The sequence below is a fragment of the Castellaniella sp. WN genome (genome assembly GCF_054457555.1).
Genome location: NZ_JBTKZC010000002.1, coordinates 617,331 through 669,220, shown reverse-complemented (window position 1 = coordinate 669,220; position 51,890 = coordinate 617,331). Strand labels below are relative to the sequence as shown.

At 64.4% G+C, this 51,890-nt stretch carries 67 protein-coding genes and 1 pseudogene (2 of these 68 cut by a window edge); 27 read left to right on the top strand and 41 right to left on the bottom strand.

Going from position 1 to position 51,890, the window contains the following annotated elements:
* Positions 1 to 550 carry the end of a M48 family metalloprotease gene (locus ACTPOE_RS17145; protein WP_458873419.1) on the top strand. Its footprint begins 935 nt before the window's first position, so only the last 550 of its 1,485 coding nucleotides appear in the window; the start codon falls outside the window, past its left edge; it ends in the stop codon at positions 548 to 550.
* Positions 551 to 611: 61 nt separating this feature from the next.
* Here the strand turns inward: ACTPOE_RS17145 and ACTPOE_RS17140 are convergent, their stop codons facing one another.
* From ACTPOE_RS17140 to ACTPOE_RS17125, 4 genes are all read right to left on the bottom strand, one after another.
* A complete protein-coding gene (locus ACTPOE_RS17140; RefSeq protein ID WP_458873418.1) occupies positions 612 to 1,697 on the bottom strand; it encodes a YheT family hydrolase in 1,086 nt (361 codons plus the stop codon).
* 72 nt (positions 1,698 to 1,769) lie between these two features.
* Positions 1,770 to 2,192, bottom strand: a complete 423-nt coding sequence (locus tag ACTPOE_RS17135) for a YybH family protein (RefSeq protein ID WP_458873417.1) — start codon at positions 2,190 to 2,192, stop codon at positions 1,770 to 1,772.
* A gap of 20 nt (positions 2,193 to 2,212) precedes the next feature.
* Positions 2,213 to 2,422 carry a zinc-finger domain-containing protein gene (locus tag ACTPOE_RS17130; protein WP_323025088.1) on the bottom strand — a complete coding sequence of 70 codons (210 nt, stop codon included), beginning with the start codon at positions 2,420 to 2,422 and terminating at the stop codon, positions 2,213 to 2,215.
* A 60-nt stretch (positions 2,423 to 2,482) separates the two neighbouring features.
* On the bottom strand, positions 2,483 to 3,403 hold the full coding sequence (locus ACTPOE_RS17125) for a branched-chain amino acid transaminase (RefSeq protein WP_458873416.1): 921 nt from the start codon (positions 3,401 to 3,403) through the stop codon (positions 2,483 to 2,485).
* A 129-nt stretch (positions 3,404 to 3,532) separates the two neighbouring features.
* Between ACTPOE_RS17125 and ACTPOE_RS17120 the strand changes: the two genes are divergently transcribed.
* On the top strand, positions 3,533 to 4,915 hold the full coding sequence (locus ACTPOE_RS17120; protein ID WP_458873415.1) for a DEAD/DEAH box helicase: 1,383 nt from the start codon (positions 3,533 to 3,535) through the stop codon (positions 4,913 to 4,915).
* An 8-nt stretch (positions 4,916 to 4,923) separates the two neighbouring features.
* Here the strand turns inward: ACTPOE_RS17120 and ACTPOE_RS17115 are convergent, their stop codons facing one another.
* Complete coding sequence (locus tag ACTPOE_RS17115; RefSeq protein WP_458873414.1) at positions 4,924 to 5,301, bottom strand: thioredoxin family protein; 378 nt, start codon at positions 5,299 to 5,301, stop codon at positions 4,924 to 4,926.
* Positions 5,302 to 5,408: 107 nt separating this feature from the next.
* Here ACTPOE_RS17115 and ACTPOE_RS17110 point away from each other — a divergent pair, with 107 nt between their 5' ends.
* The 8 genes from ACTPOE_RS17110 (at position 5,409) to ACTPOE_RS17075 (ending at position 15,776) form a co-directional block, all read left to right on the top strand.
* Positions 5,409 to 6,200, top strand: a complete 792-nt coding sequence (locus ACTPOE_RS17110) for an EI24 domain-containing protein (RefSeq protein WP_458873413.1) — start codon at positions 5,409 to 5,411, stop codon at positions 6,198 to 6,200.
* A 12-nt stretch (positions 6,201 to 6,212) separates the two neighbouring features.
* Entirely contained in the window at positions 6,213 to 7,091 is an 879-nt protein-coding gene (locus ACTPOE_RS17105) for a competence/damage-inducible protein A (protein ID WP_458873412.1), read from the top strand.
* 265 nt (positions 7,092 to 7,356) lie between these two features.
* Positions 7,357 to 8,079, top strand: coding sequence for an IclR family transcriptional regulator (locus tag ACTPOE_RS17100; protein ID WP_458873524.1), 723 nt, complete (start codon positions 7,357 to 7,359; stop codon positions 8,077 to 8,079).
* 229 nt (positions 8,080 to 8,308) lie between these two features.
* The gene (gene phaP / locus ACTPOE_RS17095) at positions 8,309 to 8,881 is read left to right on the top strand and encodes a TIGR01841 family phasin (RefSeq protein ID WP_458873411.1); all 573 of its coding nucleotides are present in this window, start codon (positions 8,309 to 8,311) and stop codon (positions 8,879 to 8,881) included.
* A gap of 524 nt (positions 8,882 to 9,405) precedes the next feature.
* Positions 9,406 to 10,776, top strand: a complete 1,371-nt coding sequence (gene ltrA / locus ACTPOE_RS17090) for a group II intron reverse transcriptase/maturase (RefSeq protein ID WP_458871249.1) — start codon at positions 9,406 to 9,408, stop codon at positions 10,774 to 10,776.
* A gap of 217 nt (positions 10,777 to 10,993) precedes the next feature.
* Complete coding sequence (locus ACTPOE_RS17085; protein ID WP_458873410.1) at positions 10,994 to 11,221, top strand: hypothetical protein; 228 nt, start codon at positions 10,994 to 10,996, stop codon at positions 11,219 to 11,221.
* A gap of 173 nt (positions 11,222 to 11,394) precedes the next feature.
* A complete protein-coding gene (locus ACTPOE_RS17080; protein ID WP_458873409.1) occupies positions 11,395 to 12,621 on the top strand; it encodes an efflux RND transporter periplasmic adaptor subunit in 1,227 nt (408 codons plus the stop codon).
* Complete coding sequence (locus ACTPOE_RS17075) at positions 12,618 to 15,776, top strand: efflux RND transporter permease subunit (protein WP_458873408.1); 3,159 nt, start codon at positions 12,618 to 12,620, stop codon at positions 15,774 to 15,776. The genes ACTPOE_RS17080 and ACTPOE_RS17075 overlap by 4 nt, the downstream gene beginning before the upstream one ends.
* 42 nt (positions 15,777 to 15,818) lie before the next feature.
* On the opposite strand, the gene ACTPOE_RS17070 is transcribed toward ACTPOE_RS17075, so the two are convergent.
* On the bottom strand, positions 15,819 to 16,700 hold the full coding sequence (locus ACTPOE_RS17070) for a LysR family transcriptional regulator (RefSeq protein WP_458873407.1): 882 nt from the start codon (positions 16,698 to 16,700) through the stop codon (positions 15,819 to 15,821).
* Between the two features lie 85 nt (positions 16,701 to 16,785).
* On the opposite strand from ACTPOE_RS17070, the gene ACTPOE_RS17065 reads away from it, so the two are divergent.
* Both ACTPOE_RS17065 and ACTPOE_RS17060 read left to right on the top strand, forming a co-directional pair.
* Positions 16,786 to 17,220: a CidA/LrgA family protein gene (locus ACTPOE_RS17065; protein WP_458873406.1), complete on the top strand. Its 435-nt coding sequence runs from the start codon at positions 16,786 to 16,788 to the stop codon at positions 17,218 to 17,220.
* 4 nt (positions 17,221 to 17,224) lie between these two features.
* Positions 17,225 to 17,932: an LrgB family protein gene (locus tag ACTPOE_RS17060; protein ID WP_458873405.1), complete on the top strand. Its 708-nt coding sequence runs from the start codon at positions 17,225 to 17,227 to the stop codon at positions 17,930 to 17,932.
* A gap of 175 nt (positions 17,933 to 18,107) precedes the next feature.
* Here the strand turns inward: ACTPOE_RS17060 and ACTPOE_RS17055 are convergent, their stop codons facing one another.
* The 5 genes from ACTPOE_RS17055 to ACTPOE_RS17035 form a co-directional block, all read right to left on the bottom strand.
* Positions 18,108 to 19,151 (bottom strand): quinone-dependent dihydroorotate dehydrogenase, encoded by a 1,044-nt coding sequence (locus tag ACTPOE_RS17055; RefSeq protein ID WP_458873404.1) that lies wholly within the window; start codon positions 19,149 to 19,151, stop codon positions 18,108 to 18,110.
* 46 nt (positions 19,152 to 19,197) lie between these two features.
* The gene (locus ACTPOE_RS17050; protein ID WP_458873403.1) at positions 19,198 to 19,935 is read right to left on the bottom strand and encodes an arginyltransferase; all 738 of its coding nucleotides are present in this window, start codon (positions 19,933 to 19,935) and stop codon (positions 19,198 to 19,200) included.
* 99 nt (positions 19,936 to 20,034) lie between these two features.
* Positions 20,035 to 20,889, bottom strand: coding sequence for a leucyl/phenylalanyl-tRNA--protein transferase (locus ACTPOE_RS17045; protein WP_458873402.1), 855 nt, complete (start codon positions 20,887 to 20,889; stop codon positions 20,035 to 20,037).
* Between the two features lie 40 nt (positions 20,890 to 20,929).
* Positions 20,930 to 21,517 (bottom strand): NUDIX hydrolase, encoded by a 588-nt coding sequence (locus ACTPOE_RS17040; RefSeq protein WP_458873401.1) that lies wholly within the window; start codon positions 21,515 to 21,517, stop codon positions 20,930 to 20,932.
* A gap of 85 nt (positions 21,518 to 21,602) precedes the next feature.
* Positions 21,603 to 22,826 (bottom strand): IS110 family RNA-guided transposase, encoded by a 1,224-nt coding sequence (locus ACTPOE_RS17035; RefSeq protein ID WP_458870713.1) that lies wholly within the window; start codon positions 22,824 to 22,826, stop codon positions 21,603 to 21,605.
* 327 nt (positions 22,827 to 23,153) lie between these two features.
* Here ACTPOE_RS17035 and hpaA point away from each other — a divergent pair, with 327 nt between their 5' ends.
* Complete coding sequence (gene hpaA / locus ACTPOE_RS17030) at positions 23,154 to 24,104, top strand: 4-hydroxyphenylacetate catabolism regulatory protein HpaA (protein WP_458873400.1); 951 nt, start codon at positions 23,154 to 23,156, stop codon at positions 24,102 to 24,104.
* 31 nt (positions 24,105 to 24,135) lie between these two features.
* Here the strand turns inward: hpaA and ACTPOE_RS17025 are convergent, their stop codons facing one another.
* The 4 genes from ACTPOE_RS17025 to ACTPOE_RS17010 form a co-directional block, all read right to left on the bottom strand.
* Positions 24,136 to 25,092 carry a p-hydroxyphenylacetate 3-hydroxylase reductase component gene (locus ACTPOE_RS17025; RefSeq protein ID WP_458873399.1) on the bottom strand — a complete coding sequence of 319 codons (957 nt, stop codon included), beginning with the start codon at positions 25,090 to 25,092 and terminating at the stop codon, positions 24,136 to 24,138.
* A gap of 12 nt (positions 25,093 to 25,104) precedes the next feature.
* On the bottom strand, positions 25,105 to 26,274 hold the full coding sequence (locus tag ACTPOE_RS17020; RefSeq protein ID WP_458873398.1) for a p-hydroxyphenylacetate 3-hydroxylase oxygenase component: 1,170 nt from the start codon (positions 26,272 to 26,274) through the stop codon (positions 25,105 to 25,107).
* A gap of 179 nt (positions 26,275 to 26,453) precedes the next feature.
* Positions 26,454 to 27,074: a DUF2946 family protein gene (locus tag ACTPOE_RS17015; protein WP_458873397.1), complete on the bottom strand. Its 621-nt coding sequence runs from the start codon at positions 27,072 to 27,074 to the stop codon at positions 26,454 to 26,456.
* A complete protein-coding gene (locus tag ACTPOE_RS17010) occupies positions 27,074 to 27,460 on the bottom strand; it encodes a pyrimidine dimer DNA glycosylase/endonuclease V (protein ID WP_458873396.1) in 387 nt (128 codons plus the stop codon). The genes ACTPOE_RS17015 and ACTPOE_RS17010 overlap by 1 nt, the downstream gene beginning before the upstream one ends.
* Before the next feature lie 99 nt (positions 27,461 to 27,559).
* On the opposite strand from ACTPOE_RS17010, the gene ACTPOE_RS17005 reads away from it, so the two are divergent.
* From ACTPOE_RS17005 to ACTPOE_RS16970, 8 genes are all read left to right on the top strand, one after another.
* Entirely contained in the window at positions 27,560 to 29,041 is a 1,482-nt protein-coding gene (locus ACTPOE_RS17005) for a M20 family metallopeptidase (protein WP_458873395.1), read from the top strand.
* Complete coding sequence (locus ACTPOE_RS17000; RefSeq protein WP_458873523.1) at positions 29,034 to 29,963, top strand: ZIP family metal transporter; 930 nt, start codon at positions 29,034 to 29,036, stop codon at positions 29,961 to 29,963. The genes ACTPOE_RS17005 and ACTPOE_RS17000 overlap by 8 nt, the downstream gene beginning before the upstream one ends.
* Before the next feature lie 296 nt (positions 29,964 to 30,259).
* Positions 30,260 to 30,493, top strand: coding sequence for a hypothetical protein (locus ACTPOE_RS16995; RefSeq protein ID WP_458873394.1), 234 nt, complete (start codon positions 30,260 to 30,262; stop codon positions 30,491 to 30,493).
* A gap of 137 nt (positions 30,494 to 30,630) precedes the next feature.
* Positions 30,631 to 30,840 carry a cold-shock protein gene (locus ACTPOE_RS16990; protein ID WP_458873393.1) on the top strand — a complete coding sequence of 70 codons (210 nt, stop codon included), beginning with the start codon at positions 30,631 to 30,633 and terminating at the stop codon, positions 30,838 to 30,840.
* Between the two features lie 358 nt (positions 30,841 to 31,198).
* A complete protein-coding gene (locus tag ACTPOE_RS16985; protein WP_458873392.1) occupies positions 31,199 to 31,468 on the top strand; it encodes a transposase in 270 nt (89 codons plus the stop codon).
* A gap of 302 nt (positions 31,469 to 31,770) precedes the next feature.
* Positions 31,771 to 32,994, top strand: a complete 1,224-nt coding sequence (locus ACTPOE_RS16980; RefSeq protein WP_458870713.1) for an IS110 family RNA-guided transposase — start codon at positions 31,771 to 31,773, stop codon at positions 32,992 to 32,994.
* Positions 32,995 to 33,132: 138 nt separating this feature from the next.
* Complete coding sequence (locus ACTPOE_RS16975; protein WP_458873391.1) at positions 33,133 to 33,402, top strand: ribbon-helix-helix domain-containing protein; 270 nt, start codon at positions 33,133 to 33,135, stop codon at positions 33,400 to 33,402.
* Positions 33,399 to 33,716, top strand: a complete 318-nt coding sequence (locus ACTPOE_RS16970; RefSeq protein ID WP_458873390.1) for a type II toxin-antitoxin system RelE/ParE family toxin — start codon at positions 33,399 to 33,401, stop codon at positions 33,714 to 33,716. Before ACTPOE_RS16975 ends, ACTPOE_RS16970 begins: the two co-directional genes overlap by 4 nt.
* A 27-nt stretch (positions 33,717 to 33,743) precedes the next feature.
* On the opposite strand, the gene ACTPOE_RS16965 is transcribed toward ACTPOE_RS16970, so the two are convergent.
* From ACTPOE_RS16965 to ACTPOE_RS16895, 15 genes and pseudogenes are all read right to left on the bottom strand, one after another.
* Positions 33,744 to 34,436, bottom strand: a complete 693-nt coding sequence (locus ACTPOE_RS16965) for a DUF3800 domain-containing protein (RefSeq protein ID WP_458873389.1) — start codon at positions 34,434 to 34,436, stop codon at positions 33,744 to 33,746.
* 129 nt (positions 34,437 to 34,565) lie between these two features.
* A complete protein-coding gene (locus ACTPOE_RS16960; protein ID WP_458870713.1) occupies positions 34,566 to 35,789 on the bottom strand; it encodes an IS110 family RNA-guided transposase in 1,224 nt (407 codons plus the stop codon).
* Between the two features lie 705 nt (positions 35,790 to 36,494).
* On the bottom strand, positions 36,495 to 36,635 hold the full coding sequence (locus ACTPOE_RS16955) for a hypothetical protein (protein WP_458873388.1): 141 nt from the start codon (positions 36,633 to 36,635) through the stop codon (positions 36,495 to 36,497).
* Complete coding sequence (locus tag ACTPOE_RS16950; protein WP_458873387.1) at positions 36,632 to 36,820, bottom strand: hypothetical protein; 189 nt, start codon at positions 36,818 to 36,820, stop codon at positions 36,632 to 36,634. Before ACTPOE_RS16950 ends, ACTPOE_RS16955 begins: the two co-directional genes overlap by 4 nt.
* 345 nt (positions 36,821 to 37,165) lie before the next feature.
* Positions 37,166 to 38,134, bottom strand: a complete 969-nt coding sequence (locus tag ACTPOE_RS16945; protein WP_458873386.1) for a tyrosine-type recombinase/integrase — start codon at positions 38,132 to 38,134, stop codon at positions 37,166 to 37,168.
* Between the two features lie 56 nt (positions 38,135 to 38,190).
* Positions 38,191 to 38,283 (bottom strand): annotated as a pseudogene (locus ACTPOE_RS16940) (hypothetical protein); the annotation flags it as partial.
* Between the two features lie 62 nt (positions 38,284 to 38,345).
* On the bottom strand, positions 38,346 to 38,555 hold the full coding sequence (locus ACTPOE_RS16935; protein ID WP_458873385.1) for a hypothetical protein: 210 nt from the start codon (positions 38,553 to 38,555) through the stop codon (positions 38,346 to 38,348).
* A 218-nt stretch (positions 38,556 to 38,773) separates the two neighbouring features.
* Positions 38,774 to 39,418 (bottom strand): hypothetical protein, encoded by a 645-nt coding sequence (locus tag ACTPOE_RS16930; protein ID WP_458873384.1) that lies wholly within the window; start codon positions 39,416 to 39,418, stop codon positions 38,774 to 38,776.
* Entirely contained in the window at positions 39,402 to 39,821 is a 420-nt protein-coding gene (locus ACTPOE_RS16925) for a hypothetical protein (RefSeq protein WP_458873383.1), read from the bottom strand. The genes ACTPOE_RS16930 and ACTPOE_RS16925 overlap by 17 nt, the downstream gene beginning before the upstream one ends.
* A complete protein-coding gene (locus tag ACTPOE_RS16920; protein WP_458873382.1) occupies positions 39,805 to 40,044 on the bottom strand; it encodes a hypothetical protein in 240 nt (79 codons plus the stop codon). Before ACTPOE_RS16920 ends, ACTPOE_RS16925 begins: the two co-directional genes overlap by 17 nt.
* Entirely contained in the window at positions 40,041 to 40,397 is a 357-nt protein-coding gene (locus ACTPOE_RS16915; protein ID WP_458873381.1) for a hypothetical protein, read from the bottom strand. The genes ACTPOE_RS16920 and ACTPOE_RS16915 overlap by 4 nt, the downstream gene beginning before the upstream one ends.
* Positions 40,390 to 40,770, bottom strand: a complete 381-nt coding sequence (locus ACTPOE_RS16910) for a hypothetical protein (RefSeq protein ID WP_458873380.1) — start codon at positions 40,768 to 40,770, stop codon at positions 40,390 to 40,392. The genes ACTPOE_RS16915 and ACTPOE_RS16910 overlap by 8 nt, the downstream gene beginning before the upstream one ends.
* Complete coding sequence (locus ACTPOE_RS16905) at positions 40,764 to 41,057, bottom strand: hypothetical protein (RefSeq protein WP_458873379.1); 294 nt, start codon at positions 41,055 to 41,057, stop codon at positions 40,764 to 40,766. The genes ACTPOE_RS16910 and ACTPOE_RS16905 overlap by 7 nt, the downstream gene beginning before the upstream one ends.
* The gene (locus ACTPOE_RS16900; RefSeq protein ID WP_458873378.1) at positions 41,054 to 41,368 is read right to left on the bottom strand and encodes a hypothetical protein; all 315 of its coding nucleotides are present in this window, start codon (positions 41,366 to 41,368) and stop codon (positions 41,054 to 41,056) included. Before ACTPOE_RS16900 ends, ACTPOE_RS16905 begins: the two co-directional genes overlap by 4 nt.
* A 383-nt stretch (positions 41,369 to 41,751) precedes the next feature.
* Positions 41,752 to 42,279: a hypothetical protein gene (locus ACTPOE_RS16895; RefSeq protein WP_458873377.1), complete on the bottom strand. Its 528-nt coding sequence runs from the start codon at positions 42,277 to 42,279 to the stop codon at positions 41,752 to 41,754.
* 174 nt (positions 42,280 to 42,453) lie between these two features.
* Between ACTPOE_RS16895 and ACTPOE_RS16890 the strand changes: the two genes are divergently transcribed.
* Complete coding sequence (locus ACTPOE_RS16890; RefSeq protein WP_458873376.1) at positions 42,454 to 42,660, top strand: hypothetical protein; 207 nt, start codon at positions 42,454 to 42,456, stop codon at positions 42,658 to 42,660.
* On the opposite strand, the gene ssb is transcribed toward ACTPOE_RS16890, so the two are convergent.
* From ssb to ACTPOE_RS16840, 10 genes are all read right to left on the bottom strand, one after another.
* Positions 42,657 to 43,133, bottom strand: a complete 477-nt coding sequence (gene ssb / locus ACTPOE_RS16885; RefSeq protein WP_458873375.1) for a single-stranded DNA-binding protein — start codon at positions 43,131 to 43,133, stop codon at positions 42,657 to 42,659. The genes ACTPOE_RS16890 and ssb overlap by 4 nt on opposite strands.
* The gene (locus tag ACTPOE_RS16880) at positions 43,133 to 43,747 is read right to left on the bottom strand and encodes a lambda exonuclease family protein (protein ID WP_458873374.1); all 615 of its coding nucleotides are present in this window, start codon (positions 43,745 to 43,747) and stop codon (positions 43,133 to 43,135) included. Before ACTPOE_RS16880 ends, ssb begins: the two co-directional genes overlap by 1 nt.
* Positions 43,728 to 44,522, bottom strand: coding sequence for a hypothetical protein (locus ACTPOE_RS16875; RefSeq protein ID WP_458873373.1), 795 nt, complete (start codon positions 44,520 to 44,522; stop codon positions 43,728 to 43,730). The genes ACTPOE_RS16880 and ACTPOE_RS16875 overlap by 20 nt, the downstream gene beginning before the upstream one ends.
* Positions 44,519 to 45,628 (bottom strand): hypothetical protein, encoded by a 1,110-nt coding sequence (locus ACTPOE_RS16870; protein WP_458873372.1) that lies wholly within the window; start codon positions 45,626 to 45,628, stop codon positions 44,519 to 44,521. Before ACTPOE_RS16870 ends, ACTPOE_RS16875 begins: the two co-directional genes overlap by 4 nt.
* Positions 45,625 to 45,927, bottom strand: a complete 303-nt coding sequence (locus ACTPOE_RS16865) for a hypothetical protein (protein WP_458873371.1) — start codon at positions 45,925 to 45,927, stop codon at positions 45,625 to 45,627. Before ACTPOE_RS16865 ends, ACTPOE_RS16870 begins: the two co-directional genes overlap by 4 nt.
* Position 45,928: 1 nt before the next feature.
* Positions 45,929 to 46,156 (bottom strand): hypothetical protein, encoded by a 228-nt coding sequence (locus ACTPOE_RS16860; protein ID WP_458873370.1) that lies wholly within the window; start codon positions 46,154 to 46,156, stop codon positions 45,929 to 45,931.
* Between the two features lie 937 nt (positions 46,157 to 47,093).
* Positions 47,094 to 47,435, bottom strand: a complete 342-nt coding sequence (locus ACTPOE_RS16855; protein ID WP_458873369.1) for a hypothetical protein — start codon at positions 47,433 to 47,435, stop codon at positions 47,094 to 47,096.
* Complete coding sequence (locus ACTPOE_RS16850) at positions 47,432 to 47,578, bottom strand: hypothetical protein (RefSeq protein WP_458873368.1); 147 nt, start codon at positions 47,576 to 47,578, stop codon at positions 47,432 to 47,434. Before ACTPOE_RS16850 ends, ACTPOE_RS16855 begins: the two co-directional genes overlap by 4 nt.
* A gap of 763 nt (positions 47,579 to 48,341) precedes the next feature.
* Positions 48,342 to 49,055, bottom strand: a complete 714-nt coding sequence (locus ACTPOE_RS16845; RefSeq protein ID WP_458873522.1) for a DUF3800 domain-containing protein — start codon at positions 49,053 to 49,055, stop codon at positions 48,342 to 48,344.
* A gap of 69 nt (positions 49,056 to 49,124) precedes the next feature.
* Complete coding sequence (locus ACTPOE_RS16840) at positions 49,125 to 49,760, bottom strand: XRE family transcriptional regulator (RefSeq protein ID WP_458873367.1); 636 nt, start codon at positions 49,758 to 49,760, stop codon at positions 49,125 to 49,127.
* A gap of 82 nt (positions 49,761 to 49,842) precedes the next feature.
* On the opposite strand from ACTPOE_RS16840, the gene ACTPOE_RS16835 reads away from it, so the two are divergent.
* Positions 49,843 to 50,082 (top strand): YdaS family helix-turn-helix protein, encoded by a 240-nt coding sequence (locus ACTPOE_RS16835; protein ID WP_458873366.1) that lies wholly within the window; start codon positions 49,843 to 49,845, stop codon positions 50,080 to 50,082.
* A gap of 108 nt (positions 50,083 to 50,190) precedes the next feature.
* On the opposite strand, the gene ACTPOE_RS16830 is transcribed toward ACTPOE_RS16835, so the two are convergent.
* Positions 50,191 to 50,376 carry a hypothetical protein gene (locus ACTPOE_RS16830; protein WP_458873365.1) on the bottom strand — a complete coding sequence of 62 codons (186 nt, stop codon included), beginning with the start codon at positions 50,374 to 50,376 and terminating at the stop codon, positions 50,191 to 50,193.
* Between the two features lie 71 nt (positions 50,377 to 50,447).
* Between ACTPOE_RS16830 and ACTPOE_RS16825 the strand changes: the two genes are divergently transcribed.
* The 4 genes in view from ACTPOE_RS16825 to ACTPOE_RS16810 are tightly spaced (each overlapping or abutting the next) and all read left to right on the top strand, a layout consistent with a single transcriptional unit that may run on beyond the window.
* Positions 50,448 to 50,822: a phage regulatory CII family protein gene (locus tag ACTPOE_RS16825; protein WP_458873364.1), complete on the top strand. Its 375-nt coding sequence runs from the start codon at positions 50,448 to 50,450 to the stop codon at positions 50,820 to 50,822.
* Positions 50,822 to 51,232 carry a recombination protein NinB gene (locus tag ACTPOE_RS16820; protein ID WP_458873363.1) on the top strand — a complete coding sequence of 137 codons (411 nt, stop codon included), beginning with the start codon at positions 50,822 to 50,824 and terminating at the stop codon, positions 51,230 to 51,232. Before ACTPOE_RS16825 ends, ACTPOE_RS16820 begins: the two co-directional genes overlap by 1 nt.
* On the top strand, positions 51,229 to 51,546 hold the full coding sequence (locus tag ACTPOE_RS16815) for a DUF4406 domain-containing protein (protein ID WP_458873362.1): 318 nt from the start codon (positions 51,229 to 51,231) through the stop codon (positions 51,544 to 51,546). The genes ACTPOE_RS16820 and ACTPOE_RS16815 overlap by 4 nt, the downstream gene beginning before the upstream one ends.
* Positions 51,543 to 51,890, top strand: partial view of a DNA methyltransferase gene (locus tag ACTPOE_RS16810; RefSeq protein WP_458873361.1) — the beginning only. 2,166 nt of this gene lie beyond the right edge of the window; 348 of the gene's 2,514 nt are visible here — the first part of the coding sequence; it begins with the start codon at positions 51,543 to 51,545; the stop codon falls past the right edge of the window. The genes ACTPOE_RS16815 and ACTPOE_RS16810 overlap by 4 nt, the downstream gene beginning before the upstream one ends.

Below are 51,890 nucleotides of genomic sequence, written 5' to 3'. Positions count from 1 at the left end.
CCAGGCGGCCGCCCTGTATGGTCTGGCCTCGCTGGACAAGGCGGAAGGCGACCTGGCCGGCGCGCGCGCGCAACTGGCCCAGGCGCAGTCTGCGCAGGCGGCGGCGCCGCAGCTGGACATGCTGGCGATCCAGCTGGCCGGCGTCCAGGGGCCGGCGGCGGCCGTGGATGTTTCGGCGGCCGCCTGGAAGCGCTGGCCTCATAGCCAGGGGGTGGCGGACGAGCGCGCACGCGCCTTGCAGAAGGCTGGCCAGGATGCGGCCGCCGCCGATTTCCTGCAGACCGCCACCAGGCAGTGGCCCGACATACCGGAATTCCAGAGGCTGCTGGCGACCAGCCTGCAGCGCCTGGGGCGCGAGGTCGAGGCCCATGAGGCCATGGCGAGTTATTTCGAGCAGACCGGCGCTTTGCCCACGGCGGTCGAGCACCTTCAGCAGGCGCGGACCCTGTCGAAGGATTTCTACGCCCAGTCGCGGCTGGACATGCGCATCCGCGCCCTGCGCGAACGCCTGGACAACCAGCGCGCGTTGCTGGAGCCGTTCAAGAAGTAGGCCCTGGCGGGCCGGAGCGTCTCCTTCGAGGCGCGTCGGGGTCGCGGCATGGCCGTCCGGGTCAGGCGCCGGTCCTGAAAAAACGCAGCAGCCGCGCCGGCAGCCAGCGCAAATGGCCCGGGAACATACCGGTGACGAACCCCGCGTGCCCGCCCAGGGCCGGCTGGTGCAGCAGCACATCGCCGGATGCGTCCCGGGACCCCGGCAGCGAGGCTTCGGGCACGAAGGGATCGTTGCGGGCGTTCAGCACGAGCGTGGGCGTGCGGATCGCTGGCAGCAGCGGCAGGCTGGCCGCGCGGGTCCAGTAGTCCAGCGCGTTGAGGTAGCCGTGCATGGGCGCGGTGTACAGATCGTCGAATTCGCGCAGGCTGCGCATGCTCTGGGTGCGCGACACGTCCACCGAGCCGGGGAATTCGCGGGCCTTGTCGAAGATCTTGCGGCGGATGCTGCGCAGGAAATATCGGGAATACATCTGCCGCCCCCAGGTGGTGTCCGACAGGCGCCGGCCGCAGGCGGCCAGATCCATCGGGACGGACACCGCGGCTGCGGCCTTCAGTCCATGGGGCGCGTCGCCCGATTCGCCGAGCAGCTTCAGCAGGGCGTTGCCGCCCAGCGAGATCCCGGCGGCGTGCAGCGCGGCGCCGGGCAGGCGCGCGCGGACGTGACCGATGACGAAGTCGATCTCGGCCGAGTCGCCGCTGTAGTAGGCCCGCGCCATGCGGTTGGGCACGCCGGAGCAGCCGCGAAAGTGCGCCGCCGCCACCACCCAGCCGGCGGCGCGGAAGTCGTGGGCGATCGCCTGCATGTAGGGACTCAGACTGCTGCCCTCGAGGCCGTGGAACAGGATCAGGGCGGGGCCGTCGCCCGCCAGCCCGGCCCAGTCGGCGTCCTCGACCCAGCGCCGCGCCGCCGTGCCCACCAGTCCCGATACATGCGGCGAGGCCTGGCCGTCGGGATGCTGGTTGGGGTTCAGGCGGGGGGCGCACCAGTCCAGGTCGATGAAGTCGCTGTCCGGCGTGTCGACCCGCTCGCGCACGAAATGCAGAGCGGGGTGCTGGGCGCAGAAGGCCCCGTAGAGGGTCTGGGCGTGGCCGCCCGGCAGCCAGACCGGCGCGGGGCACAGGCTGGTGTCGATGCGCGCGGTCATAGGAATCCACCGTCGTGCTGCGCACTCCGGTATTCGCGTTTGGGGCGGCCCGGCATGCTCATGGGAGGTGGGTCAGTGAAGGGTGCGGGAGGGATCGGGACGGTCGAACAGCTTGGCCTCGCGGGGCGCGGCTGAAGCATGGTGCACGATCATCCGCCATCCCTCCGGGCCTTTCTGGTAGATGTTGGTGGTGTAGAAGCTCAGCGTGTCCTTGCCGCGCGGGGTGTTCACCATGATCTGCTCGATCAGCACGTGGACGGCGCTCATCACTCCCGTCATGGCCCTGACCTGGGCCGGGAAGGCGGTGATCGGGCCATTGGCGAAGATATGTTCCCAGCCTTCGCGGACGGCCCGTGGGCCGAGGGTCCGCAGGCCGCCCGGATGAATGCAGGCCACGTCCTCGTCGTCGCTCCAGACGCGCATCATCAGGGCGGCGTCGCCCTGGCGCATGGCTTCGTAGAAGGCGTATTCCGCTTCTTCGGGCGTGGGGAACATGGGCGCGGCGGGATGAGGGTCTAGTGGCCGTGCACCTTCTCGCCCTCGCGCAGGGCGTAGCGGGTGCCGCAGTACTGGCAGCGGGCCACATGGCTCTTGACGACCTCGATGTAGATGCGCGGGTGCTGGCTCCATAGGGGCGCCTTGGGGCCGGGGCAATAGACCGGCAGGTCTTCGGCGCCGACTTCGACGATGTCCTGGTTGCGGGCGGTTTCGGGCACGCTGCTCATGGTGTTTCCTGAAAAGGGCCGGACGGGCGGACCGCCCGGGTTTGGGAGGCGGATTGCGGATCAGACTTTGGAGAGCCAGTGGTGATATTTCGGCGTCTTGCCGGACACCGCGTCGAAGAAGGCCTTCTGGATCTGTGCGGTGATCGGGCCGCGTTCGCCGGCGCCGATCTGGCGGCCGTCGATCTCGCGGATCGGAGTGACTTCGGCCGCCGTGCCCGTGAAGAAGGCCTCGTCGGCGATGTACAGGTCGTCGCGGGTCAGCCGGCGCGATTCCACTCGCAGCCCCAGGTCGGCGGCGATCTGGTGGATGGAGGCCCGGGTGATGCCGGTCAGGGCGCAGGCGATGTCCGGCTCGTAGACCACGCCGTCGCGCACGATGAACAGGTTCTCGCCGGAGCCTTCGGCCACGAAGCCCTGGGTGTCCAGCAGGATGGCCTCGTCGTAGCCGTGATCCAGGGCCTCGGCGTTGGCGAGGATGGAATTGGCGTAGGTGCTGGCGATCTTCGCGCGCGGCATGGTGACGTTGACGTGCTGCCGCGCGAAGGACGAGATCTTGACGCGGATGCCCTGTTTCAGGGCTTCTTCGCCCAGGTAGGCGCCCCAGGCCCAGGCGGCGATGGCGACGTGCACCGAGGCGCCCTTGGGCGAGACGCCCATCTTTTCGGAGCCGTAGAACACCAGCGGCCGGATGTAGCAGGATTCCAGTTCGTTGCGGCGCACGACCTCGATCTGGGCCTCGGAGATCGCCTCGCGCGAGAAGGGGATCTTCATCTGGTAGATGTGCGCCGAGTTGAACAGGCGCTTGGTGTGGTCTTCCAGGCGGAAGATTGCCGTGCCGTGGTCGGTGCGGTAGGCGCGGACGCCTTCGAAGACGGACAGGCCGTAGTGCAGCGAATGCGTCAGCACGTGCGTGGTCGCGTCGCGCCACGGCACCAGCTTGCCGTCGTACCAGATCACCCCATCTCGATCAGACATGGACATCGCCGTCTCCCGGAATTTGTCAGGGATACATTGTACCAATTGCCCGGCCCGCGGCGATGCACGCTAAAATGGGGAGTTCATGAACGCGTGGGGCCGGATTTCCGGGTGCCTGCGCACCCTATCCGACGAATGACCGACTCCACTTCCCAAGACTCCGCCGCCCCCGAGGCGCCCGTTCCGTTCGCCCGGTTCGGCCTGCACCCAGGCATCATGCAGGCCATCGAGGCCACCGGCTACGTGTCCGCCACCCCGATCCAGGCCAAGGCCATCCCCATCGCCATGTCCGGGCGGGACGTCATGGGCGCCGCCCAGACGGGCACGGGCAAGACCGCCGCCTTTTCCCTGCCGATCCTGCACCGGCTGATGCCCTTTGCCAACAGCAGCGCCTCGCCCGCCCGCCATCCGGTGCGCGCCCTGATCCTGACACCCACGCGCGAACTCGCCGACCAGGTGCACGCCAATGTCGCCCAGTACAGCCAGTTCGTGCCTTTGCGCACGGCGGTGGTGTTCGGCGGGGTCGACATCCGTCCGCAGCGCGACCTGCTGCGCCAGGGCTGCGAAATCCTGATCGCCACGCCGGGCCGCCTGCTCGACCACGTCGAACAGCGCAACGTCAACCTCGGCCAGGTCGGCATCCTGGTGCTGGACGAGGCCGACCGCATGCTGGACATGGGCTTCCTGCCGGACCTGGACCGCATCATGCGGCTGCTGCCACCGGGTCGCCAGGGTCTGCTGTTCTCCGCCACTTTCAGCCCGGAAATCCGCAAGCTCGGCCGCACCTTCCTGCGCACGCCGGTCGAAGTCGAGGTCGCGCGTCCCAACGCCACGGCCGACACCGTCACCCAGATCGCCTATCCCCTGGAAGGCGAAGCCAAGCGCCGGGCCGTGGTGCATCTGGTGAAATCCCGCCAGCTCAGCCAGGTCATCGTGTTCTCCAACACCAAGATCGGCTGCAGCCGCCTGGCTCGCCAGCTTGAGCAGGACGGCGTGCGCGCCGAATCCATCCACGGCAACAAGACCCAGATCGAGCGCATGAAGGCGCTGGACGCCTTCAAGGCCGGCACGCTGGAAGTCCTGGTCGCCACCGACGTGGCCGCGCGCGGCCTGGACGTGGCCGGCGTGCCCTGCGTGATCAACTACGATCTGCCGCGCAACGCGGAAGACTACGTTCACCGCATCGGCCGCACTGGCCGGGCGGGCGCCTCGGGCGAGGCCATCGCGCTGTTCGCGCCCGAGGAAGAGCGTTATCTGCAGGACATCGAAAAGCTCATCAAGGTCAAGATCCCGCGCGGCGAACTCGAGTTGCCGCGCCTCGTCGCCCGCCGCCGTCCGGCCGGGGGCCATCATGGGGCGTCGAGCTGGCGCGGGGCGCCCGAAGCGCCGCTGGACGATTTCTTCTCCCGGCCTTACGAACCCGCCGCCGCGCCGCGCGCCGACGCCGAGCCGCGTCCTTCCGTGGTGCCGGCGCGCCGGTCCGTCGGTGTCCTGCTGGGCGGCGGCAAGCCCACCTGAACAGGCCCCTAATCCCGAGCCAGCGCGTCCAGGCTACCGGGGCCGGCCGGCAGTACCGGCAGGTCCGCCGCGCCGTCGATCAGCCGCCGCAGGTGTTCGATGCGCGGCTGCACCGCACCCCAATAGCGCGTGCCGCCCCGGTCCTGCACCAGGATCGTGGGGAAGTTCTCGATGTCTTCGTCTCCCAGCCAGTCGGGGCTGTCCTCGACGTCCACCCACAGGAAGGTCCAGTCGGAGTATTCGTCGGCCAGGGCTTCCAGCAAGGGGCGCCAGGCGTCGCAGGTGCGGCACCAGGCGGCACAGTAGCAGGCCACGCGGCGGCCGGCGTCGGCGGTCAGCCGAGCGCGCAGGGCCCGCGGGTCGGCGTGCGGATCGAACAATTTCATGCAGACAAGAATCCCGTTCTTTGAATAAGATGATTGTATGTTGTGCGGGTTCTCCGGGGCTGGTCTCGCGGGACTCGTCCGGATCATTCCAAGGATCATTCTGCCGTATGACGCACCAAGACCTCGCCCTGCGCGATCCCCGTTCCGCCCGCGGCCTGGCGCTGGTCGGACAGGCTTTCCGCCGCGCCGCCGCCAGCCAGTTGCACCCGCGCATGATCGCGGCCCTGTTCCTGCCTTTCATGATTGCCTTCCTGGGGGCGGTGCTGCTGCTGTGGTTCTTCTGGCAGCCGCTGACCGGCTGGCTGGACCAGGAAGCCTCGTCCTGGGGACTGTTCAACACCATCGACGGCTGGCTCGTCGCCGTTGGCCTGTTCTCGCTGAAACTGTGGCTGGTGCCGCTGATGGCGGCGGGACTGCTCCTGCCCATGGCGGGCATTCTGGGGCTGGCGATCGCCGCCGTGTTCGTCATGCCCATTGTCCTGCATCACCTGGAACGCCGCGATTATCAGGGCCTGGGCCGCCAGGGCCGCAACGCCACGGCGCTGGGCGTCTGGAACGCGGTCTGGGTCGGGACGCTGTTCTGCCTGGGATGGCTGTTCACCATGCCTCTATGGCTGGTCCCTCCCATGGCGCTGGTACTGCCCGTGTTCTGGTGGGCCTTCGCGCTGAACCGCATGCTGCGTGTGGACGCCATGATCGAACACGCCAGCCCGTCCGAGCGCCGGCTGCTGTGGCGGCGCCACAATCGCCAGCTCTGGCTGATCGCGGCCTGCCTGGCCGTCGTCAACCTGATCCCGCTGTTCTGGCTGGTGATGCCGGTGTTCTCGGCGCTGGTGTACGCCCATTTCTGCCTGGAAGCCATCCGCCGCCTGCGGGCCGAAACCGTCATAGACCTCTGACCAGGAACCTCGATGCAGAAATCCGCCGCCCTCCATGATGCCGGCTCGTCCGCCGCGCAGTCCGCCTGCGATGCGGACGCCTGTCCGATTCCCCAGGCGCCGCCGCGCGTCCGCCTGATCGCCATCGGCGACGAGATCCTGTCCGGACGCCGCCAGGACAAGCATTTCGCCCGGTTGATCGAATTGCTGCAGGAACGCGGGCTGCGGCTGCACGCCGCTGAGTTCATTTCCGACGACGAGGACGAGATCGCCGAGTGCCTGCGCCGCAGCTTCGCCACGCCCGACCTCGTGTTCTGCTGCGGCGGCATCGGCGCCACGCCCGATGATCGCACTCGCCAGGCCGCCGCGCGCGCCCTGGGAGTGCCGCTGGCTCTGCATCCCGAAGCCGCCCGCCTGATCGGCGAGCGCTGCGCCGACATGGCCGCCAAGGGCCAGGGCAGCGCCGACATGTCCACCCCCGAAAACCAGCAGCGGCTGCAGATGGGCGTGTTCCCCGCCGGCGCGGAGATCATCCCGAACAGCTACAACAAGATCCCCGGCTTTTTCATCCGCGATCACAGCTTCATGCCCGGTTTTCCGGTGATGGCGCACGCCATGATGGCCTGGACGCTGGATACGCGCTACGCCCGCTGGCACCATTGCGAATCCCGGGTCGAGCATTCCTTTCTGGTGTTCGGCCTGCCGGAATCGCGCGTCACTCCGGCGCTTGAATCGCTGGAACGCCGCTGGGCGGGCATCCGCGCCTTCAGCCTGCCCAATGTCGGCGACTCGGGCGGTTCGCCGCATATCGAACTGGGGGTCAAGGGCGCTCCCGAAGCCGCCGCCGAGGCCCTGGCCTGGCTGCGAGTCGAGGTCCTGTCGCTGGGGGGCAGGCTCGATCCCCCGGCCTGATACCGCGCCGCCCGTCGGCCGGCGGACGTCCGGTCGCCCGCCCGGCCCCGTGGACGGCACCGGGCGGCCGTCCACGGGGCAACCATAAAATGCTTGCCATGCGGTACGTTTTTTCATAGTATGGAAAAATGGCGCAATGCAACAAAGCGAATCCATGGCACGTCTTTCCCACACTTCCGCTTCGTCCTCACCGCAGGGCGCTCCGGCCCTCGCCGCGGCGGCCGGCGATCATGGCGCTGTGACGATCCAGGTTCTGGACCGCGCCATGCGCATCCTGGACGTCCTGGCCGGACAGCGCGACCCGATCACGCTGAAGGAACTGTCGGCGGCCACGGGGCTGCACGCCTCCACGGCGCACCGCATCCTGGCCGACCTGGCCGTGGGCCGCTACGTCGAGCGGGTGGACAGCGGCCTTTATCGTCTGGGCATGCGCCTTCTGGAACTCGGCTCGCTGGTCAAGGGGCGGCTGGACGTGCGCGCGGCGGCCATCGGCCCGATGCGCGAACTGCATCGCCAGACCGGCCAGACTGTCAATCTTTCGCTCGTCCAGGGTGACGAGATCGTCTATATCGAGCGCGCCTGGAGCGAACGGTCCGGCATGCAGGTGGTGCGCGCCATCGGTGGCCGGGCGCCCCTGCATCTGACCTCCACCGGTAAGCTGTTCCTGTCCATGTGGGACGCCCGCAGCGTGCGCAGCTACGCCATGCGCACGGGGCTGGCCGGGACCACGCGCAACAGCATCACTCAGGTTGACCAACTGGAGCGCGAACTCGCGCTGGTGCGTCGGCACGGCTATTCGCGCGACAACGAGGAACTCGAACTCGGCGTGCGCTGCATCGCGGCCGGTGTCCACGACGACACCGGAGCGCTGCTGGCCGGGCTGTCCCTTTCGGCGCCCGCCGAGCGCATGCGGGATGACTGGATTCCGCTGCTGATGAGCACCAGCGCCCGCATATCCGAGGCCCTGGGCTACGAGGCGCAACACTGAGCGCCGGCCCCGCCGCCGCGCGGGAAGAGGGCGCCCGGGCCGGCGGGTTCCGCATCCGCAGCTTTCACGCCACAGTTCGATTTTTTTGTTGCGATGCAACAAAATCAGTTGACACCATCATTCTTTCCTTTAAAATTTGACTTGTGCGTTGCAGCAAAACTGTTGCGATCGAGAAGGTGCCGGGCATTGTGCCTCTGAGGAAACCTTCTACACTTGACAAGGAGTAATCATGAGCGCAAATCAACAATCCCTGCTGGCCTCCCAGAAGGCCGTCATCGACAATCTGCTGGCCGTCCAGGGCACGTTCTTCAGCGGTTTCGAAAAGTTGGTCGACCTGAACCTGAAGGCCACCAAGGCCGCCCTGGAAGACGTCGCCCAGAAGTCCCAGGAAGCCGTCGAGCTGAAGGACGCCCAGGAACTGCTGGCTTTCACTTCCGCCCTGGTCCGTCCGGAACAGGCCGTGGCCTACGGCAAGGACGTCTACGAAATCCTGGTCGACATCCAGGGTGACCTGAGCAAGCTGACCGAGGCCCAACTGGCCCAGGGCCAGAAGCAGGTGTCCGAAGTGGTCGAGCAGTTCGCCCGCAACGCCCCCACCGGCTCCGAAGGCGCCGTGGCGCTGCTGAAGTCCTCGCTGGCCACCGCGACCAACGCCTACGAATCCGCTTCCAAGGCCGCTCGCCAGGCCGCCAGCGCCGCGGAATCGAACTTCGCCGCTGCGACCAACGCCACCCTGAAGGCCGCCGCCGATGTCGGCAAGGCCGCCAAGACCGGCTCGCGTTCGCGCACCGCCGCCAACTGATCGGCACGGGCCGCGCCGGCGGGTTTCGCCACCTGCCGGTCCGGGTCCGATCAGGGCCGGGCGTGAAGCCCGGCCGGGGACACGACCCCGGGACGAAAGTCCCGGGGTTTCGTTTTAGTGGTACGCCCAGCATGGGCGTACTCCTGCGGGTGCGAGTCCCGCCGCGAGTTGGTCACAACGAGCGAAGTGAAGCGCAACTGCGCGAGGGTGACCGAGCGTGGGGAGGAAGCGTGAAGCGTAAATCGTGAGCCGATGAACAAGAACTGCATAGAAGGCGCTGCCGAGCAGGGCGAGCGGGCCACAAACCGCAAAGCTCTCGTGACCAAGGCGAAGCGGCGTAGATGCGGCGGTTGTGCGATGAAGGAGTGCGCTCTTATCTGGGGACGCCTCGCCTTGATCCTGAAAGGGTAACGGCGTCGAGCCGGAGCGAGGTCTCAGCAGCGGTCGTAGTAGTCGTGGTAGCGGGGCCGGTGAGGCTGAGAGCGAGGCGGCGAAGGACCAAACGAGAAGGAGTATTGCTCGACATGTCGATGCAGCTTGTATTGCCTCAGATGTCCACGTCGGTGGAGCGGGCGGGCGTAGCCTGCGGTGAAGCCGCAGGTGATTCAGCCAGCGAGGAAACAGGATGCCCGCGACATGGCAATGAGGATACAGGGTCAACGCTGCTGGTGGCGGCGTTGACGAGGGAGAACCTGCAAGCGGCATTCAAGCGGGTGCGGGCCAATAAAGGCGCCGCTGGAGTGGATGGCCTGGACATTGACCAGACCGCCGGCCACCTGGTGGCAGCCTGGCCTGCCATCCGTGAAGCGCTGCTGGCGGGAACGTACCGGCCCAGTCCGGTGCGGCGGGTGATGATCCCGAAGCCCGACGGCGGCCAGCGCGAGCTGGGCATCCCGACGGTGACGGATCGACTGATCCAGCAGGCACTGCTGCAAGTGCTGCAACCCTTGCTTGACCCCACCTTCAGCGAACACAGCTACGGCTTCAGGCCGGGGCGGCGTGCGCATGATGCGGTACTTGCCGCTCAGTCGTATGTGCAGTCCGGTCGTCGTATTGTGGTGGACGTGGATCTGGAGAAGTTCTTTGACCGGGTCAACCACGACATCCTGATTGACCGCTTACGGAAACGTATCCCGGAAGCTGGAGTCATCCGGCTGATCCGTGCGTATCTGAACAGCGGCATCATGGAGGGTGGTGTGGTCATCGAACGGTATGAGGGCACGCCGCAAGGCGGGCCGCTCTCGCCGTTGCTGGCCAACGTCTTGCTCGATGAGGTGGATCGTGAGCTGGAGTGCCGGGGGCATTGCTTCGTGCGCTACGCCGATGACTGTAACGTCTATGTTGGCAGTCGTCGGGCGGGCGAGCGGGTAATGGGTCTATTGCGACGGCTGTACGCCAAGCTGCGCCTGAAGGTCAATGAGGCCAAAAGCGCGGTGACGAGCGTCTTTGCTGATCGTAAATTCCTGGGCTACAGCTTCTGGGTGGCACCGAAAGGCGTCATCAAGCGCCGGATGGCGACCAAGGCGCTGGCCACGTTCAAGCAACGTGTGCGGCAACTGACGCTCCGCTCAGGTGGGCGCAGCATGCAGCAGGTGGTTGATCGGCTACGGGTCTATCTGCTGGGATGGAGGGGTTACTTCCGGTTGGCGCAGACTCCGGGAATCTGGCGAACGCTGGATGAATGGATGCGGCATCGGCTGCGGGCTATCCAACTTAAGCAGTGGAAACGTGGCAAGACCATGTTCCGGGCGCTGCGCGCGCTGGGTGCTTCAGTCGCGGTTGCCCAGCGTGTGGCGGCTAACAACCGTCGCTGGTGGCGTAACAGTGGAAAACTGCTCAATAGCGTGCTCGACCTAGCCTGGTTTGATCGCCTCGGATTACCTCGGCTCTCCTGACCTCAACTTCTCGAACCGCCCGGTGCGGACCCGCATGCCGGGTGGTGTGGCAGGGGCGCAGCTCATAAGAACTGCCCCCTATGCCGATCGCCCGGCGTGAACCGGCCCCCCGGAAGATCCATCCCTGCGCCGATCGCTCGATAATCCTCATATTCCAAAGGATTATTTGAAGAACGGGCGGACTCCGGGCTGAATTCTCATGGGCATGAGGATTTCCATGAAGGTACCTATCGACGGCGCGGCGGCCCTCGGCAAGGTGGTCCGAGCCAGCCGCGGTGCTGAATCTGGCCGCGGCAACGGCCGGGCGTCCGCTGGATACGTTGTGTCGCCGATGGTGCGGGAGGCGGAGGCGCCGTATGCCGGTGTCGAGGCCGAAAATGCGAAGTTCATGCATGAGCGTCCCGACCTGTTCGGACTCTGGCGGGCGAATCCCGTCGCCTCATGACTATTTTGCATACCGTCGTCAGGGAGATGGTGCCGCGGATTGCTTGAATCCTGCCCAGCGCCCGTCCGCTCTTCCTCGTATACTCGCCCACAGGCGGCTGCGAGGCCGCTTGTTCCGCCAGCGCCCCGACGCGGCGGGAGACCTTCCTGTCGATCATCCCGTTCCGAGAACTCATGGCGATTTCCTCCGTGCGCCGTTCTTTTCTGTGGTGGGGCCTGCCGGCGCTGCTGATCCTGGGCGCGTGGGGCTGGTGGTCCGGCCGTCCGGCGCCCGCGGCGGCTGTCGGGAATGCCGTGGACGCCCCGGTCCTGGTGCATACGGCGACGGTGGCCGCCCGCGACATGCCCATCCGCATCCAGGGGCTGGGCGCGGTCCAGGCCTGGGCCAGCGTGACGGTGCGCGCACGCATCGACGGTCAGCTGGAATCGGTGGGTTTTCGCGAAGGTGAGGTCGTGCGCCAGGGACAGCTCATCGCCAGGCTCGACGATCGTGCGCAGAAAGCCCTGCTGGCCCAGGCCGTCGCCCAGCGGGCGCGCGACCAGGCGCAACTGGACAATGCGCGCGAGGATCTGGCCCGCTACGTCGAACTGGCCCGCCACGGCGCCATCGACCGCAAGACCCTGGACACCCAGCGAGCCCAGGTCGCGGTCCTGCAGGCGGCGATCCAGGCCGACGAGGCCCAGATCCAGGCCGCCCGCGTCCAGCTGGACTATACCCGCATCACGGCGCCGCTGGCCGGGCGCACCGGGGCCTTGCGGGTGGACCCGGGCAATCTGGTGCGCGCGACGGATGCCGACGGCCTGGTTCTGATCAACCAGATCGATCCGATCGCCGTCAGCTTCACCGTGCCGGACACGGCCTTCGCCGAGGTCCAGGCCGCCGTCCGGACGGCGGACGCCGCATCCTCCGCCGCCGGCCGCGATCCGGCCGCGGGGCTGGCGGTCGAGGTCTATGGGCGGGGCCAGCCGGAACTGCTCGGCCGGGGCGCGCTGGTCCTGGTGGACAACCAGATCGACGCCGCCAGCGGCACGCTGCGCCTGAAGGCCCGGCTGGACAATCCCGATCGGGCCCTGTGGCCGGGGCAGACCGTGGACGTGCGGTTGATCCTGGGCGACCGGGCCGGCGCCCTGGTGGTGCCGGAGTCCGCCGTGCAGCGCGGTGCCCAGGGGTTGTACGTCTACGTGGTCGGATCCGACGACCGGGTGCGCGCCCGGACGGTGCGGATGGCCGTGGCGCAGGACGGCCTGGCCGTGGTGGCCGAGGGTCTGTCGGCGGGCCAGCGCGTCGTGGTCGACGGCCAGTACAAGCTGCGGCCCGGCCTGAAGATCGCCGAAGCCGCGGCGGAAGCGGTCGACGCGCCGTCCTCCGGCGGGAAAGCCGCGTCCGGGGACGCCTCGTGAACATTTCCGAGCCGTTCATCCGGCGTCCCATCGGTACCTCGCTGCTGGCGATGGCCCTGTTCCTGCTGGGCCTGGCGGTGTTCCCGCTGCTGCCGGTGGCGCCGTTGCCCCAGGTCGATTTTCCCACCATCCAGGTCACGGCCAAGCTGCCCGGCGGCAATCCAGAGACCATGGCCACCAGCGTGGCCCAGCCGCTGGAACGGGAATTCTCCACCATTCCCGGCCTGGTGCAGATGAGCTCAGAGAACGCGCTGGGGGTGTCGCGCATCACGCTGCAGTTCGCACTGGACCGCAACATCGACGGCGCCGCCCTGGACGTGCAGAGCGCCATCAACGCGGCCTCGCGCCAACTGCCCTCGAACCTGTCCAGCCCCCCCACCTTCCGCAAGGTCAATCCGGCGGATTTCTCCATTTTGATCCTGTCGGTGCAGTCCGATGTGCTGCCCGTCACCGAGGTCAATGACTTCGCCGACAACATCCTGGCCCAGCAACTGTCGCGGGTCGAGGGCGTCGGCCAGGTGAACATCTTCGGCCAGCAGAAGCCGGCCGTCCGCATCCAGGTCGATCCGCGGAAGATCGCCGCACTGGGCCTGGACCTGGAATCGATCCGGGGCGTGATCGCCACCACCACGGTGAACCAGCCCAAGGGCACGATCGACGGCGGCCGCCAGAGCTACACCATCTACACCAACGACCAGATCCTGGACGCGGCGCCCTGGAACGACGTGATCGTCGCCTGGCGCAACGGCGCGCCGGTGCGGGTGCGCGACATCGGCACGGCCGTGCCGGGGCCGGAGGACGCGAAGCAGGCCGCCTGGGCCTTCGCCGGCAAGGGAGCGGGGCCGGATGACGTGGTCCGCGACGGTCGTTCCCTGGTGATGGGCATCACCAAGCAGCCGGGGGCCAACGTCATCGACACGGTCGAGCGCGTCCGTGCGGAACTGCCGCGCCTGATGGCGTCCATGCCGGCCAGCATCCAGGTCAGCACCTTGATCGACCGCACCCAGAACATACGCGCCTCGGTCCACGAGGTCGAATTCACGCTGCTGCTGTCGATCGCGCTGGTGGTGCTGGTGATCTTCATGTTCCTGCGCAACGTGGCGGGCACGCTGATCGCCAGCGCCACCGTCCCTCTGGCGCTGATGGGAACCTTCGCTCTGATGTACGTGGCCGGCTACAGTCTGGACAACCTGTCGCTGATGGCGCTGACGATTTCCGTGGGCTTCGTGATCGATGACGCCGTGGTCATGCTGGAGAACATCTGGCGCCACGTGGAAGAGGGCATGAAGCCCATGGAGGCGGCCCTGAAGGGCGCGCGCGAGATCGGCTTCACCATCGTGTCGATCTCGGTATCGCTGATGGCCGTGTTCATTCCCCTGCTGCTGATGGGCGGCATGGTGGGGCGGCTGTTCCGCGAATTCGCCGTGACCGTCGTCATGACCGTGGTGATTTCCGTGCTGGTGACGCTCAGCCTGACGCCCATGCTGTGCTCGCGCTACCTGCGCAATCCGCAGCAGGCCTCGCACGGGCGGATCTACCAGGCGTTCGAGCGCGGCTTCGACCGCATGCTGGCGGTCTACCGCCGGGGCCTGGACCATGCGCTGGATCATCAGTTCGCCACGCTCTGCGTCTTCCTGGCGACCGTGGCGGCGTCCGCCGCGCTGTTCATCGTCATCCCGAAAGGCTTTTTTCCGCAGCAGGACACGGGCGCGATCTTCGGCCTGGCCGAATCGTCGCAGGACAGTTCCTTCGACGCCATGAACCGGCGCATGATGGCCTTGGCCGAGGTGCTGCGCCAGGATCCCGACATCGCCGCCTTCGGCATGAGCAGCAACGCGCCGACCTTCAATACCGGACGTTTCTTCATCAGCCTGAAACCGCGCGAAGCCGGGCGGCGCGCCAGCGCCGACGACGTCATCCGACGGCTGCGCCCACAGCTGGAGCACGTGCCGGGCGTGCGCCTGTTCATGCAAGCGGGCCAGGACATCAACGTCGGCGGGCGCCTGTCGCGCACCCAGTATCAGTACACCCTGACCAGCGCCAGCCTGGACGAGCTCAACACCTGGGCGCCGCGTCTGCTGGAACGCTTCCGCGGCCTGCCGCAGCTGGCCGACCTGGCGACCGACCAGCAGAACGGTGCCAACACGGCGGTGGTCACGATCGACCGCGCCCGCGCGGCCATGTTCGGCATCACCCCGGCCATGATCGACAGCACGATCTACAACGCCCTGGGCCAGCGCCAGGTGGCGCAGTATTCCACCCAGATCAACAGCTACCAGGTCGTCCTGGAGATCACTCCGGAACTGCAGTCGGACCCGGACGTGTTCTCGCGCCTGTACGTCAAGTCGCCGCTGACCGGCGAGCAGGTGCCGTTGTCCAGCCTGACGCGGCTGGACACCTCGAAGCCGGGCTTCCTGTCGATCAATCACCAGGGCCAGTTCCCGGCGGTGACGATCTCCTTCAACCTGGCGGCCGGTTATTCGCTGGGGCAGGCGGTGGACGCCATCCACGCGGCCCAGGCCTCGATGGCGGTGCCCCTATCGATCCAGGGGGCCTTTCAGGGCACGGCCCAGGCCTTCCAGGAATCTCTGGCGACCCAGCCCTATCTGATCGCCGCCGCCCTGGTGGCCGTGTACATCGTGCTGGGCCTGCTGTACGAAAGCTACATCCATCCCCTGACCATCCTGTCCACCCTGCCGTCGGCGGGCGTGGGGGCGCTGCTGATCCTGATGGGCAGCGGTTTCGACCTGAGCGTGATCGCGATCATCGGCATTCTGCTGCTGATCGGCATCGTCAAAAAGAACGGCATCATGCTGATCGACTTCGCCCTGGTGGCCGAGCGTCAGCAGGGCTTGTCTCCGCGTGAGGCCATCTACCAGGCCTGTCTGCTGCGCTTCCGGCCCATCATGATGACCACGATGTGCGCCCTGCTGGCGGGCTTGCCGCTGATGCTGGGCGGCGGCGCGGGGTCCGAGCTGCGCCAGCCGCTGGGCTATACGATGGTGGGCGGCCTGATCCTGTCGCAGGCGCTGACCCTGTTCACGACGCCGGTGGTGTACCTGTACCTGGACCGCCTGCATCACCGCTACGTGCGCGGCCGGGCGCTGAAGCAGGCGCGGAGGCTGCGGCGGGCGCGCGGGGGCAGGGCGGTCTAGTGTACCTGGCGGCGCGTCCCAGGGGCGCAGGTCGGGCGAGCCTCAGCCCGCGTGCGTTTCGCGCACGAGATCCAGCCAGGCGCGCGCCGCCAGGGACAGGTAGGCGTCCCGCCGCCAGACCGTCGCCAGGTCCCAGCGGATGTCCGGCTCGTCCAGCAGGACGTGCGTCAGGCCGGCCTGCGGCCGTTCTTCCAGGATCATGCGCGGCAGAAAGGCGAGCCCCAGACCGGCGGCGACCAGGGCGATCATGAAGTCCATCTGGCCGCTGCGCGCCGCGACCTTCGGCTCGAAGCCGCGCCGGGCGCAGGCCTGCTGGATGATGCGGTTCAGGGCGAAGCCGCTTTCCAGCAGCACCAGGGGTTCGGCGCGCAGGTCGTCGAGCCGGACGGCCGCGCGGCGGGCGAGCGCGTGAGTGGCCGGCATCAGCACGGCCAGCGGTTCGCTGCGCACGGGCTGCCATTCGAATTCGTCCGACACGGGCAGCAGCGAGGCGCCCAGTTCGATGTCGCCCGCCCGCAGGATGTCCTCCAGCTGCAGGCTGCCGTGCTCGGTCAGGCGGATGTCGATGCCGGGGTAGCGGTGCCGGTAGGTCGCGAACAGGGGGGCGAACAGCATGCTGGAGCCGATCAGCGGCAGGCCGATCCTGAGCGTGCCGCGCCGCAGGTCCGTCAGGTCCTGCAGTTCGGCCAGGAGTTCCTCGCGCAGGGCCAGCATCCGGGTGGCATGCCGATAGACCACGTCGCCGGCCGGGCTCGGCGCGCTGCGGTGTCCGTTGCGGTCCAGCAACGGGATGCCGAGCTCGTCCTCGAGTTGCCGGACGGCCTTGCTGACCGTGGGCTGGGTGACGAAGATCGTCTTGGCGGCTTGCGAGAAGCCGCCTTGCCGCACGACTTCGACAAAGGCCCTGAGGGTGCGCAGATCCATTCTTATATAGAATAGAAAAAATTCAAATAATTCATTTGTAGAATAAACAAGGGCGATTCTACACTGCCTTCATGGAGATTCAATCATGAAGATGCGTGCGATTCCCGTCCTGTCACGGCGCGGCCTGCACCGGATGCGGGCCGCCCAGGTCGGCCTGATCGTGGGCTTCTGGCTGGCCGGCGAGGCGCTGGTCCGGCTGGCCCATCTGCCCCTGCCCGGCGGCATCGTCGGGCTGGCGCTGCTGCTGGCGTCGATGGCGGCCGGGTGGATCAGCCCCTTCAGCGCGCGACGCGGCGCGCAGTGTCTGCTGGCGGACATGCTGCTGTTCTTCGTGCCGGCGGTGCCGGCGGTGGTCGAGCACGGCGAGTTCGTCGGCGTGCTGGGGCTCAAGATCCTGGCCGTGATCCTGGTCGGCACGGTGGCCGTGATGGCCGCGACCGCCCTGACGGTGGACGTCTGCCATGCCTGGATGCTGCGCCGCGCCCGGGCGGGGGAACCGTCGGCCGCGAAGGGATGCTGACGCCATGCCGGGTTCGATGACGGGCGCGGCGGCCCTGTGCGCCGACGTGCTGCTCTGGTCCGTGCCGACGGTCGGCTTCTATCTGCTGGCCAAGCGGCTCTATGCCCGCTACGCCAGATGGTGGCTGATGCCGCTGGCCCTGGCGCCGGCGCTGCTGGTCGTCCTGGTGCTGGTGGCGCACGTCAGCTACCGCCAGTATTTCCAGGGCGCCGGATGGCTGGTGGCCCTCCTGGGGCCGGCCACGGTGGCGTTCGCCGTGCCGATCTACGAACAGCGCGGTCTCGTGCGCCGCTACTGGCCCGTGCTGGCGGCGGGCGTGCTGGTCGGCAGCGCCACGGCCCTGGCCACGGGCTGGGGGCTGGCGACGTGGCTGGGCCTGGACGGCGCCCTGCGGTTGAGCCTGCTGCCGCGTTCGATCAGCACGCCGTTCGCCATGGAGGTGTCCGGCGACATCGGCGGCATTCCGGATCTGACGGCGGTGTTCGTCGTGCTGACGGGGGTGCTGGGCGCGATCGTCGGGCAATGCCTGCTGGCCTGGCTGCCGGTCCGTTCGTCGCTGGCGCGAGGCGCGCTGCTGGGCGTGGGCGCGCATGGCGCCGGCACCGCCAGGGCCTATGAGCTGGGGCGCGAGGAAGGTTCCATCGCGGGTCTGGTGATGGTGCTGATCGGCCTGGCGAACGTGCTGGGTGCCGCGATCCTGACGGCGCTGTGAAGAACGGACCCAAGGGAACCTCTGAACAAGTCGTCGCGCCGCATGCATCTGCGGCTTCGGGCCGTCTGCGGCGTTGCTCATCCTCGCGATAGCACCCGCTATCGCTGCGGTTCGCGCCTTGCAGCCAACCCAAATCCGCAGCGCCTGCTTACCGCTCGACTTGTTCAGAGGTTCCCTAGGTCGTTTCCAGCGCCCGCACACATTCGGCGATCAGCGCCGGTCCCTGGTAGATCAGCCCGGTGTAGAGCTGCACCGCGTCGGCCCCGGCCTGGACTTTTTCCACGGCCTGGCGGCCGGATTCGATGCCGCCCACGCCGATGATCGCGGTCTCCCGGCCCAGGCGTTCGCGCAGGCGGCGGATCACGGCCAGCGACATGGCGTGCACGGGCGGGCCGGACAGGCCGCCCGCCTCGCCTTCGTGGGGCAGGCCGCGCACGGCTTCGCGCGACAGGGTGGTGTTGGTGGCGATGATGCCGTCGATGCCGTGGCGCGGGACCAGCTCGGCGACGGCATCGATCTCCTCGGTCCCCAGATCGGGCGCGATCTTGACCACCAGCGGCGTGCGCCGGCCGTGGCGGTCGGCCAGGGCCTCGCGGCGTTCCCGCAGGGCGCCCAGCAGCGCGTCGAGCGCGTCGTGGCTCTGCAGGCTGCGCAGGTTGCGCGTGTTGGGCGAGGAAATGTTGACTGTGACGTAGTCGGCGTGGGGGTACACCCCGTCCAGGCACAGCAGGTAGTCATCCACGGCGCGCTCGATCGGTGTGTCGGCGTTTTTGCCGATGTTCAGCCCCAGGATGCCGCCGTGCCGGCGCCACTGGCTGCGCTGCACATTGGCGACGAAGGTGTCCAGGCCGTCGTTGTTGAAGCCCATGCGGTTGATCAGGCAGCGCGCGCGCGGCAGGCGGAACATGCGCGGCCTGGGGTTGCCGGGCTGAGCGCGCGGGGTGACGGTGCCGACCTCGATGAAGCCGAAGCCCAGGGCGGCCAGGCCGTCGATGCAGGCGCCGTTCTTGTCCAGCCCCGCCGCCAGGCCGACTGGATTGCGCAGCGGCAGGCCCATGACGGTGCGCGGCAGGACCGGCTGGCGGGCGGCCAGCAGCCGTGTCACGGCACAGCCCTGGCTGCGTTGCAGCGCGCGCAGGGTCCATTCGTGGGCCTGTTCGGGATCCATGGAAAACAGGGCGGCGCGCGCCAGCGGGTAGGCTTGGAACAGCAGGGACATGGGCGGGGACGGATCGGTTGAATGGAGGCGGCGCGCCGGCCCGGGCTCAGTCGCCGTCCGGCGGCGGGTCGGTCCAGACGCCGCCGCGCAGGATCTGGTGCGGCCGGAAGCGCGATTTGTAGGCCATTTTACGGCTTTCCCCGATCCAGTAGCCCAGGTACAGCCAGGGCAGGCCCAGGCGGGCTGCGTAGTCCAGCTGCCAGAGGATGCCGTAGGTCCCCAGGCTGTCGCGCCAGTCGGGGTCGTAGAAGGTATAGACGGCCGACAGGCCATGGTCGATGCGGTCCATGATGGCCACCATGCGCAGGGCGCCGCCGGTATCGCGGAATTCGGCCATTTCGGAATGAACCCGGCTGGTCAGCAGGAACTGGGTGTACTGGGCCTGGTCGTCCTGGTCCATGCCGGCGCCGGGGTGGCGCCGCTTCTGGTAGCGCAGGTACAGGTCGAAGTGCCGGGCGTCCCAGTGCAATGGCGCCAGGCGGGCCGGCAGGAGGGGCTGCAGGCGGCGCCAGAGCTTGCCCTGAGTGCGGTCGCGCTGGAAGCGCCGGACGTCCACACGGATGGGGATGCAGGCCTGGCATTGCTCGCAGGCGGGCCGGTAGGTGAACAGGCCGCTGCGGCGGAACCCCTGTTCGATCAGGCGGGCGTAGGCGGATTCGTCCACCAGGTGGGTGGGGGCGGCGACCTCGGAGCGCGCCATGCGGCCGGGCAGGTAGCTGCACGGATAGGTGGCGGTGGTGTAGAACTGCAGACGGCGGAAGACGGCTTCGCTGGGGTTGCTCATGAATCTGGCCCGGGATTCTCCGGATTGGAGGATCCCCAGAGTGGCGACCGGTTCATTGTGGCACCGGCGGCGCGGGAAGGCCAGCTTCAGCCGTCGCGTTCAGCGTGCCGGCCAGCCGCCGGGCGTGGACTCCAGGCTGCCGTCGGCCCGCAGGCGCCCACGTCCCCAGGCCGGAGCCGGGGCGTCGCGGCCGGCCGCCAGCATTTCGAGGAACCGTGCGCGGGCCACGGGCCGCGCGCCCAGGCTGGCCAGGTGGGGGGTTTCCTGCTGGCAATCGATCCAGGGCGCGCCTCGGACCCGCAGATGGCGCACCAGGTAGGCCAGGGCGACCTTGCTGGCGTCGGCCGCCAGGCTGAACATCGATTCCCCGAAGAAGCACTGCCCCAGGCCGATGCCGTAGAGCCCGCCCGCCAGCCGGCCACCGATCCAGGTCTCCACGCTGTGGGCGTATCCCATGCGGTGCCAGGCGGTGTAGACGGCCATGATGTCCGGCGTGATCCAGGTGCCGTCCCGGCCCTGTCCCGCATCGGGTTCGATCCAGTCCCGGCCGGCGCGGGCGGCGCCCAGGCCGATGCGTGGCGCGCCGCGTTGCGCGCAGTGGGCGATCACGGCGGGGAAAGCCTGGTTCAGGGTGACGCGCAGGGCGGGCGGCGTGTCTTCGGCGGCCGGCTCCGCGGCGATTTCCGGTCCGGCGGCCCGATCGAACTGTCGGACGCGCTTGGCCAGCGAACGGCCGAGGTGGAAATCCTCGCAGCGCAGCACCATGCGCGGATCGGGGCTCCACCACAGCACCGGTTCGCCGGGGCTGTACCAGGGGAACAGACCCTTGCGGTAGGCCTCGTGCAGCCGGGCGGGCGACAGGTCCAGTCCCGCCGCCGCCAGGCCGCCGGCGGGCACCGGCGTGCGGGCCGGATCGGGCAGGGGATCGCGGTGTTCGACCCAGGCGATCGTCATGGCTGCTTCGCGGCTCTTGCTCGTGCCCCGTCCTGCTCGTTCAATCCGGAAAACGCAGGTCGATGGCGTAGTGGTGGGTGGAGAAACCGCCCTGGGCGCGGTCGCGCAGGTAGTGTTCCAGCGTCGTGCTGACGGTGCGGAAGGCCAGGTCGCGCCAGGGGATCTCATCCAGGCCGAAGAAGGCGGCCTCCAGGGTTTCCGGCCCCGGCGCCAGGTGCGGACCCAGGACGTCGGCCAGGTAGTACAGGTGCACCTGGTTGACCGAGGGCACATCGATCACCGTGAACAGGGACAGGATGTGGATGCGCGCTCCGGATTCTTCCTGGTTTTCGCGCTCGGCGCCCTGCTCGGTGGTCTCGCCCAGTTCCATGAAGCCGGCCGGCAGCGTCCATTTGCCGTGGCGCGGCTCGATGGCGCGGCGGCACAGCAGCACTCTGTCACCCAGGATCGGCACCACGCCGACCACGTTGCGCGGGTTCTGGTAGTGGACCGCGCCGCAATGGGTGCACAGATCGCGGATGCGGTTGTCGTCCGGCGGGATTTCCCGACTGAGCGCATGGCCGCATTGCGAGCAGAATTGCTGGGAGCGGGGGGCGGGGTGGTAGAAGGCGGGGTCGGGCGAGGTCATGCGGGGATTTTAGCGTGAAAGACAGGCATTTCTGACCGAGCGCCCCCCCAGCCATCGAAGGCTGTAAGGGCTAGGGCGGTGCGGCTCAGGCGCTGGCAGGTTGGATAAATCCGAACTTGGTCAGAGCCTTGATCCAGCGTGGAGCGTTGCGTTGAACGGATAGGGCCTCATAGTCGGTGGCGCTGTCCCGGTAGTGTTCGCCACGCTGGAGTATGAAGAAGATCGTTCGCAGTATTTTGTGGCCGATGGCGATGATGGCCCGTTTATAGCCACGGCGCACCATCAAGGCCTGGAATTTCGATTTGAAGACGGATTGAGTACGGCTAGCGGCGTGAGCGAACTCGCACAACAGGCGCCGGACATACAGATTGCCCTTGCGAACACGACCGGATTTACGCTTGCCGGCTGATTCGTTGTTGCCGGGGCAGATGCCGACCCAGGAGGCAAGACGATCGGCACTACCAAAGACATCCATGTCGGAGCCGATTTCGACCAACAGCATGGCAGCCCCGATCTGATCGACGCCGGGAATGGTTTGCAGCAGGGCCAAGGCGTTGTGTTCGGATTTCAGTTCGGCGAGCAGCCGGGTATCGAAGCGAACGATACGGGCCTCGATTTCCTCGACATGCTGCATCAGTTCATCCAGGACGAAGTGATGGCTGGCCGTCAGGTCGCCTTGCAGGGCGTCGAAGATTTCCTCGCGGCTGGCCTTCAGGCGGCGACTGGCAAGCTTGAGCACCTCCTGCGGCGCTTGTCCGGCGATGATCGCCTTGACCATGGCGCGTGCCGACTGGCCGTGCAGATCACTGACCACCACCCCCAGGCGCACGCCGCTATCGGTGAGCACCTTGTGCAGACGGTTCTTCTCGCTGGCCAGTTGCCCGACAAGTTTCTGTCGTTGGCGGGCGATCAGGCGCAGTTCCCGCAGCTTGGCCGGCGGTACAAACGAGCCGCGCAGTAATCCCGCTCGCGCCAGCGTCGCTAACCAGTGGGCATCACCCACATCGGTCTTGCGGCCCGGCACGTTCTTCACATGTCGCGCATTGACCACCTTGGCGCAGATGCCACGCGCTTCCAGTGCCGCATACGGGCTCTTCCAGTAAATGCCGGTGCTCTCCATCACGACTTCGTCGGGGCGTAGTGACGCCACCCAGTCGGCCAGTTCCCGACGGTCTCGCTTGAACGCGCCGAATTGACGTTGCTCGATGCGTGCGCAGCCGTCTGCTTCCTCGATCAGCGCACAGGCCGTGATCTGCGCCTGATGAATGTCCAGACCGATCACCCGTTTGTATAACGCTCCCAGTTCCATACCACCTCCTGTCGATTAGACTTAAGGGTGGAAGGTGGCGGGTGCCGGGACTGAACGTGCCTGAAGGCGACATGTCGCCAACGGCCTGTTTAGCGTGCGCTCTCTAGGGAAGCAATCCGGGGTGCGAGTCAGTCCGGCCGGTCACGTTAGCCGCGGGGTCGAGCCGCCAAAAACTTTTACGACCTTCACCCAACACCTTCCACCCCAAAGTCTCTTTCATCTTCAGGGGTGGTGCCTACCACCATGATCGTTAGCCTGCGGGGACCGGCGCGGGATGCCCCGCGTCCGGCGTAGAATGGGCGTCTGGACAACTCGCCGGGAAACGGCATGCCGCAGAGGGACATCCCCAATCTCGACCTGGGCCACATCGCGGGGCCGGATCATGCGGACGCCGACCTGCACTACGAGGCGCTCGGCACCCTGGCCAGCCAGTTGGGACGCAGCATGGCGATGCATCGGCACGACCAGTTCTTCCAGGTCCACTACGTCCTGGATGGCATGGTGCGCGTGCAGCTGGAGGATCGCCTCTATCGCCTGCGGGGCCCGATGGTGTTCCTGACGCCGCCGGCGTTCCTGCATGCGTTCGTGACCGATGATGATGCCGATGGCCACGTCCTGACCGTCAGGCGGCAGTTGCTCTGGCCGATGCCATACGACGATGCGGCCTGGCCTGGGGGCGGGGTGCGGATCGCGCCCGTCTGCCTGTCGATCGGGGTGCTGGAAGGCGAATATGCCGCGGAGGCCCGCTGCATGGATCAGTTGTTCGGGATGCTGCGCCGGGAGCATGCCGGGCGGCGGCCGGGCCAGGCACAGGGTCTGGCGCTGCTGGCAAGGCTGATCTTCATCAGCCTGCTGCGGCTGTCTTCCCAGGCGCTGGCTTCGCCGCCGCCGTGCCGCGAGGAATTGCAGCTCTTCCAGCGGTTCAGCGCCCTGATGGAAGCCCGGTTTCGCGAGCACTGGACGCTTTCCCGCTATGCGGCCGACCTGGCCATCGGCGAGCAGCGGCTCAACGAGGTATGCCGCCGCATGACTGGCAAGCCGCCCAAGCGGCTGGTCAATGATCGTCTGATGCGGGAAGCGCGCCGCCTGCTGCTTTATACCGGACAGGCCGTCGGCCAAGTGGGCTATGCGCTGGGATTCGACGATCCAGCCTACTTCGGCCGCTTCTTTCTGCGGCAGGCGGGGGAGTCGCCGGGGAGCTACCGGTCTCGCATGGCCGGCGCGTCCGGTCATGGCGCCGCGGACGTGGAAGACCGGGTCCGGATGGAGGCAGGCTGAGCTCCGGCGCCGGGCGGCGCGCGGTCGGGGCTCAGGCCGGGGCGGCGATGATGCCCCTGAGGACCTGCTTGAAGGTCTCCACCTGTGCCCGGTCGAATCGGGCGAAGACTTTTTCTTCGTGGCTGCGCGCCATCGCCCAGATGACTCGGACCTGCGAGGCGCCGTCCTCTGTCAGCGCCTCGCCGTCCGGCGTGTGTTCGACCAGGCCGCGGCTGCGCAGCAGATCCAGGGTCTGTTCGGCCTGATGCTGCGGCATGTCGGCCTGGCGGGCCAGCGCGGCCATGTCGCGGACGGGACCGTCATTCAGGATCATGAGCAGGCGCGCCTCGCCGGGACGCCATCCGGTCCGGATCTGCCGGGGCTGGTAGCTTTCCTGGTAGCTGCGCACGGCCTGGGTCATCAGGAAATAGGGGTGGTCGGCCAGCCGGGTCCGCAGGTCGTTGGCGGCGTCCCCGCCGGATGCGCCCTGCGGCGGCCGCCGGTGGGGGTGGGGCAGCGCCATGGCATACGAGCCCTGGTGGTACAGCAGGGGCGCGGTGCCCTTGTCCTCGAAGGCCAGCACCCGGCCGATGAGGATCCAGTGATCGCCGCCTTCGAGGATCCCGGCCTTCTCGCACTGGAAGCTGGCGCTCGCGCCGTCGAGCAGGATGCAACCGCCCGGGCCCGGGCGCCAGGAGACGCCCGCGTAGCGGTCCTCGTGCGGCCGGGCGAAGCGGTTGGACAGTTCGATCTGGTCCATGGCCAGGACATTGACGGCGAAATGGGTGGCGCGCCGGAACACAGGCAGGCTGCCGGAGCGCTTGTCGATGCACCAGAGGACCAGCGGTGGGTTGAGCGAGACCGAGCTGAAGCTGTTGGCGGTCACGCCGACCCTGTCCTCGCCGTCGCTGGCCGTGGCGACGATGACGCCGGTAGCGAAATTGCCCAGCGCCCTGCGAAGGATGCGCGGGTCGAAGGCCGCTGGTTCCGCGGGATGCGGGGCGTTCATGGGCGGCCTTCCTCAGATCATCGCGGGGTCGGGTTCCAGGCCCATGAGCTGGCGCCCCAGGATCTGGGCGCACACGTCGTAGTCGGTGTAGGCGTGGGCGGCCGTCATGCGGCTGTCGCGGAACAGGCGCTGCATTTCGTTGGTCTCGAACCAGGCGCCGGCGCCGGCGGCCTCGAACAGGCGGTTGACGGCATCGACGCACAGCTTGACCACGTAGGCCTGGTTGGTGCGCCATGCGGTCAGCGTCGCGTGGGAAGGGTAGCGCCTGGCCTCGCCGTGCTCGCGGTGGTCTTCCCAGGTCTTTTCGAGCAGGGCCCGGGCGGCGGCCACCTGGTGGGTTGATTCGGCCAGGCGCATCAGGGCCGGGGTGGCCGTGCCCACGTTGGCGCCCGTGTAGGCGCGCACGCGATTGCGCGTCTTTTCCTTGAAGGCTTCGAGCATGCGCTCGGCGATCCCCAGGCTGATGGACGAGAAACCGCTGGCGAAATAGGGCCGGTACGGGGTGTAGAAGATCTTGCTGTCGGGGTACAGGCCGAAGCCGGCGGACCTGCCCTCCATCATGTCCCTGGCGGCCTGGATGCGGTGCTCCGGCACGAAGACCTTGTCCAGCAGCAGCGTCTTGGAGCCGCTGCCGCGCATGCCGATGGCGTACCAGTCGTCGCGGATGACGTAGTCCTCGCGGGGGACGACCGCGAAGCTGTAGACCTTTTCACCCGCGGCATTCATGCGGTTGAAGCCGACGATGGCCCATTCGGCATGGTCGCAGCCGCTGCTCCAGCCCATCTCGCCGCTGAACAGCACGCCGCCTTCGGTCTCCTCGGTGCGACCGAAGGGGGCGATGCTGCTGCTGGCGGTGGCGTCGGGATTTTCGGCCCAGAGCTCGTCCTGCAGTTGCCTGGAGAACATGGCGAGCTGGTGGCTGTGCGTGCACAGCAGGCTGAAGGCCCAGGTCGCGCCGGCGTCGGCGCCCGCCAGAGCCGCGACGCAGTTTCCGAATTCCGGGAGCTGCATTTCGAGCCCGCCGTAGGCCCTGGGCTGGAAGGCGCGGTGCAGGCCGGTGCTCTTGAGCAGGGCGATGGTTTCGGCGGGCACCTTGCGTTCGCTTTCGGACTGGGCGGCGCGGGAGGCGAGTTCGGGGAGGATGGACTGGATGCGTTCCAGCATCGGGGTCGTGCTTGTCATGGCTTGTCTCCTGGTTCTGATGAGTCTGATGACGATGGACGGCTCCCGGAAATTGTAAATATGTTAGTGAATTCTCCTGAATGCATATTCCTGCCGGAACATGGCACTTTCCTCGGATTCGGGGAAAACCCTGTGCCTGTCGAATCGGAACGCCCCGCGAGGCGCGAAGTGGAGGGGTACTACGGCCGGCGAACGAAGCCCAGCGCGGTTTCGAGGACGTCGGTGGCCAGCAGGCCCAGCGGCGTCCCGGCCGGGACGCGGCCGGGGGGATCGTCACTGCCGGCCAGGCGTACAGTGATTCCGGCGGGGTCGGGCCGCTCCAGCCAGTCGTCCAGCGGCCGGCCGTCGGCCGTGCGCAGGGCCTCGATCGCCCGGGCCAGGTCGCGGTCGGACATCAGGCCCGCGCCCTGGTCCGACTGGGCGTACAGGCGGCCGTCGGGGTCCAGCCACCAGCGCGCGACGGGGCCGTAGTCCCGGCCGGTATGGGTCCGCAGCCGCGGGCGGCCTCGCTCATCGGCGTCCATGCCGAGGATCCAGGGGGCGCCATCCAGGCGCACGTAGACGCGCTGCGGGCCGTTCTGGAAAAACCAGCGGCCCGCGTCGTCCGCCAGGTAATTGCGGCCGATGAACGCGAGGATCCGCGGGCTGGTGATGGCTTCGCCGGGCTCCTCGTCCGGTACGCCCCAGCCGCGCCCGTGGGGATGCAGGCGCCACTGGCCGCGCGCCGACAGCGACAGCCAGCCGCGTACCGCCGGCACGTCCGGCCAGCGGGCCATGGCGGCCAGGACCTGCTCGTCCATCACGGACGCGGGCCGCCGGCCGCGCCGCCGCGCTCGCCGATGCGGGCTCGGTTCAGGGCCAGGGCTTCCAGGGTGGGAGTCCAGTCGTTCCAGCAGCCGTCGGGGAGATCCGGGAAGCTGGCCCGGGTGATGCCCTCGAAGCGCGGCTTGTAGCCGCGCTGCCGCATTTCCGCGACCAGGTCCCGGTGCCGTCGGGCCAGGTAGTCCAGCCGGGTGTAGAAGAATTTCAGGTGGCCCTTGCCCAGGGTATAGCGGTCCGGCGCGTCCCGGTCGCCCCGGACGGCGGCCTTGCGGGCGAGCGCGAAGACGCGGGGAAGTTCCCTGTATTCGGCCACCAGATGGGACGCGCTCAGTTCTTCGACGGGGATGCAGTTGATGCGTGTCATGGTGTGAAGATTGTAGCGGGCGGGCGTGTCCAGGACACGCGTCGGGGAATGGGGCAGCCGGCGTAAAATGGCCCTTTGGACGAATCTCCAGGAAACATCATGGACACACCGCTGGCCGCCGCCCCCGCCGGACTGGATCCCGTTGCTCTCCGCTCTTTCATCGACACGCAATGGGACCGGGAAATCGTCCCGGCACTGACCGATTACATCGCCGTCCCGGCCAAGAGCCCCGCCTTCGACGCCGACTGGGCCGCCCACGGCCACATCGACCGCGTGGTGGAAGCAGCCGCCCGCTGGGCGCGGACGCGGCGGATCCAGGGCTTGTCGGTCGAGGTGATCCGCCTGCCGGGCCGCACGCCGGTGCTGTGGTTCGAGGCCCCCGCGACGCGCCGGGACGTCGGCGACGCGGTGCTGATGTACGGCCACCTGGACAAGCAGCCGGAATTTTCCGGCTGGCGCGCCGGCCTGGGGCCGTGGACACCGGTGCTGCGCGATGGCAAGCTCTACGGCCGGGGCGGCGCCGACGACGGTTACGCCGTCTATGCATCGCTCACCGCCATCGAGGCGCTGGACCGCCAGGGCGTGCCGCGTCCGCGCTGCGTCGGCCTGATCGAAACCTGCGAGGAATCCGGCAGCTACGATCTGCTGCCCTATATCGACGCTCTGCGCGACCGCCTGGGCCGCGTCGCTCTCGTGGTCTGCCTGGATTCGGGGGCCGGCAATTACGAGCAGCTCTGGATGACGACCTCGCTGCGCGGCCTGGTGGCCGGCACGCTGGAAGTCCAGGTGCTCGACGAAGGCGTGCATTCGGGCGATTCCAGCGGTGTGGTGCCGTCCAGCTTCCGCATCCTGCGCCACCTGCTGGACCGGCTGGAGGACAGCGGCACCGGCCGCGTGCTGCCGGGCAGTTTCCATTGCGACATCCCGGCCGAGCGCGCGGAGCAGGCCCGGGAGGCCGCCCGCATCCTGGGCGACGAAGTCTGGAAACGCTTTCCCTGGAGCTGCGGTGCCGAGGGCGGCGTCGTCCTGCCGATGGTGACCGACCCGCAACAGGCCCTGCTGAACCGCACCTGGCGACCGGCCTTGTCCGTCACCGGCGCCGAAGGCCTGCCGCCCCTGGCCAGCGCCGGCAACGTGCTGAGGCCGCGCACCGCCTTCAAGCTGTCCCTGCGCCTGCCGCCGCTGGTCGATGCCGGCACGGCCGCGGACGAGCTGAAGCGTTTGCTGGAGCAGGACGCTCCCTACCGGGCTCGTGTCCTGTTCCAACCCGACCCGGGAGTGGCCAGCGGCTGGAACGCACCCGAATCCGCGCCCTGGCTGCGCGATGCGCTGGACGTCGCGTCGCGGCGGTATTTCGACGCGCCCTGCGGCTATATCGGCCAGGGCGGCACGATCCCGCTGATGAACCTGCTGCGCCAGGGTTTCCCGGCTGCGCAGTTCATGGTGTGCGGCGTCCTGGGACCGAAGTCCAACGCCCATGGCCCCAACGAGTTCCTGCATGTGCCGTATGCCAGGCGGCTGACGGCGGCGGTGGCCCAGGCCATGGCGGCCCTGCCGACGGGCGTGCATGGCGATGAGTGACGCGCGGACGGTTCCCGAGCCCCTCGTCCAGGCGTGGCGTCGCCAGCTGCGCGAGCATCGGATCGCGGCCTTCGGCCTGGGGGTGGCGCTGCTGGCCGTGCTCTGGCTGCTGCTCGGTGGCGGCACGGAATCATTTTCCGAGGACAATCGGGGTTTCCTGGGATACGCGGCCCTGGGCGGGGCGGCCGGTTTCGGCGCCACGGCGCTGGGCGCGCTGCTGGCCCTGGGCCTGCGTTCCGTCGAGACGCGCGCCCAGGACTGCATGCTGGGTTTCGCCGCCGGGATGATGCTGGCGGCCAGTTCGTTTTCGCTCATCCTGCCCGGCCTGGACGCGGCCCGCGACCTGCTGGATAGCGGCGCGGGTGCGGCCCTGACGGTCGCGATCGGCCTGGGGCTGGGGGTGCTGCTGATGCTGGGGCTGGATTATTTCACGCCGCACCAGCATGAAAGCTCCGGCGCCCATGGTCCGGCCGCGGCGCGCATCAGCGGCGTCTGGCTGTTCGTGCTGGCCATCGTGCTGCACAACCTGCCCGAAGGCATGGCGATCGGAGTGGGCTTCGCCCGCGGCGACCTCGCGGTCGGGCTGCCCCTGACCACGGCCATCGCCATCCAGGATATCCCCGAAGGCCTGGCCGTGGCCCTGGCGCTGCGGGCCATCGGTCTGCCGCTCGGGAAGGCGGTCCTCGTTGCTGTCGCCTCGGGTCTGATGGAGCCCCTGGGCGCCCTGGTGGGCGTGGGCATCGCCAGCGGCCTGCCCCTCGCCTATCCGGTCAGCCTGGGCCTGGCCGCTGGCGCCATGATCTTCGTGGTGTCGCACGAAGTCATTCCCGAGACCCACCGCAACGGCCACCAGACGGCGGCCACCGTCGGCCTGATGGCCGGTTTCGCCGTGATGATGTTCCTGGATACGGCGCTGGGGTGAGGGAGCTGCGTCCCGCCTCATTTTTTGTGACGAGGGCAGGAATGCGCGCCGGACGTGGTATACTCTCAAGAAGTTGTCGCAGCGTGCAGAATGATTCCATGAAAAACGCGCGGCATCTGGTCCTGACCTTCTTCCTTCGCCGGCCGCGCCCGATACCCGGGTTCTTGTTTCCGGCAGCCCCTCGCCCGCAGCGAATACCCCTGCGAGCCAGCCGCGGGTAGAGTTCAACCCCACGCGCTTCGCGCTTTCATTGTTTCATTGGATGTCCGGTCCATCGCCGGCATCGAAAGGTTTTCATGTATCCATCCATACAGGTCGGCAAGTACCTGGTTTCTCCGCTGGTTCGCCGCGATCATGGGGGGCGGTATGTCGCCTCCGTTTCGATTCGCAGCGGCCATGCCAGCATGACCCAGGATCGCCTGATGCGGTTCACGCCGCTCTTCGAATCCGCCCAGGCGGCGGTCGAATTCGCCAAGGCCGAGGCATTCAGTTATATCCGGGCGCGCGCGCTGCCCGTCATGCAGGCGTAGCCACGCCCGCAGACGGCGGGTGCATCGTATGCGTCCGGTTCTTCATTTGCGACAAATTGAAAGTGTGATTGTGTCGCATGCAGTAAACCCCCATAGTGGGGGTGGGGAAAGTTTCCCTTTTACCTTTAGGAAAGACATTGACTACAGAAATCGGCATCGTGAAATGGTTCAACAGCGAAAAGGGATTCGGCTTCATCATGCCCGAATCCGGCGGCAAGGACCTGTTCGCGCATTACTCGGAGATCCAGGGCTCCGGTCACAAATCCCTTGAAGAAAACCAGCGCGTCTCCTTCGTGTCCGCACCCGGACAGAAGGGACCTCAGGCCACCAAGATCCAGATTCTCTGATATCCGGCGGATTGCCGCCCTTCGGGCGGTGATTCGCAGGAAATCACAGTGCAGCCGGGCCTCCTGAAACAGGAGGTCTGGTTTTTTTTATTGTGCGCCCAGCATGGGTGCACTCCTGCGGGTGCAAGTCCCGCCATGAGTGGATCACAGCGAATGAAGTGAAGCGCAACTGCGTGAGGGTGACCGGGCGTGGGAAGGAAGCGCGGAGCGTAAATCGTGAGCCGATGAACAAGAACCAGATAGAAGGCGCTGCTGAGCAGGGCGAGCGGGCGATAAACGTATCCGTCCGGTGAACACACCTTGAGCCGTCTACGCATCCGATAGAGCATACGTGTCTGCTTAAATATCGTGGACACGTATGCACCAAGACCCCACCAGCAAGCCGCGTCGTCGGCGCCGCACCTATGCTGCACAGTTCAAGACCAATCTGGTCGCCCAGTGCATGGACCCGGCCGTCTCCCTGGCGGCGGTGGCCATCGAGCATGACCTGAACCCCAACGTCTTGCGCCGCTGGGTCAGTTTTCAGCCGACGTTGACGTTTATGGGGGGATTACCGGCCGCCGGCACGTGCTTCGGCAATCGCGTCTTCTGTTTCTTTCCGGCCCATGACGGATTCTCCGTAGTGTGAGCGCCGCACCCGCTGGTATGGGCAGACGGTGTGTTGGAATTTTAGCGGCTAACGATCATGGTGGTAGGCACCACCCCTGAAGATGAAAGAGACTTTGGGGTGGAAGGTGTTGGGTGAAGGTCGTAAAAGTTTTTGGCGGCTCGACCCCGCGGCTAACGTGACCGGCCGGACTGACTCGCACCCCGGATTGCTTCCCTAGAGAGCGCACGCTAAACAGGCCGTTGGCGACATGTCGCCTTCAGGCACGTTCAGTCCCGGCACCCGCCACCTTCCACCCTTAAGTCTAATCGACAGGAGGTGGTATGGAACTGGGAGCGTTATACAAACGGGTGATCGGTCTGGACATTCATCAGGCGCAGATCACGGCCTGTGCGCTGATCGAGGAAGCAGACGGCTGCGCACGCATCGAGCAACGTCAATTCGGCGCGTTCAAGCGAGACCGTCGGGAACTGGCCGACTGGGTGGCGTCACTACGCCCCGACGAAGTCGTGATGGAGAGCACCGGCATTTACTGGAAGAGCCCGTATGCGGCACTGGAAGCGCGTGGCATCTGCGCCAAGGTGGTCAATGCGCGACATGTGAAGAACGTGCCGGGCCGCAAGACCGATGTGGGTGATGCCCACTGGTTAGCGACGCTGGCGCGAGCGGGATTACTGCGCGGCTCGTTTGTACCGCCGGCCAAGCTGCGGGAACTGCGCCTGATCGCCCGCCAACGACAGAAACTTGTCGGGCAACTGGCCAGCGAGAAGAACCGTCTGCACAAGGTGCTCACCGATAGCGGCGTGCGCCTGGGGGTGGTGGTCAGTGATCTGCACGGCCAGTCGGCACGCGCCATGGTCAAGGCGATCATCGCCGGACAAGCGCCGCAGGAGGTGCTCAAGCTTGCCAGTCGCCGCCTGAAGGCCAGCCGCGAGGAAATCTTCGACGCCCTGCAAGGCGACCTGACGGCCAGCCATCACTTCGTCCTGGATGAACTGATGCAGCATGTCGAGGAAATCGAGGCCCGTATCGTTCGCTTCGATACCCGGCTGCTCGCCGAACTGAAATCCGAACACAACGCCTTGGCCCTGCTGCAAACCATTCCCGGCGTCGATCAGATCGGGGCTGCCATGCTGTTGGTCGAAATCGGCTCCGACATGGATGTCTTTGGTAGTGCCGATCGTCTTGCCTCCTGGGTCGGCATCTGCCCCGGCAACAACGAATCAGCCGGCAAGCGTAAATCCGGTCGTGTTCGCAAGGGCAATCTGTATGTCCGGCGCCTGTTGTGCGAGTTCGCTCACGCCGCTAGCCGTACTCAATCCGTCTTCAAATCGAAATTCCAGGCCTTGATGGTGCGCCGTGGCTATAAACGGGCCATCATCGCCATCGGCCACAAAATACTGCGAACGATCTTCTTCATACTCCAGCGTGGCGAACACTACCGGGACAGCGCCACCGACTATGAGGCCCTATCCGTTCAACGCAACGCTCCACGCTGGATCAAGGCTCTGACCAAGTTCGGATTTATCCAACCTGCCAGCGCCTGAGCCGCACCGCCCTAGCCCTTACAGCCTTCGATGGCTGGGGGGGCGCTCGGTCAGAAATGCCTGTCTTTCACGCTAAAACTGGACTTCCTGCATCTGATTGAGTAGGATTAAATCCTACTTTAAAGATGGGAGGCCATCGTGCGAACCACGCAGCAACTCAGCATTACCTTGCCCAATGAAATGGCGGATGTCGTGAAGTCCAAGGTGCGTACAGGCGAGTATGCCAGCGAAAGCGAGGTCATCCGGGATGGATTGCGAGCCTTGCTGGCCCGGGATCGCGCCGTCGAACGCTGGTTACACCATCAGGTTGTCCCTGCATATGACGCGCTCAAGGCTGATCCGTCCCGCGCAGTAACACCGGAACAGGTACGCGCCCGTTTGGCTGCTGAGCACGCAAAGCTCCGATGAGTTACCGCGTTGTTTTTTCACCCGAGGCGTTGGAGCAACTGGCGGATCTGTATCGTTATGTCGCGCAGGCGGCCTCTCCAAACATTGCTGCCGACTACACCGATGCCATCGTTACGTATTGCGAGAGCCTGGCGACGTTTCCGTATCGAGGATCGCAACGTGATGATGTGCGCCTAGGACTGAGGATCACGCACTACCGAAAACGTGCTGTGATTGCCTTTGATGTAGAAGGCGACCAGGTATCTGTTCTGGGCGTGTTTTACGGCGGACAGGACTACGCGGCCATCCTGCAGGAAGATGATCCAGCCCACTGAGCACCCCATTCATTGCGTAAGACCGATCTATACTGTTAGGGAACTATCGGCAGTATTTGCATCTGGTATCGCCTCTTGGGCAGATCGGCCAAATAGGTCTACCGCTCTATAATTATTGAGTGGATCAGCTAAAGAGATGCCACCATTCCAATATCCGTTATGCTGGTAGCGATACTGTAATGTACGCAATATTGCACCGTAACGTGTGCGCAGATTCGCATGTTGCGCAAAGCAATGTGTTTGATCTTGAATGTGGCGCAGACAGCAAAGCTCGGTTGTCATAGGAAACAGCAGAGCAGAACACAGTAGATCGCTAAGCTGTAGGCCAGCATGGTTATCGCTATGGCCGAATGTTGGCGCTTCGATCAGGTTTGGATAAGGATTCCCTGTGGAGCTATACATTTGCGTGAACACTGAATGTGATATGCCAGAGTTCTTTGCTTTATTCCTACTATCAGCAATTAGGATGCCATCGTCATTTTGACGTTGCAAAAAATGTTGGAGGCTTTCGCAAATTCGTTGAACACTGCTGCTATAGACAGATGTTCCGTCAAAGGCTCCACCAATTGGCTTAACGAAGATGCGGCCAACTATTCTTGCGTGATGGTTCGTCAGTATATCTAGGGCAGCTTTGATGACCCCATATGCGAACCGACGATCATTTCTTGATGTGCTTCGTGCCATACGTCGAATATCAGACCCCTTGATTTCAAGGGTCATCCAGTCATGGTAACGAGCAGCGGCAGGGAGTCGCTTAGGGAAAAAACGCTTCTTTAGCGTGAAAGACAGGCATTTCTGACCGAGCGCCCCCCCAGCCATCGAAGGCTGTAAGGGCTAGGGCGGTGCGGCTCAGGCGCTGGCAGGTTGGATAAATCCGAACTTGGTCAGAGCCTTGATCCAGCGTGGAGCGTTGCGTTGAACGGATAGGGCCTCATAGTCGGTGGCGCTGTCCCGGTAGTGTTCGCCACGCTGGAGTATGAAGAAGATCGTTCGCAGTATTTTGTGGCCGATGGCGATGATGGCCCGTTTATAGCCACGGCGCACCATCAAGGCCTGGAATTTCGATTTGAAGACGGATTGAGTACGGCTAGCGGCGTGAGCGAACTCGCACAACAGGCGCCGGACATACAGATTGCCCTTGCGAACACGACCGGATTTACGCTTGCCGGCTGATTCGTTGTTGCCGGGGCAGATGCCGACCCAGGAGGCAAGACGATCGGCACTACCAAAGACATCCATGTCGGAGCCGATTTCGACCAACAGCATGGCAGCCCCGATCTGATCGACGCCGGGAATGGTTTGCAGCAGGGCCAAGGCGTTGTGTTCGGATTTCAGTTCGGCGAGCAGCCGGGTATCGAAGCGAACGATACGGGCCTCGATTTCCTCGACATGCTGCATCAGTTCATCCAGGACGAAGTGATGGCTGGCCGTCAGGTCGCCTTGCAGGGCGTCGAAGATTTCCTCGCGGCTGGCCTTCAGGCGGCGACTGGCAAGCTTGAGCACCTCCTGCGGCGCTTGTCCGGCGATGATCGCCTTGACCATGGCGCGTGCCGACTGGCCGTGCAGATCACTGACCACCACCCCCAGGCGCACGCCGCTATCGGTGAGCACCTTGTGCAGACGGTTCTTCTCGCTGGCCAGTTGCCCGACAAGTTTCTGTCGTTGGCGGGCGATCAGGCGCAGTTCCCGCAGCTTGGCCGGCGGTACAAACGAGCCGCGCAGTAATCCCGCTCGCGCCAGCGTCGCTAACCAGTGGGCATCACCCACATCGGTCTTGCGGCCCGGCACGTTCTTCACATGTCGCGCATTGACCACCTTGGCGCAGATGCCACGCGCTTCCAGTGCCGCATACGGGCTCTTCCAGTAAATGCCGGTGCTCTCCATCACGACTTCGTCGGGGCGTAGTGACGCCACCCAGTCGGCCAGTTCCCGACGGTCTCGCTTGAACGCGCCGAATTGACGTTGCTCGATGCGTGCGCAGCCGTCTGCTTCCTCGATCAGCGCACAGGCCGTGATCTGCGCCTGATGAATGTCCAGACCGATCACCCGTTTGTATAACGCTCCCAGTTCCATACCACCTCCTGTCGATTAGACTTAAGGGTGGAAGGTGGCGGGTGCCGGGACTGAACGTGCCTGAAGGCGACATGTCGCCAACGGCCTGTTTAGCGTGCGCTCTCTAGGGAAGCAATCCGGGGTGCGAGTCAGTCCGGCCGGTCACGTTAGCCGCGGGGTCGAGCCGCCAAAAACTTTTACGACCTTCACCCAACACCTTCCACCCCAAAGTCTCTTTCATCTTCAGGGGTGGTGCCTACCACCATGATCGTTAGTGCTATGAACTCACGCGTGACCCCTGCGACTTCCCTTGCAGGTAGGATGAGTCCGGAAATTACGAAAACAGGCTGAATTGAAGATGCCGCTGACGGCAGTGCGCCGGTGCATCCGGCCTCGTCGACATAGCAGATGTACATAGTGGCCCCGTAGAAACAACTAAAGCCACCGAAGTGGCTTTAGGATTTGCCGCCAACGGAGCTAACCGTGTTCGGCTTCGGATTTTCATCCGCAAACGAAGTGTATGCTAAAAAAATTCGTAGCGCAACCAAAACGTTAAAACTATTCGGAAACTGGCGTTTTTTCATAACGCATTGAAATAAAAGTGAATTTATCGTTTCCCATTCATAAGCTAAGGGCAGTAGGAACCTTGTCGCAACGCTTGGCAACTGTTGGGAGCGGTACACTTTTAGACAACAGGAGCATTTCGCGGTTGTAGTCGTTGTGGACTCACTTCGCCATCCACTTGTGCAGCAAGCGTTTTTTCAAGGCTTCACGCTCCTGCGGGGTGCGGCCTTGGCGACCAGCGAAGTCTGCCGCCATCTCAGCTTGCCGGGAAATGGGCCAGTACGATCGGCCATCTTTGCTCATCGCCCCACATTGCTGACTTCGCTTTTTTTCAGGGTCATGTGCGTGTCAAGGGCTTCTGCCGATGCGCTACCAAGCACCGCCTTCTCCTGTGAGCGCCAGCGTTGATGCCAAATCTTCTTGTCTTCACGCTCGCTGGGACTGCTGGTATGTCCTACGATTGGCGTCTTGCGGCGGCTACGACTCATGATCCCTTCCTTGACTGATTACAACGGCTCTCCCTGCGCGGCGGGCTTCAACAGCAGCCCACTCAGGCTGATAGTACGCAGGAGAAGCCACCGGGTGGGCCATGCAGACACCATGCGCCCCTCAAGTGTCAACAACCACCGTCGGTTGACACTTCGTTGACACCCAAACGAAAAAAGGACCTACGCCAGAAACGTAAGTCCTTGATTTCATTTGGAGGCGCAAGCCGGAATCGAACCGACGTACACGGATTTGCAATCCATAAAGGCTGTATAGGCAAACAGTGAAACTACTGTATATCCAGTGCGAAATACTGAACATATAGACAGTGGAAAGCCTGTCGTATGTCAAGATTTCCCCACACTCTTTTTGCCGATTGCTGACAGCGCATTGTGCAGGTCTTGGGTGCCCAAATGCGAGTACCTAGCAGTCGATGCCTGCGACTTGTGGCCCAGCACTTTGCCGACAGTGTAGAGCGGCACGCCGGCCTGCACCATCCCGGACGCCGCGCTGTGCCGCAGATCGTGCAGCCGCAATCCTGGCCGCCCGATTGCCGCCGCGCCTTTTTTCAGCCAAATCATGAGCGATCGGTAGCTGATTGACGGCGGCAGCTTGCGGGCGTAGCAGGCGATCTTGCCCACAATCGGCACAATGCGCGGATCTCCGTTTTTGGTGTCGGCCAGCACAAAACGTCCGGCATCGACCCCCGCCGTCCAGATTTCACTCCTTCGCATCCCCGAATAAAACGCGATCAGAATGATGCGGCGGGCCTCTCGTTTTGGGATGGCTCGACACATACGCAGCACCTCGGGCCGGGCCACATATTCCTGCCGCGCATTGTTGACCTCGGGCAGCGTCAGGTGGCCCGCCGGGTCTGGAATCTGTAGCCGCCTGTCTCGCCAGATCAGCCGGCAAGCGGCCCGAAGCAGGGCAATGCGCTGCTTGATCGTCGCCGCCTTCCACTCGCCCGTCTTGTCGTCCGTGATGGCCTGGGCCACATCCGGCAGCTCGTTGAGCCTGCGGCCCTCATACCATGGCAGCGTGGCGTTTAAGTGCTGGGCGGCCTGCATGTGGGATTTCAGGTGCTGCTTTGCCTTCAGGTAGTGGACCACTGCCACATCGATTGTCGGGACATTCTGCTCTACTCCCTGGGCGATTGCGTAGAGCCTGCCGCTTTCCTCCCGGTCGAACTTGTCGGCCTGGGCTTGAGTCCAAGTTTGCGGAAGTAATTTCGTGCCTCGGACCCGGTTTCCATGGACAACGCGGTCGAACTCAAAGCGATATCGACGGCGCTTTTTATCGTAGTAGATCGACATGACTCCTCGTACTCCACAATGTCGCGCTCATCGAATCGGATCAGCCGGCCGATCCGAATGCAGGGGATCGGCCCCCCGGGCGCCGCCAGTTGCCGCGCCTTTGTCCTGCTGATGCTCAGCCTTGCGGCCAAATCGGCGGGGGTCAGCATACATCCTCCCTACAATTTCCATTCTTTCCGCGTCGTCTCGATCATGCGGGCGATTTCATCTGTCACTTAACCTCCAGCGTCAGCGTTTCCGAGTGATGCCGCTGCCCCAGAACCCGAACGCCGGCGCTCCAGTTGATCGGCTCGCCCTCCAAGCGGTTGAGTTCGCCCGTGATTGTTGAGAGCCCAAGCTGACTGACCAGCGAACACAAGGACGCGCACGTGCTGGGCGTCAGATGATCGTGATTGATCTCGATGATGGTCCTGGTGCTCATGATCAGTCCTCGCTCAAAGTCTTCTCGACCCGCGCCAGTCCTCGCTGTCGCAAATCTGTCATAGGGTTTTTCACTAGGTTATCCACGGTGGCTGTGGGTAAGTCAGGCATCGCCGGTCTCCTTCGCTGCGCTGCCACCGGTGCCGTCGCGCCACGGACATTGTTCATACGGGCCGAGCCATCCGGTGCCGCCGCAGTGCTTGCAGATATTGCGCATGATTATTCCCCCTGCGCTGCGCGAGCGGCGTCGATAGCGGCGTCCAGTTGGCGACCAGTAAGAAGATCATCTCCACTGCTGCACCAGACCATTGCGTCTCCTGGGCGGATAAAACGGTATCGCTCCGCATCCTCCCGATCCTGGGCGCAGTCAGGGCACGGTTCGCCGCCCTCATCTGGCGCATAGTAGGACGGACCGCCGACCCAGCCGCGACCGCCGCAGGTCTGACATTTCTGATCCTGGGCGCTGGGCTGGGCCTGTGCGGCAATTTGGGCGGCATACAGCTTCGTGCCAGCAGGCAGCGACTTGCTCAGCAGAGCGTGCGACCGAACATCACCGGACCCGTCCAGGGGTTCCATCGTGAAGACCTCTCCCACCGGCTCCTGCGCTACAGGGGCGGCAGGCCGACCGTAGCGGGCAAGTAGGGCGCGGGCGAACGCGATCATGTTGTCAGTGCGGGCGGTTGCCAGCATTTGCCTCGACAGAGCGACGATTTCCTCGTCGCTCGGCACCATTTTCGTGGCGTCACAAACATGGTCTTTCCGGTCGGCTTCGACTGCTGCGCGGGCGTATGCGCGGGCCTCGGTCTCGACATCGACGAGTGCGCCGGGCAGCGGAGGCAGGGTGATGTTAGTCTTGGTTGTCATGCGGTTGCTCCTTCGGATCCGTGCCTCTGTAATAGTGGACGGCCCTCTCGATAGTCGGGTGGCGCTCGCTGATGTCGCCTTCTCGCTGGCGCGGCCACATACAAATGGCGACATTTCGGAAGTTGACCGGGCGAATCTCGACGCGGATGCACTCGTCGTGAGCGCCGATTACCAGCGTGGTGAGGCCGGCCATATCCCATGTGGCAAGGCGGCCGTGGTCCACCACGAACCGCACACCGCGACCGTATTGCCAGTCTGCCTTTTCAAACGTGCGCGAAAAGTCGTAGGGGCCGCAGCGCATTGATTTGCACAGCAGCACTACGGCGCGGCGCTGGAAGTCAGTCAGCTCGCGGCCGATGGCATGCTCGACCCATGCGGCGCGTCCATCAATTTTGGTTGCCATCGCTGCCTCCCTGTTCCTGTGCGCCAACATCCTCGCGCATCGGTTGCGTTCGTGCCGTCCAAAGAACAATTGCCCAGACTGCGGCGGACGCAGCAGATCCAGCGATGACACCGGCGATCCAATCGCTATTTCCAAGCCCGGCGAGCGGGAAGAAAAATGTTCCAGCCGCTGCGATAGGCACCCCGGGATGGGCGCGCAGGCGTTTCCAGTAGGTTTTCATCATGGCCCCTCCTGTGTGAGTGCGGCGCGGGCTACGTCATGCACGTGCCGCCAGATAGCGCATTCCGGCTCCGGGCTGTGTGCCAGGAACAGTTCCAGGGCATTGCGCACCCGTTCGTAATCGGCCAGCAGGGCGCGGATGGTTTCGGGGTGGGCAGCGGCTATGTAGCCAGCATCCACCTGCTCCATGCCGCCGCCAGAATCCAGGCGACGATAGTGGATGCCTCCCTTGCTCGTGTCCGGCCAGATGACCGCGCAGCCCGGCGTGTTGAAGCTGCCGACCTGCTTCCATGTCCACTTTCCGGGTTTCGGCCCCGCGTCCAGCGCGGCCCGCAGGTCAGCGTAGCGGTCAGTCATGGCTGATCCCCTCTAAGGCGTTCGTCCGTTCCAGAGCTGTCTCGGCAATGACAAGTACGCCCTGGCTGATATCCATCACGCCGTCTTCGGCACGGTCTTTCAGGTCGTTCAACACACAGGTCAGCGCGGCATGCAGCATGCGGGCATCGTCTCGATATCCGTCGCGTGACGCTTCGAGGTTCTGGATGTCGCTGCGAGTGTCGGCCTGGGAGTATGCGTACCCACGTCGGTATGCCAGGAACAATTCGTTCACGTGCCCGTCCTGGTAGATCGCGCCTTTCTGCCACAGTGATTTTTCTTCCCGGTCGAAGCGTCCGGAATGGCAGCGCTCGAACGCCGTCATCAGGTCGTAGTGTTCTTCGGTCATCAGCATTTGGATTCTCCTGATAGAGCGGCGCGGACATCGGCAGCGGCTTGGTCGTATGCAACCCTGCGGCCGTCGTGATAAACGTTGCCGGATCCCCTAAACATTTCGTCGGCGTTGTCGCGGCCTGCCTGAAAACCCCTTTCGAGGCGAAGCAAGGCATCCCGCAGCCGTGCTATCTCTGCTGTCTGGGCGTCGATGTGGTCACACGCATCGTCTACGGCATCCCTTACGCTGACGGGCAGCTCGAAATCGAAGGTCACGAGATCGCGCAGCTTCTGTGTATTGATGGTCATGATGGATCTCCCAGGGCCGCATCCGCTTGGTCGAGGATCTGCTTGATCGTGCGGGTTTCCTTTTCGCACGTGATCTGATCGCTCTCGCGGATGACGTGTCGGGCGTGGCAGCAAACTTGGAGGGCTCCGGCTGTCCAGAGCAGCGCGGCTCGCAGCCGGCCCATTTCATTCGCAGCCGCATAGAGTTGGCTAACACGTTCCTTTGCCCTGGCTGCGGCCTGTGTGCGCAGCGGATGATCGACAGCCAGAGTGCTGGTCAGGGTGTCCAACACTTCGGCGGCGTCTCGGATGGTTTCGGTGTTGATGGTCATGCGAATAGCTCCCTCTGCTTCGGCTCCGTTGCTGCATGAGCGGCCAGCAATCGACGATTCGCCGCCCATTGCAGCAGCAGGAATCTAAAACTGCGTTGATGTGGCTGTCGCCGCGCTCTGGCCTCACGCAGGTAGACGCGGGCAATCATGATGTGATCGGCGCGGGTCATCGTGATTGGCCCGGATAGGGGATGTCGCGCCCCGGTTTCTGGCGCTTTTCCTTGCTGCGCTTGCTCATGATTTCCCCTCGGCTTTGGCGGCGGCAGCCCGGCGGGCGCCACCGGTACCGTAAGCACTGGTGCGGGTTTCCGGGGATTTCTGACTAAGCTGCGCGCCGCCGCACTCGGGGCATTCCCATGCGTCAAGGTCCTGGTGCTGTGTGCTCATGACCGCTCCCTGGCTGCAAGCATGGCGTCGGCAGAGGAAAGGGCCTTGGCAATCGCGATCTGTTCAGCCTCGCGGCGTGCCTGGACGTCCAGCGCCTTGCGTTCAGCCTCTTCCGCCCGTTCCGCCTCTTCTGCCTGCTCGACATGGAGGGCCAGGGCAGACAGGATCTCAAGGACTTTGGGCTCAAGCGCGGCCTGGGTTCCGGCGCTCGCCCAGCTGCCGTTGTCCCACACGACAATCTCCCGACCGCTGACCGGCCTCGGGTGCGGGTCTCCGTACGCGCGCGAGTCCTGACACACAGATCTGTTCCAGCCGTCGCCATCGGTGATCTCGATCCTGCACGTATGGTTGACGTGCCAGAAGTTCGTCATCTTGATCGTTCCGCTGATGATGCCTACGGGATGGCTTCGGAATGCACTACCGTCCCACCAGCCGGGAAACTTGAATTCCCTGGCTCGGGCCATCAGGGCGCAAAACTCTGCGGGGGAGGCCAGTGCCTTCGCGGCGCGTTCGGTAGCTGTCATCTTCAATCTCCAATAGGGTGGGCAGCCAGACAGCGCAGGAATGGGGGGCCGCTGCTGGCTTTTGAGTGCCCGTTGATTTGGTATAGGCGCGACTATCCGAGGCCGATGGCCTGGGTGCGCGGGGTTGGGGGTATGATTTGTGGGCGCCGTGGTGGCGCGGGGAGGGTTTTTTGAATGAACAACAAAGAGCGGCTGGAAAAACTCAGCGCACTGTCTAGGAAATTCGGTGATGCGTGCGCGAGCCTGGATTCATTTCTTGAAACCAGTCCCGATATCTACGACGATGCAGTTAGGGATAGGCTGACAGAACTTGAGGATCGAGTTTCTGCCGTCGCCCAGGAATGGAGCGAATTTACCCAGCAACATCGGGCCGGGAACTAGAACGGAATATCTGACCCGTCATCCCACGCAGGATCTCCCGCTGGTGCCTGCTGAGCCATGCTCTGCCGGGCCTGTGTTGGGGCCTGGCGCTGTGGGGCCGTCCTTTGCGGCGCTTCCCGTTGCCCGCCATCCTCATCCCGCCCGCCCAGCATCTGCATCTGGTCCGCGACGATTTCGGTGCTGTACCGGTCGGCGCCGGTCTCCTTGTCCTGCCACTTACGGGTTTTGAGGCGCCCTTCGACGTAAACAGAACGGCCCTTTTTCAGGTATTCGCCCGCGATCTCGGCGAGCCGGTTATAGAACACGACACGATGCCATTCGGTGATCTCTTTTCGCTCGCCGGTATTTTTGTCCTTCCATGATTCGGTAGTGGCAATCGAGATATTGCAGACTGCCGCACCATCAGCGGAATATCGAACTTCAGGGTCTCTCCCCAAATTGCCGATCAAAACAACCTTATTCACGCTTGCCATTACGCCGCCTTTTTCTGTATGAGTTTGACCATTTCATCGACCTCGATCAGGAACTGAGCGACGGCGATTTCCAGGTTTTTGATGTACCCCTCGTCTCGCATGACACGCACGATGACGAGATTTAAGGGTTCCGGCAGGGTTTCGTTGTAGGACACGAAATCGCACCAATTGCGCTTGGCGATCCATAGATTCCCTTGCACCTGCGGGACATACTGACTCGGGATTTCCCCTGACAGCAGCACCTCAATGTGGATCTCGCGCACCTGGCGTTTGGCCTCGAATAACCCGTCGACCTCAATCAGGCCGTCAGGACTTGCGCCGGCCATCATGGTTGGATGCGGGATGAAATCCGATTCGATGACATTGCGCCCAGTGCGGGCGATATACGCGATACGGGCGAACGGCTCCTGCTCTTGCCCTCGTCGCGTATCAGCGCTTGAGAATCCCTCCTCGCGCGTCCCCGTGATGCGCTCCAGGGCCAGGACGCGCTTTAGCTTCTGGCGCCCCAGCGATTCGCCGCCCTTGGGTCCTTTGGCCAGCACATCGGCAAAGTTGCTCGCCGTTGCCCGACCAAGCCGAGCGTGGAACCATTCTTCACTTCCCTGGTTGCTCATTGGCGGCCTCCAGTTCGGCCTTGCGGACCTGAAAGTAGGGCAGGAACTTCTTGCGCTCGTCAGCCTTCAGCGTGTTCATGATCTTGGCCAGGTCCTGCACGGTCTTGGCCTCCTTCATGGCTGGGTGTTCAACGGGACTGCCGGCCGGAGCCGGGTTGCCTTCGCTGTCCACGGCTGCACCGCGCAGTTCATCGGGAAGATCCTCGATGTCCTGGGTGAAAATGTCAGATGCCCCTAGGGCAGTGAGCGTGAAATCGATCTGTGCCCGCTTCTTTGCCATCTTGAGGACGGTGTTGGCCAGATCGGCTGGCTCGGTGCGCACCTGCTGAATTTGCAGGATGTCGTGGCGGCGGCTAGTGCGATTCCATGACTTCTGGAATTTGATGCGCTTGCGAGACTCGGGGAATGCGTCGAATTCTTCCTCGCAGATGGCTGTGCGCCACTTGTATTTTTCCTCGCCCGTGGAGCACTCGCCCACACCCTCACCAACATCGGTGCCTGTCGGCTGGTGAAACCCGATCACTTTCACGCGATAGCGGATTTCATCAGCTTTGGACAAATCCTCGACCTCGATTCTGGTGCCCATATGAAACGTGGTCAGCAGTACCTCGGACCCGGCCTTGTAGAGCGTCGGCTTCTGAGTGCCGGGGATTTTGCCGTAGTGTGTGTCTTCCTTCATCACGGCTTGCATGACCTTTTGCACGGCATTGATCCGTTCGCGCATCTGGTCAGCAGACATGATCTGTGTACGCGGAGCCTCTACGATTGCGTTCATGCGAATTCCTTCAGGAGTTCCTTGCTGGCCGCGTCCAGGTCTATTGCCAGCAGCCATTTGATGACACTGGATTCGTGGACGCGATAGTGCTGGGCCAGGGTTCCGATGATCGCCTGAGCGCCCGGCCCGTTCTGCTCAAACTGCACGCGCTCACGACGGGCGGCTTCTGCGGCTTCTTCGTCGGCCTTCCTCTTTGCGGCGGCGGCCTCAGCATCTGCCTTGTCCTGGGCGGCCTTGGCTGCCGCGTCACGCTTGGCTTGTTCTTCGGCAGCGATGGTGTCTAGCCGGTCCTGTTCGGCTTTTGCGGCTGCCGCCTTGGCTTCCTCGATCTCGCGGCGCTGCCGGTCAATTTCATCCTGCTGGGCTTTCATTTCAGCCTGCTGGCGCTCGATTGCGGCTTTGCGTTCGACCTCTTCGGCTGCGGCCTTGGCGCGGGCCTGCGCTTCGCGCTCTTCCTGTTCGCGGCGCTGTTGGTCCAGGGCCTCGCGCTCATCTGCCAGCCGCTTGGCTTCGGCTTCCTGCGCCAGGACGGCGGCGCGCATGTCTTGCAGCTTGGTCAGCGTCTGCTGTTTCGCAATTGCTGCCTCGCCGGCACGGTCGCCGAATCGTTCCAGGGTGATTTCCACCGACTCGTAGACATCAATCGCAGCCGCCAACTGCTGCGACGAGCACCCGGCGTGGGAGACAGCCCCGTCCTTGATGGCATCAATAGCGCCTTGCACCTGTTGCTGGCGCTCTGCTTCGATGCGCTCACGCTCCGCCTTTTCCTCGGCTTTGCGGCGTTCCTCGGCTTTGATCAGCTCGTCGATGGGGGCCTCGATGGCCATGATGGCCTCAGTGTATTCCTTGGCCTCGTCGTCGATTCGCTTGCTGTAAGCCAGGGCAGGGGCCTTCAGTGCCTTCCTGATTTTCTCGACGTTGTAGCGGACCTCGCGGACCTCGGCGCGGGCGGCCTTTGTGGCTTCCATATCCTTCGTGGTGGCCACGGAAAATACGGTCTTGCCGTACTTATCCTGCATGGCCTGGATGCCAGCCCGGATCGGGTTGTAGGCCGCGATGGGTTTTTCAGGGTCCAGGACCTCGACTTCAATGGTTTCAGTGTTCACGCGTATGCTCCCCATTCGTTAAATGCCAGCTCGGCGGCGTCAGCGCGGGCCTGCTCGGCCTCGACGTGAATCGCTGCGATCAATTCCTGTTCGATTGCCGCCCGGTCCTCGGGCAGCATCTCGCGCTCGATGTGCGGTGCGGGTTTGTCCTGCATGTCCAGCACCGAAAAATCAACTTCCTCGGGTGACCCCGGGTCAGCCCAGTCGATCGGGCCGTTCAGAACCGGGCTGTCCTCTTTGCGGTGATATGTCAGCCGGACGCGGCAGGGGATGCCCTGGATGTGGGTGTCGAGGATCATGTCAGTACCCCGCAGCCGCGCCGACGAACGGCACGAAGACGAAAAACAGGGCCAGCACCGCCAGGGCGCCGATCCAGGCCTTCGCCGGGATCAATTCGTCGGGGTCCAGGTCGCGCCAGCCGAAGCGGGGCGCCAGGGCAGGGCGGATCCTGCTCACCCACAGCGCGTCGCCAGCGGCAGCAAATGAGACAGCCGCCAGCCACATGAAAAGCGAATCCACTGCGCTCATGTCAGTCTCCAAAAAAGGTCGAGGGTCAGCTTGCGTCCGCCGCCGTCACGTCCGTGTGCACACGGGCGGTATTGGCGGGTTCAGGTGTCAGGCCCTCGGCAAGTAGCACGAAGCCGGCTGCGCAGCGCCGCTTGCTGAAGGTCTGATGAAGGGGGGTCGGCCCGTGCCGCCGGGACCATGCGCGAAGCTGCACCGCAGCGGCCGGAGTTGTTCAGCCAGGCCACGTCTCGCCTATAGCTGCTCCGGCATACCGGCATCTGCTTCGATTTGAAAGCCAGCGCGTACAAAAGCAGAGGCGCTGGGCGTTGTCGCTATGTGATGGTCCTGGCCTTGCTTCCAGGATGCCCCGCTCGCCGTGGGGTCGGGCAATGTGCGCGCGGGCTGTCTGCCCCATGCTCGCGTATTCCCATGTCGTCGCGTGGTGCCGTCATCCGGTTATCGAGGGTGGGTGCTCCTCAACCGTCAGGCAGCTCTGATCCCATGCCGATGTCGCCCGGCTCTCTGCGCCCGTATGCTCAGGGGCTCAGCGGATCACGCCGCTACGATGCATCGCCGCCCATGGCGCTCTCCTTATTTGCAGGCCCCGGTTTTCTGGCGGACGGGGTGACGCCGTACAAACCTTCAAGGATGGCGGCTGGCCGGGTAGCCCAATACGCCCGTTTAATGCGCAGCCCTTTCAACATCCGCGCCACCAACCGCCGCTCTTGATGGCCCTGGGCATCCCACCCAGGCGGCGCTCGTGTCTTCAGCGCTCCGTCAGTCGCATTACGTGCTCCACGCGTCGGGCTTTTCGCAGTTCCCGCTCACTGTCCGGTTCGCTCCACGTTTGATTCCGTTGCAGAAACCGGCAAGCCGCCCAGAATTCTTCTCGACTTGACCCAACCGGGTGCGGCCCGGACCCGGCTACTGCTCAGATTCCGGCCGTGCAGGCGTTGATTTATCGACGCAGCATCAATATCCGCGTCGAGGCGTGGAAACAGACAGCCTTGGCATCACCGCTATCAAGCATGTCTGCGGTGATCGGGGCGTTCATGGCGACCTTCGCCGCCTGTTCCAGCGCCTCGCGCACCCTGGCATTGGCGCAGGCTTCGGCTTGGTCGGTGGTGATGACGGAAACCTCGTGGCCGTACTTCTTGGCCGTCTCCGCAGTGCCGGCCGCGCGCAGCATCATGAGGTCTGTCTTCTCGTTCAGAGGACTATCGCTGTGGGGCTTGCCCAACTTGCGCAATTGGTCGCCGCGCAGCCAGGCTATGGGCGCCAGCACGGTTTCAGTGGTCATGCTGGCTCCTTGATGAGTAGACCGCACCAGGCCAGTGCTGCCTCGACAGTGCAGCCCTCGGCGCGCAGATCGAAGTAGTACGCGGCTGTCTCCAAGCAGCAATTCCAGCGTTGAGCGAACTTTCTGAGTTGTTCTCCGTCCATCTCGTTCTCCTTGTCATCCGGCGCAGCACTCGGTTGAGTGCGGCCTCGGATGACTCCGGACATCCCGCCCCTGGCTACTCCCTGCTGAGCAGGCTCCAGGTAGCGGGTATGTCGATCAATCGCCCCGCGCAGCCTGTAGCCTCCCTGGCGTACTGTGCGGGTCGATAGCGCCTGATCTTGTCATTCAGGAGTAGGCGATTGGGTCCTGGGCTTGTCCCGCTTGCGCGGCCTGGCCTGTTTATCCCTTCCAAGTTGTAAAAGAGCGGGGTCTTGCTGCATCCCTGTCGCTGGCCCTGTGGCCTAGGCGTTTCGTGATGCGTTGGAGAGATAGTAATACAAGAAAATCCAGTATGCAAGAAAAACTAGTAATTCGATTCGACAAAAATATCTATCGGAAATCAGATGCTGATAGTCATGATTCGACCGCCCACAAAAAAGCCGCCCGAGGGCGGCGCGCATGCCGGTCTGATCCGGCTCTGGGGCGGGGGGAGAACCGGGCCTGGCCGGGCTCAGATCAGGGTCAGGGAGAGGGGGGGGCGCAAAAAGGCCGCTCTAGGCGGCTGGGGGTGCTGGGGGGTGGGGTGGTGCGCCCAGGCATGAAAAAGCCCTCCGGGGAGGGCTGGGCGATTACATTTGGCTGCTTGACGCTGGAATGTAAAAGTGCTTGATGTTAGGGTGGGCTGCCTATAGAATGATGGCAAGTGGGTTGCGACTACGCGACCGGCGCTGGGCTCCTGGGACTACCTTGGGGCCCTTCGACTTTCTAGGGGAATACCTTTCTTCCTATTCCATGAAAGTTTCCGTGATAGTTCGCGCAAAACTTGGCTTTCAGTATCTCGTACGCCCTGTTTTCTTGGTCAGGTCGAAGGTGAGATAGACCAACGGGACGCGCTATAAGGTCAGCCAGTTGAAGCCCTTCGGAGTTGCATTTTTTGTCAGCAATCACGATTGAGTAAGGGTACCTCTCGCCTTTGAAATTTTCGCCGTCGCATACTTGGCGGAATGCGAGTTCCAGGGCGCTGTCTTCCTTGTTTCCTCTAGCCTCACACACCACGTTGACGGTTGCGTCCCGTTCGCCTCGACTTCGCAGAAACCCGGCCAAGCGCTCCAGGGCCAATTGAAGGGCCAGATGATAAGGGTGCTGTGGGGCTACGTATTTTTTCTTGTGCCTTTCCTTGTCGATGATGATCGCGATCAGATGGAATGGCGTTTCTTCGATAATTTCCCCCAGACGCGCCATCAATTCCTCGCGCTCTTTTGGGCCGAACCTTGAGAACCATGACTTCTTTCGCAGGATGTCATGCTCATGAAGAATCGCCAGATCGTGACCGAAGTAATCGATCTTGAGCGACTTTATCCTTGGCGCTAGGTTGTCGGTGTAGTCCCGTCGTTTGATTATGCAGAGAGACAGGACAAAAATTGGGTAGTTTTGATTGATGGGATCCATGCTATGGTCTCCGCTCTCATCAACAAACACCAAGTATTCTGACCAAGCCACCGGGTCTCCTTCGCATCAATTTTCCCGCCCCAACCCCACACCACCAGCCTACAGCCCGAAGCCGCACCAGAAGGCGCGGCCCACGATCCTGGCCGCCGGGTCTTCAATCAGGATGTCAGGGTAGTCACTCGACTTGGCCGCGTTGTGCGACCTGGCCCACCAGGCGCCATCACGCTGAATCAGCTGTTTGACGAACAGCTCTCCATTGATCCAGACGACATAAACACGCTTCGATATGGGGTCCGTGCGCCGGCGATTGGCCAGCACCACGGATCCATCAATGATGTGCAGGTCAGTCATGGAGTCGCCGGCCACCTCGAAGCCGATAGTCTGATCCGGCTTGGCGTCATTCTTCGCCAGCCAGTCGCGGCGGAACATCAGAATCTTGGTGATGTCATCGGAAAAGACGATCTGACCGCTACCGGCCGATGCCTTGGCGTCCACTAGGCGGATGGGCGCGTGGTCCGGGTTTTCATCCGGCTCGGTGCCAAGGGATAAATGCTCTGGCGTGACCCCCAAAACCCGGGCGACATCCATCAAGCGCTTGCGGCTTGGCGCCGTCTTGCCGTTCTCCCATTGCTGAATCGTCTGGTATGCCTTGAGGCCCAGAAGGTCAGCCATCTTTTCCATGGACAGGCCCTTAGCCTGTCTGGCCTGTTTGATCCGGTCATGAATTGTGCCCATGCCCGGAATGTAATCACTAGAAAATCTGGCGACAATGCAGGAATATCTAGTATTACTGGAATTTCTAGTATAGAATCTAGTCATGAGCACAAATCCTTCCGTATCGCAGGCCGTTGAGCGTCTGGGTGGCTTGGCAAAGACCGCTGAGACATTGGGGCTGAACCGCTATCAAACAGTCCAGTCTTGGGTGGCTACTGGCCGCGTTCCGGCTAGGTATTGCGCGGCGCTTGAGGCCGCATCTGGTGTGTCGCGTTTCAAGCTGCGCCCCGACGATGCGGCCCTGATCTGGCCCGAACTCGCCAAGGAGCCCGCCAATGTCTGATCTGACCATCATGCTGATCGCACTGGCGGTCTTCGCCGGTGGCTATGTCCTTGGATACATCCATGGCCTGTCGAGCGGCAGCAAGGACAAGGACTGGCTGTGATCACATCAGTGCACCGTGCAGCCAACTGCGGGCCCGTCGTCGTCGGCCTCGTAAGCCGCTTCCTGGGCCTCTTCATCCAGACGCATAAAGACGGCGCGGAGCAGTGCCTGATCGATTTCCACGCAATCAGTGACTCGCTGGCAGATCGCCAGGGCTTCACGCAGAAGATCTTCGGTGCGGGTGGTGTCCATTCGTTTTCCCTGTTCGCTGTCCATGCAAAAAATTTTGCGCCCGAATCCATCGGAAAGTAGAGGAAACAATCGTGCCGCTACATGACGCTAGCCAACTAACTATCGACTTCACTCCTGGTCTGACCGAGCGCCACGGGTCTTTATTGGACTGCATCCGCGAAGCTGCATACACCAGCCGGAACCCGCTGAAAACAATTGCCGCCGATATGGATACTAGCCCGTCGGAGTTGTCGCGCAAGCTGGCAAATAACCCAGGCGATCCGCGCAAGTTCACGGTGGACGACCTGGTGCGATTCATCGACGCCACGGGCGACACCGCGCCGATCTACTGGCTGATCGAACGTTACCTGCAGGATTCCGAGGCCAAGCAAAAGCAGGCTATGGCCGCGCTGACCAAGGCAATGCCAGACATCCTGGCACTGTTCAAGCAAGCGGCGGGTGCGTGATGGACAAACAGGTCATCTACCTCACCAGCCCACTGGCCCGCAGAAACGCCGCTCATCTCGCCGCCACAGCGCCTGACGGCTACCGCTGCGAGATTCGCGCGAAGACCCGCACATTGGCTCAGAACGACATCCTGTGGTCGATCCTGACGGACATCAGCCGGCAGGTGGATTTCGTCGTCAACGGCGCCCTGGTCAAGGTGTCGCCCGAGGAAGTAAAGGACATCCTTACGGCCGGCCTGAAGCGAGAAATGCGCATGGCGGTGGGCATCGATGGCGGCATGGTCCTGCTAGGCCAGCGCACCAGCAAGATGACCGTTCGCCAGATGACGGACTTGATCGACCTCGCGCACGCGTTCGGCAACGAGAAGGGTGTTCGGTGGTCGCCTACGTCTCTGGGGAGGGGTGCATGACCATCTACATTGCCGGCCCCATGACTGGCCTACCCGACATGAATTTCCCCGCCTTTCACGCAGCAGCCGAAAAGCTGCGCGCCGACGGCTTCGATGTCGTCAATCCGGCCGAGATCAATCCTGATCCAGAAACGGCATGGACTGACTGCATGCGCCGCGACATCGTTGCACTGATGGATTGCGACAGCATCCTGATGCTGCCTGGCTGGCCCACCAGCCGGGGCGCGAGCCTGGAATTTCGGATCGCGTTTGATCTGGGCATGACCGTCTATTACGGCATCGAGGATGCGATGTTGCGCGAGGTGGCGGCATGATCCCTTACGCTGAATTCCTGCGCCACAAGATCAAGATCGCCAAGTTTGAAGGCTTCGACGTCTCCGACGACGACTTGTTCACCGGCCTATTTCCGCACCAGAAGATGCTGGTCAAGTGGGCCGTGAAGGGCGGCAATCGCGGCCTGTTCGCATCGTTTGGTATGGGCAAGTCCGTCATGCAGTGCGAGTGGTTGCGCATCATCATCGGCAAGGTCGGCGGATCGGGTCTGATCATCTGCCCGCTGGGCGTCCGTCAAGAACTTATCCGGGACGCCATGATGCTGGGCGTCGATCTGCGATTCATCCGCACCGATGCGGAAATCACGCCGGATCATCAGTTCTAC

Coding starts and splice junctions, on each gene's coding strand:
- ACTPOE_RS17140 (WP_458873418.1), bottom strand. CDS start 1,697: ATGACCGCGCGCATCGACACCAGCCTGTGCCCCGCGCCGGTCTGGCTG.
- ACTPOE_RS17135 (WP_458873417.1), bottom strand. CDS start 2,192: ATGTTCCCCACGCCCGAAGAAGCGGAATACGCCTTCTACGAAGCCATG.
- ACTPOE_RS17130 (WP_323025088.1), bottom strand. CDS start 2,422: ATGAGCAGCGTGCCCGAAACCGCCCGCAACCAGGACATCGTCGAAGTC.
- ACTPOE_RS17125 (WP_458873416.1), bottom strand. CDS start 3,403: ATGTCCATGTCTGATCGAGATGGGGTGATCTGGTACGACGGCAAGCTG.
- ACTPOE_RS17120 (WP_458873415.1), top strand. CDS start 3,533: ATGACCGACTCCACTTCCCAAGACTCCGCCGCCCCCGAGGCGCCCGTT.
- ACTPOE_RS17115 (WP_458873414.1), bottom strand. CDS start 5,301: ATGAAATTGTTCGATCCGCACGCCGACCCGCGGGCCCTGCGCGCTCGG.
- ACTPOE_RS17110 (WP_458873413.1), top strand. CDS start 5,409: ATGACGCACCAAGACCTCGCCCTGCGCGATCCCCGTTCCGCCCGCGGC.
- ACTPOE_RS17105 (WP_458873412.1), top strand. CDS start 6,213: ATGCAGAAATCCGCCGCCCTCCATGATGCCGGCTCGTCCGCCGCGCAG.
- ACTPOE_RS17100 (WP_458873524.1), top strand. CDS start 7,357: ATGCGCATCCTGGACGTCCTGGCCGGACAGCGCGACCCGATCACGCTG.
- phaP (WP_458873411.1), top strand. CDS start 8,309: ATGAGCGCAAATCAACAATCCCTGCTGGCCTCCCAGAAGGCCGTCATC.
- ltrA (WP_458871249.1), top strand. CDS start 9,406: ATGTCGATGCAGCTTGTATTGCCTCAGATGTCCACGTCGGTGGAGCGG.
- ACTPOE_RS17085 (WP_458873410.1), top strand. CDS start 10,994: ATGAAGGTACCTATCGACGGCGCGGCGGCCCTCGGCAAGGTGGTCCGA.
- ACTPOE_RS17080 (WP_458873409.1), top strand. CDS start 11,395: ATGGCGATTTCCTCCGTGCGCCGTTCTTTTCTGTGGTGGGGCCTGCCG.
- ACTPOE_RS17070 (WP_458873407.1), bottom strand. CDS start 16,700: ATGGATCTGCGCACCCTCAGGGCCTTTGTCGAAGTCGTGCGGCAAGGC.
- ACTPOE_RS17065 (WP_458873406.1), top strand. CDS start 16,786: ATGAAGATGCGTGCGATTCCCGTCCTGTCACGGCGCGGCCTGCACCGG.
- ACTPOE_RS17060 (WP_458873405.1), top strand. CDS start 17,225: ATGCCGGGTTCGATGACGGGCGCGGCGGCCCTGTGCGCCGACGTGCTG.
- ACTPOE_RS17055 (WP_458873404.1), bottom strand. CDS start 19,151: ATGTCCCTGCTGTTCCAAGCCTACCCGCTGGCGCGCGCCGCCCTGTTT.
- ACTPOE_RS17050 (WP_458873403.1), bottom strand. CDS start 19,935: ATGAGCAACCCCAGCGAAGCCGTCTTCCGCCGTCTGCAGTTCTACACC.
- ACTPOE_RS17045 (WP_458873402.1), bottom strand. CDS start 20,889: ATGACGATCGCCTGGGTCGAACACCGCGATCCCCTGCCCGATCCGGCC.
- ACTPOE_RS17040 (WP_458873401.1), bottom strand. CDS start 21,517: ATGACCTCGCCCGACCCCGCCTTCTACCACCCCGCCCCCCGCTCCCAG.
- ACTPOE_RS17035 (WP_458870713.1), bottom strand. CDS start 22,826: ATGGAACTGGGAGCGTTATACAAACGGGTGATCGGTCTGGACATTCAT.
- hpaA (WP_458873400.1), top strand. CDS start 23,154: ATGCCGCAGAGGGACATCCCCAATCTCGACCTGGGCCACATCGCGGGG.
- ACTPOE_RS17025 (WP_458873399.1), bottom strand. CDS start 25,092: ATGAACGCCCCGCATCCCGCGGAACCAGCGGCCTTCGACCCGCGCATC.
- ACTPOE_RS17020 (WP_458873398.1), bottom strand. CDS start 26,274: ATGACAAGCACGACCCCGATGCTGGAACGCATCCAGTCCATCCTCCCC.
- ACTPOE_RS17015 (WP_458873397.1), bottom strand. CDS start 27,074: ATGGACGAGCAGGTCCTGGCCGCCATGGCCCGCTGGCCGGACGTGCCG.
- ACTPOE_RS17010 (WP_458873396.1), bottom strand. CDS start 27,460: ATGACACGCATCAACTGCATCCCCGTCGAAGAACTGAGCGCGTCCCAT.
- ACTPOE_RS17005 (WP_458873395.1), top strand. CDS start 27,560: ATGGACACACCGCTGGCCGCCGCCCCCGCCGGACTGGATCCCGTTGCT.
- ACTPOE_RS17000 (WP_458873523.1), top strand. CDS start 29,034: ATGAGTGACGCGCGGACGGTTCCCGAGCCCCTCGTCCAGGCGTGGCGT.
- ACTPOE_RS16995 (WP_458873394.1), top strand. CDS start 30,260: ATGTATCCATCCATACAGGTCGGCAAGTACCTGGTTTCTCCGCTGGTT.
- ACTPOE_RS16985 (WP_458873392.1), top strand. CDS start 31,199: ATGCACCAAGACCCCACCAGCAAGCCGCGTCGTCGGCGCCGCACCTAT.
- ACTPOE_RS16980 (WP_458870713.1), top strand. CDS start 31,771: ATGGAACTGGGAGCGTTATACAAACGGGTGATCGGTCTGGACATTCAT.
- ACTPOE_RS16970 (WP_458873390.1), top strand. CDS start 33,399: ATGAGTTACCGCGTTGTTTTTTCACCCGAGGCGTTGGAGCAACTGGCG.
- ACTPOE_RS16965 (WP_458873389.1), bottom strand. CDS start 34,436: ATGACCCTTGAAATCAAGGGGTCTGATATTCGACGTATGGCACGAAGC.
- ACTPOE_RS16960 (WP_458870713.1), bottom strand. CDS start 35,789: ATGGAACTGGGAGCGTTATACAAACGGGTGATCGGTCTGGACATTCAT.
- ACTPOE_RS16955 (WP_458873388.1), bottom strand. CDS start 36,635: ATGAGCAAAGATGGCCGATCGTACTGGCCCATTTCCCGGCAAGCTGAG.
- ACTPOE_RS16950 (WP_458873387.1), bottom strand. CDS start 36,820: ATGAGTCGTAGCCGCCGCAAGACGCCAATCGTAGGACATACCAGCAGT.
- ACTPOE_RS16945 (WP_458873386.1), bottom strand. CDS start 38,134: ATGTCGATCTACTACGATAAAAAGCGCCGTCGATATCGCTTTGAGTTC.
- ACTPOE_RS16935 (WP_458873385.1), bottom strand. CDS start 38,555: ATGAGCACCAGGACCATCATCGAGATCAATCACGATCATCTGACGCCC.
- ACTPOE_RS16930 (WP_458873384.1), bottom strand. CDS start 39,418: ATGACAACCAAGACTAACATCACCCTGCCTCCGCTGCCCGGCGCACTC.
- ACTPOE_RS16925 (WP_458873383.1), bottom strand. CDS start 39,821: ATGGCAACCAAAATTGATGGACGCGCCGCATGGGTCGAGCATGCCATC.
- ACTPOE_RS16920 (WP_458873382.1), bottom strand. CDS start 40,044: ATGATGAAAACCTACTGGAAACGCCTGCGCGCCCATCCCGGGGTGCCT.
- ACTPOE_RS16915 (WP_458873381.1), bottom strand. CDS start 40,397: ATGACTGACCGCTACGCTGACCTGCGGGCCGCGCTGGACGCGGGGCCG.
- ACTPOE_RS16910 (WP_458873380.1), bottom strand. CDS start 40,770: ATGCTGATGACCGAAGAACACTACGACCTGATGACGGCGTTCGAGCGC.
- ACTPOE_RS16905 (WP_458873379.1), bottom strand. CDS start 41,057: ATGACCATCAATACACAGAAGCTGCGCGATCTCGTGACCTTCGATTTC.
- ACTPOE_RS16900 (WP_458873378.1), bottom strand. CDS start 41,368: ATGACCATCAACACCGAAACCATCCGAGACGCCGCCGAAGTGTTGGAC.
- ACTPOE_RS16895 (WP_458873377.1), bottom strand. CDS start 42,279: ATGACAGCTACCGAACGCGCCGCGAAGGCACTGGCCTCCCCCGCAGAG.
- ACTPOE_RS16890 (WP_458873376.1), top strand. CDS start 42,454: ATGAACAACAAAGAGCGGCTGGAAAAACTCAGCGCACTGTCTAGGAAA.
- ssb (WP_458873375.1), bottom strand. CDS start 43,133: ATGGCAAGCGTGAATAAGGTTGTTTTGATCGGCAATTTGGGGAGAGAC.
- ACTPOE_RS16880 (WP_458873374.1), bottom strand. CDS start 43,747: ATGAGCAACCAGGGAAGTGAAGAATGGTTCCACGCTCGGCTTGGTCGG.
- ACTPOE_RS16875 (WP_458873373.1), bottom strand. CDS start 44,522: ATGAACGCAATCGTAGAGGCTCCGCGTACACAGATCATGTCTGCTGAC.
- ACTPOE_RS16865 (WP_458873371.1), bottom strand. CDS start 45,927: ATGATCCTCGACACCCACATCCAGGGCATCCCCTGCCGCGTCCGGCTG.
- ACTPOE_RS16860 (WP_458873370.1), bottom strand. CDS start 46,156: ATGAGCGCAGTGGATTCGCTTTTCATGTGGCTGGCGGCTGTCTCATTT.
- ACTPOE_RS16855 (WP_458873369.1), bottom strand. CDS start 47,435: ATGACCACTGAAACCGTGCTGGCGCCCATAGCCTGGCTGCGCGGCGAC.
- ACTPOE_RS16850 (WP_458873368.1), bottom strand. CDS start 47,578: ATGGACGGAGAACAACTCAGAAAGTTCGCTCAACGCTGGAATTGCTGC.
- ACTPOE_RS16840 (WP_458873367.1), bottom strand. CDS start 49,760: ATGGGCACAATTCATGACCGGATCAAACAGGCCAGACAGGCTAAGGGC.
- ACTPOE_RS16835 (WP_458873366.1), top strand. CDS start 49,843: ATGAGCACAAATCCTTCCGTATCGCAGGCCGTTGAGCGTCTGGGTGGC.
- ACTPOE_RS16830 (WP_458873365.1), bottom strand. CDS start 50,376: ATGGACACCACCCGCACCGAAGATCTTCTGCGTGAAGCCCTGGCGATC.
- ACTPOE_RS16820 (WP_458873363.1), top strand. CDS start 50,822: ATGGACAAACAGGTCATCTACCTCACCAGCCCACTGGCCCGCAGAAAC.
- ACTPOE_RS16815 (WP_458873362.1), top strand. CDS start 51,229: ATGACCATCTACATTGCCGGCCCCATGACTGGCCTACCCGACATGAAT.